Here is a 57671-nt window from a genome sequence, read left to right as displayed (position 1 = left end):
TTAGCTGCTATTTCCAGATACTATTGATGCAATTAATAGAGATCTCATAACTGCCATTGAGCATTTATGGATTGCTCGGACGTCAGGGCTGATGTGTGATCTGGTTTTCCAATACTGATTAACCTACCACAATCTCAACCCATGCCGTCTAAATTCGAGCCAGTTCAGCCTGCACTCTCACACCTGTCACCTGGGGGCTTTTAATCTTAAAAGATGACCCTGTGATGCGATTGGGTTTAATCTAGCAACACCAATTTTTCTAAACCACCACAAAATTAACTAACTTCCCAGGCACTACAATCACCTTTTTAACCTCTTTTCCTTCGATATAGCGCTTAGCCACCTCAGATTCCCTGGCATACTCCTCCAAAGCCTGCTTATCTGCCGAGGCTGGTACTTGAAGCGTGCCACGGGTTTTACCCATGATTTGAATAACTAGGGTAATTTCATCAGCCACCAAAGCCGCAGGATCCAATTTTGGCCAACTTTGCCTGTGTACTGATTGCTGATGACCGATAGCATGCCATAATTCCTCAGCAATATGAGGTGCAAAAGGAGCCAATAACAAAATCAGCATCTTAATTCCCTCTGCATAAACTGGTGATTCCTTGCAACCAGTATCAGCAAGAGCATTGCTAAGTTTCATCAACTCCGAAACTGCTGTATTAAACTGGTAATCCCCTTCTAAATCTTCAGTAACTTCCTTAATTGCCGTATGTATTGCCCGTCGCAAGTCTTTTTCAGCTTTACTTAAGTCAGCAGGTTGATCTTTCCCCCTTTGATTAGGGGAAATCTGTGTACTGAAATCCGTCACTAAACGCCAGACACGATTCAGAAAGCGGAATTGCCCTTCTACATCCGCATCATCCCACTCTAAGTCTTTTTCGGGTGGTGCCTTAAACAGGATAAACATCCGGGCCGTATCTGCCCCGTACTTGTTAATCACTTCCTCGGGAGCGACGCCGTTATACTTAGACTTGGACATCGTTTTATAGGACACTTCCAAAGCTTCGCCCGTTTCTGGATCTTTAGGGTCAGCCGGGTCAACCTGTGCCGAGGGAATCCATTTACCAGTTGTGGTGTTCATGTAGGTTAAACCCTGAACCATGCCCTGAGTTAACAGACGTTGGAAGGGTTCATCAAAGTTCAGTAATCCGCGATCGCGCAACACTTTTGTAAAGAACCGCGAATAGAGTAAGTGCAAAATTGCGTGTTCAATTCCCCCAACATACTGGTCTACAGGCATCCAATCATTGGTTTTGTTCTGCTCAAAAGCCTGTTGATCATTTTGGGCATCTGGGTAACGCAAGTAATACCACGAGGAATCAATAAAAGTATCCATCGTGTCGGTTTCCCGTTTTGCTGGTGTGCCGCACGCTGGACAAGGCAGATTTGACCAATCCTCTAGCTGCGCTAAAGAAGCAATACGACCACCGGTAAACTCCACATTTTCCGGCAATTCTACAGGTAAATCTGCTTCCGGCACCGTTACAGTGCCGCACTTCGGGCAATGAATCACTGGTATCGGTGCACCCCAGTAACGTTGCCGTGAGATTAACCAATCCCGGAGGCGGTACTGTATCCTGGCTTTTCCCCAACCTTGTTTTTCTGCATACTTAACAATCTCTTCCTTGGCTGTAGGAGATTCCATGCCGTTAAACAGGTCAGAATTGACCACTACTCCTGGTTCGGTGTAAGCCTTTTTCGGAGAGGTTTTCGGGTCAGCGGCATCCGCACGCACAATGACCACTTTGATGGGCAAGTTTTTCTCTGTGGCAAATTGGAAATCCCTGGTGTCATGGGCCGGAACACCCATCACTGCACCTGTACCATACTCGTAGAGTACATAGTCAGCGATCCAGATGGGTATCTCTTCACCCGTGAAAGGATTAATTGCCTTACCACCAGTAGGAATGCCCTGCTTAGGCTTATCCTCAGCAGTACGTTCCAGTTCACTCTCTTTAGCCACCTCTTGCCGAAAAGCTTCAATAGTGGCTTTTTGCTCAGCAGTGGTAACTTTCAACGTCAAAGGATGTTCTGGGGCAAGCACTACATAAGTAACACCATAAACGGTATCCGGACGAGTGGTAAACACACCAATTTTGTCTTCCATCCCGACGATGGGAAACTCTAGATAGGCGCCAACAGATTTGCCAATCCAGTTAGCCTGCATTAACTTTACTCGTTCTGGCCAACCCTCTAACTTGTCGAGGTCATTGAGCAATTCCTCTGCGTAGTCAGTAATCTTGAAGAACCACTGGCGCAAAAGTTTGCGTTCTACTTTAGCGCCAGAACGCCAAGAACAACCGTCACTATCAACTTGCTCGTTCGCCAGTACAGTTTGATCAATCGGATCCCAGTTAACGGCAGCCTCTTTTTGATAAGCTAGCCCAGCCTGAAAAAATTGTAAGAAAATCCACTGTGTCCATTTGTAATAGTCCGGTGAACAAGTGGCAAGCTCGCAATCCCAGTCAAGAGAGAACCCCAAAGGCTTTAACTGACCTTTCATGTGGGCAATATTTTGGTAAGTCCACTTTGCTGGATGAACCTGGCGCGCAATCGCGGCATTTTCTGCTGGTAGACCAAAGGCATCCCAACCCATCGGATGTATTACCCGATAGCCTTGCATCCGGCTTTTCCTAGCAATAACATCCGTGATTGTATAGTTACGGACGTGACCCATGTGCAGGTTGCCTGATGGATAGGGAAACATCGACAGGGCGTAGAATTTTGGCTTGTTAGTTTCTAGAGAAGTTTTGTCTAAGCCAAGTTCTGCCCAAGTCTGTTGCCATTTTTCCTCTATCTCAGCCGGGTTGTATTTGGACTCCACAACAGTAACTCCTAATGGACTTGGCGATCGCTTTTGAGGGCGGTACACTGAGCAAGATTGCCTTTATTTTCGTATTTTGACACATCCGCGCTTCACAATTACGTGTGTTTGACTCGTTTTACCTTCTTTGTATTACATTTGTAGTATAGCTAATCCTAGGGAGCCAATCTTGAATCCCCTAAAAGTTTTTGTTTACGGCACACTCAAACCAGAAGAAGTCAATTACCATCTTTACTGTGCTGGCAAGGTAGTAGAAGAGAAAAAAGCGATCGCCTATGGTCAGCTTTTTAATCTGCCCTTAGGTTACCCAGCGATGACTCTGGGAAATAGTCAGATCCATGGCTATTTGCTGACCTTTGCCCATCGTGGTGTGTTACATCTCCTCGATGAGTTAGAGGACTACCAAGAATACCGTTCTCCAGAGGAAAATGAGTATAACCGACAGCAGCTTGCCATCTATACTCTGGTTGGTCAATCACTAGGTTTAGCCTGGGTCTACTTAATGACACCTCAGCAGGTACAGCACCATAGCGGCATTCTACTCCCGTCCGGGTCTTGGAGCGGCAGCATTAACAATTGCGTTCTTTAAGAGTGAATTTTTAGAAAAAAATAATAATTGAGTTTTTGGCTTTCCCAAGCTCAAGATATAAAAAGCCTTGTCTATCTCCCAGGGTTCCTAGAGACTGAGTAGCTAATCAATCGAGATTATTTTTGCTAGAACCCTGGTCAAGTATTGGTTAATCAGCCCATTTTTCGGGAAAAGCCACAGCCGTTTTAGGAATATCAATTACTGGTTTGTTAACAGCAATAATTAACAGTTCTGAATTCTCTTCTTCCTTGGGCAAATTAGCAAATTGTCGCTGTATCGACTGACCAAAGGGTAGATTTACTGCCAAGGCACTGACAAACAAAGCTGCGATCGCAGCACCACCCCAAACAATTGTCCGTCGATTGCGGCGGCGATCAATTTTTGAAAAAACCTGCTGTGCCATCTCCTGAGTTGATGCTTTAGCTGGTGGCACTGGAAGTTTCTGTAATTGTTGGCGTAGCTTCATCAACCGAGCATACAGGCATTGCATATCTGAGTCATTTGCCAATAACTCTTGCACTCTATAGCGCTCTGCTGCTGTCACTTCACCATCTATATAAGCACTAAGCAATTCAAAGCGATCACGCTGTAGGCTATCTATCTCTTTAGTAGTAGCTTCTTGCTCAGAGTTTTGAAGAGCGTCAAAATTTTCGGTCATTTTCAGATCACCACCAAGTCCTACCAAGCGCTCAGGCCCTGCTATTAAGCAAATCCCCTATTCAGATGCTATTCTACACATCCCATTATTAAAGAACAAGCAAAGGGGACAACTGTTCCCGATAATCTGAGTGAAATTTAATCTTCTAAGTAGTTTTTAAGCTGGGATTGCAGTCTGGATCTAGCTCTGGCGATTCTCGACTTGACGGTTCCTAGAGAGACACCAGTGATTTCGGCAATTTCCTCATAAGCCATGCCTTCGATTTCTCTAAGAACAATTGTTGTGCGGAATACCTCTGGCAAGTCGGAAATTGCCTCATGTAGCTGTTCGTAAAATTCTCTAGTCGTCATGTCATCAGTAGGACTAGCTGTGTCTGAAGCCACTTCCCAGTCCATCTCGCCATCATTCAGGTAGCGCGGAGCATCTAGAGATAGGGGGCGATCTACGCGCTTGCGCTTACGTAGCTCATCGTAGAAGAGATTGCTAGCAATGCGACTCAACCAGCCTTTAAACTTTACAGGTTCGTTCAGTCGTTTAATATTGCGGTAGACTCTGATCCAGACTTCTTGGGCTAAGTCAGCTCTATCCTGCCAGTCTGGAGCCAGGTGATATAAAACTTTATCGACGTGGGATTGGTATCGGCGTAAAAGTTCAGCAAAGGCGGTGCGATCAGGGCGAATTCCTTCCTGACAACGCAAGATTAAGTCATAGTTCGAGAGTTTATCAAGTTGCACCGGTGCTTGAGGAGCAGTTGCCTCAACTTTTGACCAGGACACAGAAATAGATTGGCTCATATATATAATTGTTGCTAGAACTTACATCTCCCGAGGGATGCTCGACTTCACTAGAGAGTTTCCCGCAATAGATAGTAAATGTCTATTAGCATTTGGGCAGACTACTGATTAAGCAATAGCTGGCGTAATCTACCAAATTTTGCCTCTACCTTCCCTCTTAGGAGAGTCTTGTTCCAGTCAGCTTTGTTGAAATAGACGCAGCTTCCTAAAAAACTGCTGACTTGGTGTCAGATAGTTTGGTAGCTACCGAAAGCGAATTTGATATCAACTACTATCATTGATCTTAGTACTTCCCAAAAACATCACCCAATTGGGTAGTTTTCCTGGAATTGTAAGAATCTCGTCTAGTTGCTACTGCCACTAAAGACCTTGTTGGCTAAATAACTCTTTGAGAGTAGTATTGAAGCCTGTTTGATGTGGCATAAGCACTGTGGTAAAGCTATTACCGCTGTTGGGGGAAACTAGGGGTCGCACTATTCTATTCTGAAGTCAGAATTCTACACCTTTGGGAGCTATTACTCCAATTTTCACCGGCAGATAACACACCTGAAACAGTTGTCGTGCCAAAATTATTACCGGCACACATGGGTAAAAAGAACTCGCTAAAAAAAAACCTACTCAAGACAACCTTAATGTTTGCTTGCTTTGGAGGAGCCTTTACTCTACTGACAACGGCAGAACCAACAATGCCGGAGCCTCTTCCTTTGAAACCACAGTCTACACTAATCTCCTCAGCCACAGAGCCAATAACTAAATCGGTTGCTGCCATTCGTTATCGGTTAGTTGTTGATTTGAGTGATGCCGTGGTCTACAGTTATTGGGGTAATAAACAACTCTCCCGTTATCAAGTGGCGGTCGGCAAGCCAGGTTGGGAAACTCCTGTAGGCAGCTTCCAGGTTATCCACAAACAACACAATCCTGTCTGGCAACAACCTATTACTGGCGAAGTAATTCCCACTGGGCCGAATAATCCTCTAGGAGACAGATGGATTGGCTTTTGGTCGGACGGACATCACCACATTGGGTTTCATGGTACCAATCAAGAGGGGTTTGTGGGACAGGCAATTTCTCATGGCTGCTTGCGGATGCGCAACCGTGATATCCGTCAACTATATGAGCAAGTAAGCGTCGGGACGCCAGTAATTGTGCGACCTTAAATTGACTGTTTTAGTTTTAACTCTTTAAGTCCTGCTCTGGTAATCTTGCAACAGGCTACTAATCTGCTCAAGAACGTCGTTCTTAGTGCTTTTGTTAAGTGGCGTGTGGTCACAGCCCAAGTCTGGTCGATCTAGATTACGGGCAAGTCCCGCACTAACGTGTTGATTGATCAAGTCTTTGAGTTCGGCTTTAGCCCGCTGACGCTGGTATTTAGCGCCTTCTTCTGTAGTGGCATAAAGAGGAGGAAGTCGATTGAGAGCGTAGGCAGCAATATCTCCCACATCAAGGACGCGGTCCCCTCTAGCTTCTATTTCTGCAACTTGAGTAATCGCTTCGGCGAGTACCAATTCTTCCATCACGTTAATAAATTGCTTGCGAGGCACCGCAACCACTTCGCCATTGAGAAGCGCTCCCATCAGCCGATCCAATGCCATATATTCTTCTATCGAAAGCTCTGAGGTTGTATCACAAATGCGTCCTACCTCAGTTTCCATGGCTGGGGTCAAGTAGCCATCTTGCAAAGCCTGTTCTACGATTTTTTCAATACTCATGCTCTTCGGAGTGGGCTTCCCGATATCAGCAAGTCAGGGATCTCTTGCCAGAATTGTTCTTCACCAGAAAGATATACGCTCAACAAGCGATAAACTCTGGAAACTTTTGCAAAACTTCACTTTAAAAAAAGCTTAGCAAAGAGCTCTAAATCAATGTGGTTATTCAACAACTTTCTAATTTATTCCAACCCTTCAAATCTCCACGGTACGGGGTCAATGGATTGTCCCTGAACGTATAGCCCCCAGTGTAGATGAGGGCCAGTGGCAGCACCGGTAGAACCAACAGTACCAATTCTCTGACCAGCTTGTACAAAATCCCCTTGCTTGACATCAATTTGATTCAAGTGGAGCATAATGCTGAGTACCCCTTGACCATGGTCAATTCCTACTGTATTGCCATGAAGCCGAAACCCTTCAGAGACACGTCCTACCAGTGCGACTTTCCCGGCGGCTGGTGCCACCACCACTGAACCAGTCCCAGCGGCATAGTCAACGCCACGATGGTAATAGTCATCGGCAAAGACACCATTGTAGTAGCGACGGACACCGAAAACTGTTGAAACCCGACCGCTACTTGGTTTCAAGAAAGAGCCACTCCAGAACTTTTGCGGTGTTACTAGCTTTTTAAACTCGGCAACACGATTCAGTTCTACTTCTGTAGCATTAGACCCTCCGCCACGAACTTGAATGCGTTGGGTAGCAAAAGAGCGGTTCCGCAAAGGTATCGCCAAATTCTTGACTTCACCATCACCAGTCACTTTAATTTGCAAAGTGCCTGGTTGATTCAACGGGGTAGTTGGTAACAAGGTTCGATAGCGATTGGCACCCAGAGCAAAAGTAGGGTAAGTCTGCTGCTGCATTGATACCGTTGGTTCTGAACCTTGAGTATTAGTTTGAATAATCACCGAGAGTGTATCTCCTAGCTGAGGGCTCTGTGGCGTCACTCGTACCTGCAAAGCTTGCGCTGAGTGGGAGAGGGTCGTAATACTGGCAAAAAGACCCATTGCCAGTGTCGTACTGAATCGATTGATTGAGGAATTTTTTTCCCAAAAAGGAGTCAAAGAAAACACTGTAGGGTTTTGGGGTGAAGTTTTAAGTTGGGTTAAGGCAGCACCCTGGGTTAGTTAACCAGTTATTGCAATCGAGAATAGTTGAGCTGCCTGGGCAAATTGGTTCCTTTGTTCAACACCAAGCCGTTTTTCATTATAGGCTTAACATTAAATTCAGAATCTGAACTTTTCAGTTTCCCGAAATTAGGGACTAAACACCATCATGAAATGAGCAGACTTTATTTGGCAAAGCGTGCTACCAGAATTACGAAATCTTTCTCTGATAATTTTCCCTAGATAATTAACTCACCTCAACTCTTTGCCCAAATTTACTAGGAATCTTCAATGATCATCCCACCTCTTCAGAAAACTTTTGTATCCTAAAGTTAAAGAAGCTTAATAATTTTTTGATATAAGAAGCTAGTGCAAGAAGACTTTAGACTAATCCTTGACTTAGTATCCGTTCTCGCCATAGCCGCAGCGGGTGGGCTATTAGCAGCACTATGCCGTCAACCACCGCTGTTGGGCTACATCCTAGGAGGAATGGTAGTTGGGCCGGCGGGTTTCGGCCTAATTAAAGAATTAGTTCAGATAGAAACTCTGGCTCAATTTGGGGTGGCATTTCTGTTATTTGCACTGGGGGTGGAATTTTCGCTGACTGAACTCAAAAAAGTCAAGGCGATCGCCCTAGGGGGTGGCGGACTACAGATTGCCATGACTATCCTGGTCACAGCGATCGTCTCGCTGGGGATGGGTTGGGTAACCTCACCAGCACAGGGTGTCTTTCTCGGGGGGATTTTGTCCTTGTCCTCAACCGCTGTAGTTCTCAAGTGTTTGATGGATCGCAACGAAACAGAAACGCCCCAGGGACAGGTAATGCTAGGAATTTTGGTAGTGCAAGACCTGGCCTTGGGTCTGATGTTGGCAGTCTTACCAGCACTAGACCAACCAGCGGAAGCGATTGGTTTAGCTGTGGGATTGGCACTGCTGAAAATTGGGCTATTTGCTGCTGGTGCTGTAGCAGTGGGCATCTGGTTAATTCCCCCCTTGTTGCAACTTTTAGCCCAAACCGAAAGCCGAGAACTATTTTTGCTCGGTGTTGTGGCCTTGTGTTTAGGCATTGCCGTACTGACGGATCGCTTAGGTCTTTCTATTGAAATGGGGGCGTTTGTGGCTGGTCTGATGATTTCGGAAGTAGAGTACGCAGACCAAACCCTGACCTATGTAGAGCCACTACGAGATATTTTTGCAGCTCTCTTTTTTGCTGCCATCGGAATGCTGATTGACCCAGTTTTTTTGTGGAACAACCTGGAATTAATTCTCGGACTGGTTTTGCTGGCATTTGTGGGCAAGTTCCTGATCGTAACGCCTTTGGTGAGAGCCTTCGGTTATCCGTTGAAAACGGCAATTATTGTTGGTCTAGGACTAGCTCAGATTGGGGAATTCTCTTTCGTGCTGGCTAGTGAGGGACAAGCACTAGGATTGGTATCCAGGCGAGTTTATCTCTTAATTTTGGGTACAACGGCAGTAACCTTAGTGGTTACACCTTTTGTGCTACGCTTTGTGCCTGTAGCTTTTAATTGGTTGGAGAAGCTACCATTACTCAAGAAGTATTTTGACCAAATGGATGCTCCTCGGGAAGTTTCCTCAGAGAGCGAACAACTACACAATCATGTCGTGATTTGTGGCTATGGACGTGGGGGGCGTAATTTAGTGCGCTTAATGCAAGAGCGCAGCTATCCCATTTTGGTTATTGATCAATCAGAGGCCGCAATTCAGGAATTGCGAGAGGCAAAAATTCCCTATATTTACGGCAATGCTGCTAGTTTGCATGTGTTGGAAAAAGCTGGAGTTGATCAGGCCCTCTCGATGGTGATTGCTCTGCCGGATGCAATGAGCGCTAGACTATGTCTCAAGCGATCTCTGGAGTTAGAGCCAGAACTTGATATTGTGGTGCGCGCTAACAAAGAGCGGGACATCGAATTACTATATCAACTGGGTGCCAGACAGGTGGTTCAGCCAGAGTTTGAAGCGAGTTTAGAACTGACAACTCATCTACTCTCGGGTATGGGGTTGCCAGTTTCACTAATTCAACAAGAAATGCAACAGATTCGTAGCTCCCACTATCTGGATTTGCGGGGATTACAACCGCAGTCTCAGGTAACGCGGGATTTGCGCAAGGCAACCGAGGTGATGAACAGTAAGTGGTACAGTCTGCCAGACAATTCGCCGCTGACAGGTATGAACTTGGAAGAAACTAATATCCGTCGCTTGACAGGGGTTAGCTTGGTGGCAATTCGCCGTGACTCAGGCGAAGAAATTAACTATCCTGATGCCGACTTTGAACTCCAAACAGGCGATCGCTTATTAGCCGTAGGAGAACCTGAAGAACTAGCCGCCTTCGACAAATTAGCTAAGGGTGAAGTGGCAATTCCCTTGGCTAGTACTCCCTGTCAGTGGTTAGTAGTGCCAGAGGGAAGTCCAGCTGAAGGAAAAACCTTATCTCACCTGCATTTGAGGCGTAATCATGGTGTTCAGGTACAGGCAATTCGCCGCGAGGGTAAGTTTATCAGCTTCCCGGATGGTCGTGCCGAGCTACGTGCCGGCGATCACTTACTCTTGTGTGGTGGCAGTTATCCCCTCAATCAACTACAGAAATGGCTAGCACCGACACCAATTCCATCTTTGGTAGCACTTCCCCTAATCAATACTCCGGTGAGTGAAGACTTGCAATAACCCCTGCCACTCGATAGCCAGCCTCCTGGAGATTATCATTGAATTTTACTGGAAATTTGGAACCGACCTGAAGTATCAGATGTTGTAGCCGAGAGAAGCAACAAACTTCTTGATGTTCAGTGTTTCCCTAAAAGGGGAATTGAAGCTATCGTAGAAGATCCTGGACAATCAGGTTTACCTAAAATTTGCCCGTTTAGTCAGTGAACATATCCTGCTGGGAAATACTTTTTGTATTTAGTCCTACTATTTTTATTCTTTTAATGATAAACAAAAAAATAAAAATATTAGCTAACTCTTTAATAAGATCATTTTAACTACAATTTACCCAGTGAAAGTGAGATAAATTGCCTAAGCAAAAACTTCGAGGATAAATTGATGGACGGTTTGATCATCAAACTGCATGACTATTTAGGCGAGATGCCATTCTTGGTAATTTCAGGAATTACGGCAGTAATCTGTTGCTTCTGGCTAATTCCCCAAGCTACCGACTTAATGACTAATTCTGCCGCTGGTCTGGCAGAGAAAATTTTGGGTCGCGATCAACGAACTCTAGTAATTAATTCAAGTACCAATAATCCTGAATTGTTATTAATGCTTGTCTCACTCAGTATTGGTAGATTAGGAGGTATCGGCACGCCCCTTGGTTCAAACTTTGCTAATCTTTATCTGATGTTTATTGTCGCTCCGTTGATTGTTTTAAGTAAGTGGTTATTGACAGGAAAACTAAATAAAATAACAAGTTTCATTGCTTTATTAATTAAAGAAAAAAAGCTGTTTTTTTGGCATTTATCAATGTCATTATCTATGTTTCTGTTTTCCAGCACTGCCTATTGGTGCATTACCGGTATCTTCGAGTTTGAGGTACTGCCAGAAAATATGCCCGTACGTAATTGGCACTGGTTATTATTCGGAGGTATAACCTGTATATTCGGTGTTTTAATCTTTTTTATCTCTGAAAAAAGATTAAAGAAGAATCGCCCAGAACTGTTTGACGATATTACTGACGACAATTTTGAAGCAAGTTGGCTTCAGCTATTCTGGGGTACAGCCGGTCTGCTAACATTATGCTATGCTCTCAATTCACTATTTCTAGCCTGGACAGAATTATATAGCACCTTGCTGAGTAACATCTTTGGGGGAGCAGTTTTTGTGAGTTTGCACTACTTTGTAGGAAGCTTAATATCATCGCTACCGGAGACCATTGTTGCCGTAGAAAACTACGAACGTCTGACACCACCTGATTTTAATACAGCCCTCGCTTCAGCAAGTCAATCGAATATGACTAATCTTGCTATTGGCTGCTTAGGCAGCATTTTAGCAAGTATCTTTTTGCTAGCGGGGATTAACTATAGGCTGTAGAAGTATAGTTATGAACCAAGAAAAACAGTCAGAGAACATAAGGCTAAAAACAGGGAGAATAACCTGTAGACTGTTAATCTTTCTAGCCCTAAACTATTTAAAGGAGGGGCTTGATGTAGGCAATTGCCTGACGCCAGATAATAATTGCGGGCTGCTCAGCTTCAGTGAGGATACACAGGCATTCTTGGTCTTGCCAACGTAATTTTCCCATGAGCAAATCCCCAGTAAGGAGTTTGATTTCGATCTCTTTTTCATCTTTGATGCAATCTTGGAGTTGACGAGTACTGGGTAGTCCGGTATCAAATTCAGACATAATCAAAATTTTAAATAGGAGATACTGCTCAATGGAACTCGCCTTTACAAAGTACCATGGTCTGGGTAACGACTTTATTTTGATTGATAATCGTGCCCAAACTGAACCGGTAATCACCTCAGAGCAAGCAGTACAGCTATGTGATCGCCACTTTGGTGTTGGTGCTGATGGCGTAATATTCGCTCTGCCTGGAGTTGATGGCACTGACTATACCATGCGGATCTTTAACTCCGATGGTTCAGAGCCAGAAATGTGTGGTAATGGTATTCGCTGTTTAGCTAAGTTCCTCTCGGATCTAGAGACAGCAGAAACACCAACTTTGGCTAAAACTCAATATCGCATTCATACCCTGGCCGGTATCATGACCCTCAAACTCGAAGACGATGGTCAAGTCAAAGTGGATATGGGCATGCCCCAGCTTTTAGCCAGCCAAATCCCTACCACTCTGGCTGGTGCTGACGAAAAAGTGATTAATGCCACTATAGAAGTGGCCGAGCAATCCTGGCATGTTACCTGTGTGAGTATGGGTAATCCTCACTGCATCACTTTTGTCGAAGATGCTGATGCGATCCCGTTGCCAATCATTGGTCCGGAGTTTGAGCATCACTCGGCTTTTCCTCAAAGAACGAACACGGAATTTATTCAAGTGGTGCGCCAGGACTATCTGAAAATGCGGGTATGGGAACGCGGTGCTGGGATCACTCTGGCTTGTGGCACAGGTGCTTGTGCCTCTGTCGTCGCAGGTGTATTAGCATCGAAAAGCGATCGCCTCTGCACGGTTGAACTTCCTGGTGGTTGTCTAGAAATCGAATGGTCAGAGTTAGATCAGCGAGTTTACATGACAGGGCCAGCACAAAAAGTATTTACAGGCATAATTTAGCCGCAAAAAATCTTTTATTAAGGTAACTAATAGGTGGAATGGATAGTCAGCTTTCTTTTCAAAGTTCTCTAGTTATTTGCCCCGGCAGTCATAATCCGCAACTGACGCAGGACTTTTTAGAAGCTTTGCACTGCCAAGAACAGGGCAATCTATCAAATAGCTGGACGCATAACTTGTTGATTTTTCCTACTCAGAACTACCCAGCTTATTCACCCATACATATCTTAGAGTTTTTGCGGCAACGTGTTGATAGTGAAAGGTCACCGATAGTTTTTATTGGTTTCAGTGCTGGCGTTGCTGGCGCTATTGGTGCTGCTTGGGGGTGGCAGTTATCAGGAGGTAAGGTAAAGGCATTGATTGCTGTAGATGGCTGGGGTGTCCCCTTATCTGGTAATTTTCCCATCCACCGGATTAGTCATGATTATTTCACTCACTGGAGTTCAGCATTGCTGGGTAATGGAGAGGATAGTTTCTATGCAGATCCAGCAATTGAACACTTACAATTGTGGCAAAAGCCTGATTTCTGCGAAGGTTGGTGGGTTCGCCCTGCTAGGGGTGGTATTCCAGAACAGCGAACTTTTACCACTGCAGCCAGGTTGATTATGCACTTATTACAGCGTTATTCTTGACTTCTCTCTCTCTTGAAAGGCGGAGGAGAAGTCAAAAATAGAAGACATGGTTAATTAAGTTGTATAAACCACCGTCTGGTCAATTTTCGATTTTTCATTAACCGTTGATTGCACAGCAACTATTTTCACCTGCTTTTACTGTCGTTCCTTCTTCACTAAAAAAAGGAGGTTTTAAGAGTCGCGATGCCGCAGGTTGCAATTACTTGAAATAATGGTATTATGTGTTACGATTTATTATCGCTTTTGGTAGTATTGTTCAGCAGACCACCTATAACCAATTTTCATTTGGATACCAGTAAAAGGGTTTGAAAACTCAAAGGTAGAGGTGATAGTAACGTAACTCAACCAACTATAAAAATAAAATTTTCACTATTCTTCAAAGAAATTGACCCCCAAACTCCGCCTCAGATTAAAAAACTGCAAAGACTGTCTATTTTTAGCTCAGCCTGGGCAGCAACTCAGTAAAAAATCAAACTAAAGCTCTAGTGGAAACTTGAGTTTAGTCTGATATCAGTTTTACACAACCCAAGAATAAAACAAGCAAGTAACAATAGATCAAATTGTTGCTGACTTTCAGAACAAAACTGAAAAGAGAACTTAGCTAAATTTCCTTTGAGCAAATACAAAACTTAAAATGCAACTTTAGCAATTATTTAGAGGTATCTCATGATTTCTCAAAGCATCTCCCAAAAAAGTATCTCCAAACCAGAAACTCCTCCCAAGAATATCAGCCGAAGAACTGGTGCTTATGCCTTAATGGACAGTCTTAAACGTCACGGCGTTGAGCATATTTTTGGCTATCCCGGCGGTGCAATTTTGCCGATTTACGACGAATTGTATAAGTGGGAAGCCTCAGGAAAACTGCAGCATATTCTAGTAAGACATGAGCAGGGCGCAGCCCATGCAGCGGATGGTTATGCTCGTGCTACAGGCAAAGTGGGAGTTTGCTTTGGCACATCTGGTCCCGGAGCTACTAACTTAGTTACAGGTATTGCTACAGCTCACATGGACTCAATTCCCATGGTGGTTGTAACTGGTCAAGTTCATCGGGGATCGATTGGTTCTGATGCCTTTCAGGAAACAGATATTTATGGCATTACACTGCCAATTGTTAAGCACTCTTATGTCGTGCGTCAAGCCAGTGATATGGCGCAGATTGTGGCACAAGCCTTCCACATCGCTAGCACAGGGCGACCAGGACCAGTACTGATTGATATCCCTAAAGATGTCGGCTTAGAGGAATGCGACTACCAACCGGTGCAGCCTAGTACCCTCAGGTTAAGGGGTTATCGTCCGACGGTCAAAGGCAATCCTCGCCAAATTAACCAGGCGCTGAATCTGATGTGTCAGGCGCGACAACCACTTTTGTATGTCGGGGGTGGTGCAATTGCTGCCGATGCTCACAGGGAACTTCAGCAACTGGCCGAAATCTTCCAGATTCCGGTGACAACAACTCTGATGGGTAAAGGTGCCTTTGATGAATCTCATCCCTTGTCTGTCGGGATGTTAGGAATGCATGGCACCGCCTACGCGAACTTTGCCGTTAGCGAGTGTGACTTATTGATTGCCGTAGGTTCACGTTTTGATGACCGGGTTACGGGCAAACTTGACGAATTTGCCTGCCACGCCCAGGTGATTCACATTGACATTGACCCGGCTGAGGTCGGCAAAAATAGAGCACCACAAGTACCAATCGTTGGTGATGTACGTTTAGTACTCAAAGATTTGTTGCGGCGGCACAAAGAAGAAAATATTCCTGCAGCACCTCATCAAACCAAGGCTTGGCTTGACAGAATTAACCGTTGGCGTCGGGAATATCCTTTACAGGTGCCTCAATATCCCGATAGCATCTCACCCCAAGAAGTAATTGTCGAGTTAAGAAATCAGGCCCCAAATGCCTACTACACCACAGATGTCGGTCAACACCAAATGTGGTCAGCTCAATTCCTCAAGAATGGGCCGCGTCGTTGGATTTCTAGTGCTGGATTGGGGACAATGGGCTACGGATTACCAGCAGCAATGGGTGTAAAAGTTGCCCTGCCGCAGGAACAAGTGATCTGCATTGCTGGTGATGCCAGTGTCCAAATGAATATCCAGGAACTGGGAACTTTGGCACACTACGGTATCAAAGTGAAAACGGTGATTATCAATAACGGCTGGCAGGGAATGGTGCGTCAGTGGCAAGAGGCATTCTTTGGAGAGCGCTATTCTTCCTCAAACATGGAGTTGGGCATGCCGGACTTTGTCAAGCTGGCAGAGGCTTACGGCGTTAAAGGCCTGTTGATCAAAAACCGGGAGGAACTCAAGGACGCGATCGCCGAAATCCTCGCCCACGACGGCCCAGTACTAGCCGATGTACGGGTTACCAAAAATGAAAACTGTTACCCGATGGTGGCTCCTGGCAAGAGTAATGCTCAGATGATAGGCTTACCGGAGCGCCCCAAATCAGAACACATTCCGGAAGTTCTCCAGTGTAGTAACTGTGGGGCAAAGAACTCCGAGAGTAACAACTTTTGCCCAGAATGCGGCACTAAACTGTAGGTTGAAAGTTGATTGAAGCAAAAAGTCCCCTGTCCTAAAACAGGGGCTTTTTTGTCCCTAGCAGATAGAGAATTTGCTCGTTGTGCAGATCAATGGCTGTTAAGATACAAATCGCTAGGCCTCATCAGCGAATAATCATGGGCAATATCTTTGGGCATTTGTTTCGCATCACCACATTTGGCGAATCTCACGGCGGTGGCGTTGGCGTCGTTATCGATGGGTGTCCACCGAAATTGGCAATTTCCGCAGCAGAAATCCAGGTAGAATTAGACCGCAGGCGTCCCGGTCAAAGTAAAATCACCACACCCCGCAAGGAAACCGATACTTGCGAAATAATTTCGGGGGTATTTGAGGGCAAAACTCTAGGAACACCAATTACAATTCTGGTGCGCAATCAAGATACTCGCCCCCAAGACTACAGTGAGATGCAACAGAAGTACCGCCCTTCTCATGCTGATGCAACTTATGATGCTAAATACGGAATTCGTAATTGGCAAGGCGGGGGCAGGGCTTCGGCGCGTGAAACAATTGGGCGAGTGGCAGCAGGTGCGATCGCCAAAAAAATTCTCAAGCAAGTTGCTGGAGTGGAAATTGTTGGTTACGTCAAGAGAATTAAAGATTTAGAAGGCGTCATTGAGCTGAATACTGTCACTCTAGAACAGGTAGAAAGCAACATTGTCCGCTGTCCTGACGCCGAGTGTGCTGTTAAAATGATTGAATTAATTGAGCAGACAGGCCGTAGTGGTGATTCGATTGGTGGCGTTGTCGAATGTGTTGCCCGCAATGTTCCTCCAGGATGGGGAGAACCAGTATTTGATAAACTAGAAGCTGATTTAGCCAAAGCAGTGATGTCTTTACCAGCAAGCAAAGGTTTTGAGATTGGCTCTGGTTTTGCAGGAACTCTGCTCACGGGTAGTGAACACAATGACGAGTTTTATCTTGACGAAGCCGGCGCAATGCGTACAGTAACCAACCGTTCTGGTGGTATTCAGGGGGGCATTACTAACGGCGAACACCTGGTTTTGCGGGTAGCATTTAAACCAACTGCTACTATACGAAAAGAACAACGTACCGTCACCAACAACGGTCAAGAGACTATGCTAGCGGCTAAAGGACGCCATGATCCTTGCGTTTTACCCAGAGCTGTGCCTATGGTAGAAGCAATGGTTGCCCTAGTATTGTGTGATCATCTAATGCGTCATCAAGGTCAGTGCCATAGTTTAGCGCCTGCCGAAAGCCAAACTTAATTAAGTAAGTGTTGCTAGGTTTGCCGTTCTGAGGGCAATAGCCACTACCTTATAAATTATCAGGGTGAGTACCTTAGTTCAATTGGTGCTAGGTAAACTGTAGTATCGCTTTTATCTGATCGGCACGCACCCCAACCGATATTTTTTGAGTGAAGCACCAGCAATCTTAACGTCATGATCACCAGAAAACCTCTTGAATATCTCATTCAATAAACATAATCAGACGTGGACAAGCCTAGACAATGAACAGAGGTTTTTGAAGTAAGGAATTTCGGGAAACTGGCAATCTATCAACTAAAATAACTGAATATGCTGAGAATTGATGACCAATCTTTATCAAGACAAAATCTCTAGAAAAAGATAAATACAACATTAGGTGACCCTGATGAGCAACTGTTAAAATTTAGAGCTATCCGTAGCCATTCTCCGATACTCTAACTTCACCATATTTTCAGATAATTCAACCTAACTAAAGATGTCACTCCACGATGATTTAGATATCAAACTATTGGCTGACGGTAGCTACAGCAACCCTAAATGATTCATGAGAAAAATTAACCGCAGATCCACAAGATCTAAAATATACAGTTCTCACAATTAATCTAGGATTGCTATATTGTCCCTATCCTAAAAACAACCGTTAAAATCTCTTTATTAGTAACTTATCAAATCACCAATGGAAACTAGTTCTTCCTCTGAGTTTGTCGTCCAATTCTGGGGGGTTAGAGGTAGTGTTCCCTCCCCCGGCAAGGAGACGGTTCGCTATGGCGGTAATACCTCTTGTGTTGAGATGCAAGTCGCTGGAAAACGTCTAATTTTTGATGGCGGCACTGGTTTGCGGATGTTAGGTAAAAGCTTGCAACCTCAGCTACCGATTGAGGCTTATTGGTTTTTTACCCACTACCACTGGGATCACATTCAAGGAGTGCCTTTTTTCGCTCCTGCCTTTGTCAAGGGCAACACTTTTCATATTTACGGAGCTGCACCGGATGGGCTATCACTAGAGGATCATTTTAGCGAACACGTTTTGCATAAGAATGCTCCTGTACCCATCAAAGAAATCCAGGCAGATTTTAAGTTCTACGACTTAACCTACGGTAATACGGTTAACCTTGGAGAGATCACAATTGAAACCAGTTCTACCTCTCTCAACCATCCCAACGGTGCGATTGGTTATCGAGTAACATGGCAAGGTCATTCTGCTGTCTACTGCACAGATACAGAACACTTCCCCGATAGCATCGATGAAAATGTAGTACATCTAGCTCGTAATGCCGATGTCTTCATTTACGATGCCATGTACACAGACGAGCAATATAACAACCCCAAATCACCAAAGGTAGGATGGGGGCACTCGACTTGGGAAGAGGGAGTCAGGGTAGCTAAGGCGGCTGGTGTCAAGCAGCTAGCAGTCTTTCACCACGAACCAAATCACAACGATGACTTTCTTGATCAAATGGCTGTGGAACTCAAAGAAGCCTTTAAGGGAGGATTTCTGGCACGTGAAGGTATGGTTGTTAGTCTGTTGTAGAGAGAACTCAGCTATCTACCACCCAGCTTTCTAGAAAGCGAATACTCAGGCTCAGCTACCAGCGCTCGCCGTGGGATTTTTCTCATTCATTGCATTGATTGATGGATGATACTGCCTCTGTTGTGGTGATTGTACGGACGCTCTTATTAGCGATCGCGCAACTTTGAGGCACCCAAACACTCTACAATATAAGATTACTCCTGAAAAGCGCCTAGCAGCCCGCTCCTCAAATCCAAGAGTGCTTATTGCCGTGACCTCTAGGCAAAACTTAACTAACTTAGGCGTCTACCTAAATCGATTATGAGTAATTCGATTCGCTTTCTCATGTGTGCTCCCGACCATTACGACGTGGATTATGTGATTAATCCGTGGATGGAGGGGAATATTCACAAGTCCTCGCGTGATCGCGCCGTTGAACAGTGGCAGAAGTTACACCACGTCCTTAAAGACCATACTCTAGTGGATTTGGTTGAACCTCAACCAGGTTGGCCAGATATGGTCTTTACTGCCAATGCCGGTTTAGTATTGGGCAAAACTGTAGTACTCAGTCGCTTTTTCCACAAAGAGCGCCAGGGTGAGGAGCCTCACTTCAAAGATTGGTTTGAAGCACACGGTTATACAGTCCATGAATTGCCCAAAGACTTACCCTTTGAAGGCGCTGGTGACGCCCTACTCGACCGCGAAGGGCGCTGGCTATGGGCAGGATACGGTTTCCGCTCTGAGCTTGATTCCCATCCTTACATTGCCAAATGGCTCGATATTGAAGTAGTATCACTGCGGCTGATGGATGAGCGATTCTATCACCTTGATACCTGCTTTTGTCCCTTGACAGGTGGCTACTTACTCTACTACCCACCAGCATTCGACTCCTACTCTAACCGCTTGATTGAAATGCGGGTGTTACCAGAGAAGCGGATTGCTATTGAAGAAGCCGATGCTGTAAACTTTGCCTGCAACGCGGTCAATATTGACCAACTTGTGGTGATGAACAAAGCCAGCGAGCAACTTAAGCAGCGCTTGGGGGAAGTGGGATTTCAGGTTATTGAGACACCATTAACAGAATTCCTGAAAGCTGGTGGTGCTGCCAAATGTCTGACCCTAAGAGTAACTGAGCCAGTCCGTGCCGAAGTTCATGCTAACGCATCGGTAGAAAGTCGCACAATTCGCATGGAAGGACATCTGCTGGATGCTGGGATCATCAGCAGGGTATTGGACTTGATTGTGGAAGGGGGGGGTAGTTTCCAGATTCTCAACTTCCAGTTGGGAGAACAGCGGCAAAGTACCTCCAATGCCGAGGTAAAGGTATCAGCACCCTCTCACGATGTGATGGAAGAACTGATGACCCAGCTGATTGATCTGGGTGCTGTAGCTCCTCCTCAAGAGGTTTGTGATATTAACTTGGAACCTGTGATCCAAGATGGTGTAGCTCCTGATGACTTTTATGTCACCACCATCTACCCCACAGAAATACGGGTTAATGGCGAGTGGGTGAAGGTACAAAATCAACGCATGGACGGTGCGATCGCGATTACTCATACTGACTCAGGGTCGCTCGCTCGCTGTAAACTGTTGCGAGACCTTGAAGTCGGTGAGCAGGTGGTAGTCGGCGTCGAAGGTATCCGCACCGTGCGTAAAGCCGAATCCCGTGAAAAACGCAATCAGCAGGAATTCAGCTTCATGGGTGCTGGTGTTTCTAGCGAACGCCGAGTGGAATTAGTCGTTGAGCAAATTGCCTGGGAACTGCGCCAAATTCGCGACCAAGGCGGTAAAGTTGTGGTAACAGCAGGGCCGGTGGTAATTCACACTGGCGGCTCTCAGCACTTAGCGCGTCTGATTAGGGACGGCTATGTGCAGGCACTATTAGGGGGCAACGCGATCGCCGTCCACGACATTGAGCAATCCCTGATGGGAACCTCCCTCGGTGTTGACATGAAGCGAGGAGTTCCAGTTCACGGCGGACACCGACACCATCTAAAAGTGATTAACCTAATCCGTCGCTATGGCAGTATTGCCCAAGCAGTTGAGCAGGGAGTATTGACAAAAGGCGTGATGTATGATTGTGTGACAAATAATGTGCCCTTCGCTCTCGCCGGTTCAATCCGCGACGATGGTCCATTACCAGACACGGAGATGGATTTGCTCCAAGCTCAAACTGATTACGCTAAGCTGATCGAGGGGGCAGACATGATTTTGATGCTCTCCACGATGCTGCACTCCATTGGTGTGGGCAATATGACACCAGCTGGTGTGAAGATGGTTTGTGTGGATATCAACCCAGCAGTGGTGACAAAATTAAGCGATCGCGGTTCTGTGGAATCCGTCGGCGTTGTTACCGATGTGGGTTTATTCCTCTCTCTGTTGGTGCAACAGTTACACCAATTGACCAGTCCCTATCAATTGGTGTAACTGAATTAGCTGGCAATATCTTGGTCTTTGGCAACAGCTTCCTTGTGGCTGGGCATTAAAGCCCAGCCTTCTTTTAAGAGTTTTTGATAGGTGGCAAAACCCTTAGAACCTCCGGGAACAAGGTAGTCTGGGATAGCATATTCAGGAAATGTGGTGTAGGGTCGCCACGGTTGATGAGGGGCAGTCCTTAAATGGAGAATTTTATCGCTATTTGCACCCAATCTAGATAACCAGCACATTTGTTTTTGCATGGGAAACTCCTTATTTCAATCCAAGGTTGAGAGTCCTGGTTGGCTAATAAAAGTTTGAACAATGATGCACTGTCTCTCTAGTGGGACTTCTAACCATTGACTCTAACAGCCTTGCTTATTTTGTCTTTCAAGACTAAATTTATTGATTCCGGATAGTTTAGTCAGTCAATTTCAGTAGAGAAGTCTACAACTAAGCTATGTTGGACAAAGTACTTGAAGTAAGCCTCACGTAGTAATAGTTGTCTATGTAACTCCGACAGGAGAACCTTGGCTTGTTCCAAGCTGACATTTTTGATTTGTTCGTCGAATGCTTTGATTCTAAATTGCTGTTCTAAAGAGAGTGCAATTTTTTGCTCATTCTCCATAATTTATCTCCTAAAGATTTTGATAAAGGTGTCATGGTTTTACTTACTTGACCTCTTGTTTAGCAATAATGGCAAATTTCTTAGCTGTTTTACAGTACCCGATAGGGGTACTTTAGCCTTAGTTACATCTCGACTTTGAAACTAACTTGATCGCAGTCAAAAAATTGAGAAATTGCTCTACAACCATGCTTTATTTGACTAGGCTACACAGGCTGGTTTGCTTGCTCTAGAAAAGCCGAAGTTTTGAGTTGCTAAATATTTATCAGGAAGATTCTCTCTTTTTACGCCTGAGGTCAGTGTCTGTAACAATTATTTACTTCTCAGGTGTTTGCTCAGCCAAACCACTTACAGTCACTTAGGGGTTTCTTGCTGAACACTCAATGATTTGAGGTGACTCTTGATCTCAACTAGTTGCTTTTCCAGAACCGGATACTTACTCTGGGGAAGGAATGGATCATTCTTGTTCGTCACAACAGCTTCTATGGGCAGAACACGAAAATTTAATTTATTGTTAAGTCTATAATTATGAGTCCAGGTAGGAATTGCCTCTACCTCGGTAATTTCTACGGTTTCTTCGGGAAACTGTTTGCGAAGTTTAACAGCAAAAATTACGCCAATATCCTTATAATTGCCTAGCTGGTAAGATATAAAGTTTCCTAGAGAATAAATTGCCACTGCAGTTCTGGTTGTTCCCTCTTTTCCTGGCAACTTGAAAATTTGGTAAGGCTGAACGACATGGGGATGATTACCGAGAATAATATCTGCACCGGCTTTAACTAACTTCTCAACTAGTTGTTTTTGTTGGACATTCGGCTGACGCTGATACTCTTGACCGAAATGGAGACAAATAGTAACAACATCCGCTCCCATTTCCCGTGCTTTGGCAATATCTTTGACTATTTTTTGTTGATCAATCAAGGAAATGAGATAATCTTTACCTTGAGGAATAGGAATGCCATTAGTTCCATAGGTGTAAGCCAAAATAGCCATAGAAATATTGTTTTGCTCAACCAGCAAAATCTGCTCTGCTTCTTGAGCTGTAGTAGCAGTACCTACTGAGTAGACTCCACGGGAGCTAACATTTTTAATTGTATTAATTAGTCCTTGTTCGCCTTTGTCTAGAGCGTGATTATTAGCGGTTGTTAAGATATTAAAACCAGTATTTTTGGCAGTATCAACTATTTCGGCGGGTGCATTAAACAGAGGAAAGCCTGAATAGCCCAATTCAGGGCCAGCTAGGGTTGTTTCTAAATTAGCGATCGCCCAATCACCCGTGCCAATAATCTCGTTGACTTCTGTAAAAAAATTGTCAAAATTATAGGTTTTAGTTTTAGGATTGTAACCAGAGCGAGTTAGAGCAGCATGCATCAAAATATCGCCGACAGCAATTAATTTTGCTTCTTCGGTATAAGCTTCTGGTGCTATAGGTAGTACTGACGGAGCAGAGTTTTCTGCGTTTGTGCCGAGAGTGTTGCTATCAGGCTTATTGACAAAATTACAGCCAGAAATCAACAGGACAACAATAACCAGCAGGGGTGAGGTAAACTTCATGAATTTTTTGGCTTTCTAGGAGAGTAGGGATTCCGTTAAAGGTTAGAGTAGTTTTTGCCAAGTTTTTGTAACACAACCTCTCTTTAACTGTAGTTTTCCTCTGGCTCTTAGTAATTGAGACTCTGTAAGTAAATTTCTGTTGAAAAAAGCATAACTGCAAGGAACTAAAGATGACAAATGCATCCTATATTTTTCTAGCCGGGGCAAGTCGGGGAGTTGGTCGAGAAATTGCCAAGTATCTCAGCCAACAAAACCAGCAAGTCAAGGCCTTGCTGCGTTCTGGGGATACTCGCCCAGAGTTAGAGGCAATGGGCATTAAAGTGGTCATAGGAGATGCCTTGGATGCTGCTGTCCTGGAACAGGCAATGCTGGGCAATGAACCAATTCAGGCGGTAATTAGTACTATTGGTGGTCTACCAAAAGATGGCGAAAGGGCAGATTATTTGGGTAATAAAAACCTCATTGACGCTGCTGTCAAGGCAAAAGTACAAAAGTTTATTCTGATTTCTTCGATTGGCAGTGGGGAGAGTGTAGTTGCGATACCACCACAGGCACTGGAAACCTTAAAGCCAGTCTTGGTAGAAAAAGAACAGGCAGAGAAATACCTTATCGAGAGTGGACTAACTTACACCATAATTCGACCGGGTGGTTTGAAGTCGGAACCCGCAACAGGTAATGGCGTTGTCACGGAAAATTACCGAGTTGCTGGGACAATTCATCGTGCTGATGTCGCCCAGTTGGCTTGTCAGTGTCTGTTTTCTGAGGCAGCTAATCATAAAATCCTCTCCGCAGTTGACCGGATGCAGATGTACGGCCAGCCGGAGTTTGAGGCACTTAGTTTGACCTAAAGGTTTTAATCCAGTGGCGGTGGAGAGCCCAGTCAAGAATAATACGGGCGATCGCAAAACAGCAAATACTCTCAACTCCTAAGATGCCCAATAACCAAAAAACTGCCGTCAAATTTTGCTGTCCCTCCACTGGTGCTAAGCCTCGTACTAAACCAAAAGCTAGCACGGCTCCATCCTTAAGATGCGGATTTTGATCTTCTCGAACTATATAACGGTAGGTAACGCCAAAGAGAAAGCCACTCAAAAAAGCAATTCCTACCTTGACGAAAAGCTCCGGAATCGTGCTAATTTGCAAGGTAGTGAGTGCCTCAAACTGTTGTGAGAGTACCAAACTGTTGCCAACAGCAATGCTACCGTAAGCAAGCGTTAGAGCAAAAGCCGACAGTAGGCCTGCTTTTAGGGATTCGATACGCTCAGCAAAGGTTATCTCAGAATATGGTTTCACTACAATTTCACGCAATGTCACGGGCAGAAAATAACTGTTCGAGGGCGTATGAATATCTTTAGTCAACTCAAAACCCACCGTCTGATCATACTAATCTGTATTGTTGTTAACACGGGATTAGGCATTAGTAGTTGCAGTAAGCTTCCTTCGACTTCAGTGACTACCTCTACTGAGCCAACTTCAGCGGCTGAAGCGGCTGACTCAGTGAGTGTATCTTATACTGCTAACGGTCGTCAGCCAACTCTAGTTAGCTATAAATTTCCCTCTCCTAGTGAGTGGCAGAAGGCGAGGATTGTGCAGACATTAGAAGGACATTCTAGTCGAGTGCAAGCAATCTCTTTTAGTCCAGACGGACGCTTACTGGCTGCTGCTGATGAGCAAGGAATCATTATTTGGCAGGTCAACACTGGAGAAAAGCTACGTACTCTTGCGGGACATAAAAGTGTTGAAGTTGCTGAACAAGCAGCGCCGATAACTTCCCTAGTCTTCAGTCCGAATGGAAGTCTCCTAGCTAGTAGCAGCAGAAGTCAAGGTCTTTCTCCAGAAAAATCAATTATCCTCTGGAACCCTAATACTGGTGAAAAAGTTCGCTCTTTTGCTAGTTCTGAGGGTTGTTCTCAAGTGGTATTTAGCCCCGATGGACAGAGGCTAATTGGTGCTTGTGGTAGAGGAATTGAGGTCTGGAATCCCAATACGGGAGAACAGCAGCTAATTTTCTACGATAATCTTCCTGTAGAAGCGATCGCTCTGAATCCTCAAGGGAATACTCTTGCCACTGTGGATATGAATACTAATGGGCAAGAGTATGGCGCACAGAGTAATGCCATTAAACTCTGGAATCTAACAACTAAGCAGGCTACACCTGTGGGCATTCTCATTGGTCATAGCCGTGATATTAATCAGATTTCTTTTACTCCTGACGGCAAATTTATACTTAGTGCTGACTGGGTTAGTCTCGACTCAGCTGGGGTAATTAGGCTCTGGGATTGGCAAGCCGGTCATTTAGTATGGAGGCAAGAGTATGATGGCGAATCATTAAGCCTCAGTCCCGATAATCAGCTAATTGCGGGAGATTTCCGGGATGGTATGCTGCTAGATTTGCAAAAGGGAGAAGAAGTAGCCAACTCCCTATCCATTCCTATGCAGGGTGAGGCAACAGCCTTAGCTTTCAGTCCCGATGGTAAAACCTTAGCCTGGGCAGGCAAACCGCCAACTTTCCCTAATCCAGTAATTCGTCTGTGGCAAGTCCCCTAGGACAGCGGTTCAGACAAAATAAGGACAAAGAAAGCTCAAATTGAATTATCATAAGCCTTGGAGTCATTTGATATTGTTAGAGATTGCAATGGATATTCTCTCATTAGGTTGGGTTTCGGTACTAGTTTTGTTCACCTGGTCAATTTCCATGGTGATCTGGGGTCGCAACGGTTTCTAGAAGGTTGTGGAAAGTTCTTTTGTCAGTTTTCTGTTTGTAGCTGCCGCAGGATTACTCGCTGTGGTCAGTTTTGGTGTGATTTACTTGACTGCAGTGGAATGGCGCGATCGTCGTCGTCAAGAGCGGGATAAAAAAAGGTAAAGGGAAGGATATCAGTTAGCGATTACTTGGCGGCTGATGCCCTGATTTTTGATAAAAATTACCCTCCTTCTCAACAGAAGGGGGGTAAATATTTGGCATTGCACAGTTTATCTAAAAAATCCATCTTTATTGCTCTTTTGTGACTAGCTGAAAACTTTCACCATTTCTGAATTCTAGAGCTTTTGTCTACGCAGCAATTGCCCATAGCACCAGCAAAGCTGATCAGAAATTTTTTTCCATATACGAATACCATAGACATCTCCAATAATTACTAAAAATAAAGCTGGAACCATAATGGCATCATTCAAAAATAAGGTTTTCTGGAGATGTCTAATAGCGAAGTTTTTGTCATAAATTTGTCATAAAATAGCTTGTATTGACGGACTGACTGATAAAGTTTCTATAAACTGCTCTCCTTGTAAGTCTGAAAAGAGGGTTGTTGCACCATTGATAGCAATCCAAAAACTTGCCAGGTTTAACCGAAAATGACGATTTTTTATGACCTTAACTTTGGCAGTGTTCATCAACTTTTTGATGAGTCGGGCAAGATTATTGATGAAGCAACTTATGTTCGCCGCTTTGATCGCTTTATGCAAGAAATGGTTTGGATGTCTACGGTACTTCAGTACGGACGCCAAAATGTCAGCATTGACAAGCAAAAGGACGAAGGAACAAAGACGTTTCATGCCAATAAACCTTGCCCAGAAATGGCAGCAAAAATGGGTAGTAATTCAGCCGGAACAGTTTTAGAAGTTAAGACTTGCTCAGAAACTGGCAAGATAGAGGCAACTCCAGTAACAACCTAATTTTAAATTTTGGATGCATGGAGATCTAATACTATGACACTCGAACACCAAAGACTTGAAGAATCTCGTACTGGACAAGTTTCTTGGAAACGATGGGGGCCCTATTTAAGCGAACGCCAGTGGGGAACCGTGCGCGAGGACTATAGTGCTTATGGTCAAGCCTGGGACGATTTCCCACACGATCAGGCGCGCTCCCGTGCCTACCGTTGGGGGGAAGATGGGATTGCCGGAATTTCTGATGATCGGCAATTAATCTGTTTTGCGATCGCTCTTTGGAATGGTCATGATTCTATTTTAAAAGAGCGAATGTTTGGCTTAACTGGAAATCAGGGCAATCATGGGGAAGATGTTAAAGAATACTATTTTTATCTCGATAGTACCCCGACTCATTCCTATATGAAGTATCTCTACAAATATCCCCAGGCGGAGTATCCCTACACCTGGTTAGTCGAAGAAAATCAACGGCGGGGACGGGGGGCATTTGAGTTTGAATTGTTGGATACCAATATCTTTGCTGAAAATCGGTACTTTGATGTTTTTGTTGAATACGCTAAAGCCTCAGCAGACGATATTTTAATTGAGATTCATACAGTTAATCGAGGCTCTGAAACTGCAACTTTACACCTCCTACCAACTCTTTGGTTTCGTAATACTTGGTCATGGGGAGATAGCAAGAAAAAACCTATTTTAAAAGCCTTAAACTCCCACAATTCTTACCAAAGAATAGAGGCAAATCACCCAGAGCTGGGGCAACGCTGGTTGTATTGCCAAAGCGATGCTTCGACAAAGCTCAGCAACCGAGTGCCGCTACTGTTTACCGAGAATGAAACCAATTACAAACGGTTGTATAACGTTGAAAATTCTTCGCCCTATCTCAAAGATGGTATTAATAATTATGTTGTTCATGGACAGAAGGAGGCAGTAAACTTTAATGGAAGCGGGACAAAAGTTTCGCCTTATTATCTCTTGAATTTGCGAGCTGGTGAAACGCAAACCATTAAGCTACGCTTATGCGATCGCCCCAATTTAGCTCAACCCCTAGATTCTGAATTCGACCAAATTTTTCAAGGACGAAAAACCGAAGCCGACGAATTTTACCACAAAATCACTCCTTTCCAGATGAGTGATGACCTGCGAAATATTCAGCGACAAGCGTTTGCAGGGATGCTTTGGACGAAACAATATTACTACTATGATGTCACCCGTTGGCTCAATGGTGATGCCACAATGCCTGCTCCTCCACCGCAGCGCCAACAAGGGCGAAACCACCAATGGAAACATTTTGAAAGTATTGATGTGCTATCGATGCCGGATAAGTGGGAGTATCCCTGGTTTGCAGCGTGGGATTTGGCATTTCACTGCATTCCCTTGGCAATGATTGATCCAGAGTTTGCCAAGAATCAACTTGACTTAATGACACGAGAATGGTACATGCATCCCAATGGACAAATTCCCGCTTACGAGTGGGCTTTTGGAGATGTGAACCCGCCTGTTCATGCTTGGGCAACTTGGCGAGTATACCAGATTGAACAAAAAATGTGGGGGAGGCGCGATCGCACATTCTTAGAACGCATTTTTCAAAAGCTCTTACTTAACTTTACCTGGTGGGTGAATCGTAAGGATACTGAAGGCAATAATGTCTTTGAAGGGGGCTTTCTGGGGTTAGATAATATTGGTGTGTTCGATCGCAGCGCTCCTCTCCCGACAGGCGGTTACATCGAGCAAGCAGATGGTACAAGTTGGATGGGGATGTATTGCCTTAATATGCTCACCATCGCCCTGGAGTTGGCACTGGAAAACCCAGTGTATGAAGACATGGCGACCAAATTCTTCGAGCATTTTATTTATATTGCTGATGCCATAAACAATATTGGGGGTGAGGGAACTCGACTTTGGGATGAAGAAGATGGCTTTTTCTATGATGTCTTGCGGTTGCCAAATAACGAACGATTGCCACTGAAAGTGCGTTCAATGGTGGGGTTAATTCCTTTATTTGCCGTCACAACGTTGGAACCCGACTTGCTGGAAAAACTGCCGAACTTCAAGAAGCGCGTCGATTGGTTCATTGAGAACCGTCCCGACTTAAGGGTTAACGTTGCTTGTATGGAGACGAAAGGCATGGGAGAACGGCGGCTGTTAGCTATTGTCAATCCCGATAAGTTACCGCGTATCCTAGCAAAAATGTTAGACGAACAGGAATTTTTGAGCGACCATGGCATTCGAGCGTTATCCCGCTACCATCTGGAACATCCCTACATCTTTACAGCGACAGGCAATAGTTACCGAGTCGATTATGAGCCGGCTGAGTCGAGTACGGGGCTATTTGGCGGTAACTCCAACTGGCGCGGCCCGATTTGGTTTCCTGTAAACTACTTGCTAGTTGAATCGCTGCAAAAGTTCCATCACTATCTGGGCAATGATTTTAAGGTAGAATGTCCCACTAACTCCGGTCAAATGATGACTATCTGGGAGGTTGCTGCTGAACTGGAAGCTCGGATGATTCACACCTTCCAGAAAGATGAATCAAGTTATCGTCCAGTTTACGGCAGCTTGGAACTGTTTCAAAAAGACCCTCACTGGCAAAACTATATCCTTTTCCACGAATACTTTCACGGTGATAATGGGGCGGGTATAGGAGCCAGCCATCAAACCGGTTGGACGGGACTTGTTGCCAAATTAATTCAGCAATGCAGCGAGTACGGTAAGGTTCTCTCACCATCATGATGCAGGCACTAAGAAACCATTGGCTAGACTACTTGATTGAAGCTGCAGGATTAGGAGCCTTTATGATATGTGCGGGATTGTTCGCCACGCTGATCTTTTCTCCCGTCTCCCCTGTTCCCAGTCTCTTGCCGAATAGATTTTGGCGAGGAACGCTCATGGGAGTGGCGATGGGATTAACGGCGATTGTAATTATATATTCTCCTTGGGGGAAGCGATCAGGCGCACACATCAATCCAGCAGTTACGCTCACCTTCTTTCGGCTCAAAAAGATGGCGGTTTGGGATGCCTTTTTCTATGTCTTGGCTCAATTTCTAGGGGGACTGGCGGGTATCTCACTGGTATCTACCTTAGTGGGCAATTCCTTCACCCATCCACCAGTGAACTATATCGTAACGGTGCCGGGGCAATGGGGAGTTCTCTTGGCATTTGTAGCAGAGTTTGCACTGGCGTTTGCATTGATGACAATGGTACTCGTCACCAGCAACACCAAACATTTGGCAAACTTGACGGGTGTATTTGCTGGTATAATGGTCGCCTTTTATATCACCTTTGAGGCTCCTATAGAACCCATTTGGTATCTTTACATTCTCCGGTATAATAATCCAAGATACTGGTTATCGAATACAAACTTACTCGAACTGTGTGATTGCCCTGCACCGTTCTTTGTCGAAGGTGCTTGGCACCTTCCATAACTTGAGTTGATCTAAGAGACAATGAGCTATTCAAGCAGTTTGACAGATAAAGAGTGGGAAATTATTGAACCCCTCCTACCTAAGAAAAAAAGAACCAAACCCCCAACATGGAGCAAGAGGGAAATTTTAGATGGGGTTCTCTATCAACTCAAAAATGGTTGTAATTGGTGTGATTTGCCAAAAGATCTACCTCCCTATTCGACTGTATTTTGGCATTACAAACAGTGGCGAGAACAAGGAATAATTGAGAAAATACGAGATATTCTGCATGGACAACTGCGGCAGAAGGTTAAAAAAAACCATTATGGACAACCTTAATAATTATTGACTCACAGGCGGTAAAGAACACTTGTAATGCTAGTAAAGAATCGTCTGGTTTTTGTTTTTACAAATCAACAAACGGCATCAAAAGGCACTTAGCCGTAGATACTTTGGGATTTCCTTTTTTTACTCACTGCACCAAAGCATCGATTTCCGATGACCGGGGCTTAATTGAAATGCTCTCAGATAATATTGATTATTTCCAATCTAAACCTGTCAATATTCCCAAAATTACTATCCTTCTTGACAACGGATATCATCCTGAAAAATTGGCAGAAGAGTTGAAAAAAGTTTATCCCCAGATAATGACCAAGATTAGATTTAATCTATCAGCCAAACCAGACAAAACCCAAAAAGAAAAAGAAGGAAAAACAGGTTTTGTTCCAGTCAAAGCAAGGTGGGTTATTGAAAGAAGCAATTCTTGGATGGAGAGATGTAAAAGTTTGGTCAAGAACTTTGAAAAAACTCTTGAGAATTCTACCACCAAAATTAATCTTTGTTTTGTCCGACTGATGCTCAAAAGACTGGCAAATGGCTAGATAGATCCCAAATGGGTTCTATATCGGGGATGAGTCTCAATCCGGCTCGGACGTTTGCTTCTGCTTTACCGTCACATATCTGGACGGGGTTTTGGGTATATTATCTGGCTCCCCCTCTAGCAATGTTGACGGCAGCAGAACTTTATTTGCAAGCCTCTAAGCGGAGTATGCGATCGATTTGCTGCAAACTCTGCCCTAACGGAGACACCCCTTGCATTAGTAACAACTGCTGTACTTATTGTGACGACTTGATTAGACCCTGGCGACAGGAGGAATCGGCGGGAGTTGCGATCGCACAGAAGCAGGAAAATCGCTAGATTTCTTCATTCAAACTTTGTAATCCATCCCACCTCGGAGAAGATATGCCAGAGCACTACGACGTGATTGTGATTGGTACAGGGGCTGGCGGCGGTACGTTAGCTTATTGCTTGGCACCAAGCGGTAAACGCATTCTCATCCTAGAGCGAGGCTCATTCTTGCCTAGAGAAAAGGAAAATTGGAGCGCCCGCGAGGTTTATCAAAACGAACGCTATCATACTCAGGAGCAGTGGTATGACCAGAATAATCGCCCGTTTCGGCCTCAGATGAGTTATTGGGTGGGTGGTAATACCAAAGTATATGGAGCGGCGTTGATTCGATTTCGGGAACGCGATTTTGAAGCTGTTCCTCACAAGGATGGAATATCACCAGAGTGGCCCCTCAAATATGCTGACTTTGAGCCTTACTATACCCAGGCAGAAGCACTTTATGACGTTCATGGTCAACAAGGAACTGACCCCACAGAACCCCCCCGCATTAGCGATTATCCCTATCCCCCTGTTAGTCATGAGCCTCGAATGCAACAGATTGCAGAGGACTTACAGAAGCAGGGATTGACTCCGTTTAATTTACCTTTAGGGCTCAAGTTGAATGAAGTTGATCGCACATTGGGAGCTTGCATCCGTTGCGATACCTGTGATGGATTTCCCTGTTTAGTGCAAGGCAAGGCGGATGCTGAGGTTAATGCCATTGGGGCGATTCGCGCTCAAACCAATATTACCTTGTTAACCAACGCCAAAGTTCTCAGGCTCCATACCAACGAGTCAGGGCGTGAAGTCACTTCGGTAGAAGCAGAAGTCGAAGGAGAAATTCAACACTTTAAGGGTGATCTCGTTGTTGTGGCTTGTGGTGCAATTAACTCGGCGGCGCTGCTGCTGCGCTCTGCTAATGATCAGCATCCGAAAGGATTGGCAAATCGTTCTGATCAGGTGGGGCGCAATTTTATGAAGCATCTAACCACAGCAATGGTATCTCTTAACACTACTCCCAATGCTTCGGTGTATCAAAAAACTATCGCCATTAGCGATTTCTACTGGGGTGAGGAGGGATTTCCCTATCCGATGGGATTTATTCAAAATACAGGTAATGTCCTCAGAGATATGATTCCAGCAGAAGCGCCAAAACTGCTGGCTCCCTTCGTTAAATTAGTTCCCGGATCGGAATTAGAGCGAGTCTCCCACTACTCTACGGGTTGGTGGTTGCAAACGGAAGACTTACCTGAACCCAAGAATCGGGTGCGAGTGGAGGGTGACAAGCTGTATTTGGAGTATACGCCCAATAATGTGGCAGCGAGCGATCGCCTGATTAACCGTTGGAGTGCGATTCTGAAAGCGGCTGCACGGGCAGAACACGTTATTCCTTTTGGGGTCTATCCCCGGAATAAAACACCGATTCAGGTAGTAGGACATCAGTGTGGCACCTGTCGATTTGGAGAAGATCCAATCATGTCTGTACTCGATCTCAACTGTCGGACTCACGATGTTGACAATCTCTACGTTGTAGATGGTAGTTTTTTTTGCTCTAGCAGTAGCGTCAATCCCACACTAACGATTATCGCCAATGCTCTGCGAGTTGGCGATCATTTATTGGAGCGAATGAAATGAGTTTGGCGATGCCAATAACCTCAAAAAGACTAAACCTCTTGCAAAAGTTTTGATAACTCTCAAAGTCATGCTGAGGGGAATGCGGGAGCATCTCACCTTTGCAAATATAGCTTGAGATTCTTCGCTTCACTACGTTGCGCTCAGAACGACAGGAGTATTTTTACATCAAGTGGGATGCTCCCTGGAATGCAGTGGAGTGAAGCATCTGGCGAGATGTTTATGACAATTAAGCATTTATGCCGGAGATCTACTCTGCTTCTTGAGTTTCCTCATAGATGGGCGTAAATCTCTGAGTGTCTGGATCATACTGCCAAGCAAGTCCATGGGGGTCTCTTTCTTGACTCCATTTAGAGAAAGTAGTTCTTTTTCGATGTTTCGCTATAGTTGTTGAACTCACAGACAATCGACGTGCTAACGCCACTTGACTCAAATCTTGCGGTACCTGATTTTTTGACTCTTGTGCCATTTCTAGGAGTTTCGCGCTAACTGAGGAGGGAACTGCTGCTACTGGTTGCTCAATATTAGGAACAGGTTGTCCTGTAATGATATTCCACTGCAAACCTTCACGCTTCACTATAAACTTCCAAAACTGACCGATGGCTTTAGTTGGCACCTGTCCCCTGAGGGTTAGGGTAAATAGTTGCTCCTCACCTTTCCTGGGTAATTCGTTTCTTTTAATCAGTACTGTTACTACTTGATTTTTAGTATTCACCACCTGCCCTACTATACGAAACTTATTGATTCCCTTATGCCTCAAGTCAGGTACATCATCTTTGGTTTTCAATTTAGCCAGCACCAACAAGGGAGGATTAAGGCGGGGGTAGCACTTCCAAACTAGAGGAAGCTGGAGAAACTCTGGATGAGCTGTGAGTATTTGTGCCGAGGCATCAGTTAGTCTGGCTGGTATCTCTAACTGATCTTCTGTGAGTAAGGTGCCTTGGAGAAAATTTTTTGAGCTGGGTTGATAAATACCGCAAACTTTCCCTCTGGCACTATAAATTACAGGGTCATCGTGTGGTTTTGATTCTTCCATTTCGGGTCAGGATTTGGCCTCATCTCTCCTTATGGCGTTTTAAGAGCTTGTCTGGCAGATATTCAAAGCTTAACTTCTCAAACAATTATCACACCGACCACATTTAAATCCCACTGCTTCTTGGGTAAAGCCAAAAGCTTGCAACAAAAACTGCCAGCGGCAGTTGCGGGTATGGAGATATTGGCTCATTTGTTTGTGTACCAGCTTTTGGGTAGTACTCAACTTAGCCAAAGATCCAGACTTTGCTAAACTTTGTTGCCGATAATGAAACGGATCAAGCCATTCTAGTTGTCCGGCGCTGTGCAAAAGTGCCAAAGCAATTGCACCGTCGGGAAATTGTCTAGCCACAGTTGCCAGATTACCTTGAGTTGGTAGTTGCTTGACTAAACGCTGGGCATCTTGTGATTGCGATCGCAACTTAGCAGCAAAAAACTCTTGTCTTTGCTTATCTTCTGGATTTAACCAGCCTGTTGGCTCACTAATCAAGGTTAGGGCATGAGTTGGCTTGCCATCCCGCCCTCCTCGCCCCACTTCTTGGATATACTCTGATAGCAGCTGAGGCGACTGAAAATGCACTACCCAGCGCACATCTGGCTTATTAATCCCCATGCCAAAGGCAGAGGTACAGACCACAAATTGAGTCTTCCCACTCAGCCAGCTAGCTTCCCTTTGGCGGCGTTCCTCAGGATTCAAGCCAGCGTGGTAAGCTGCGGCAGCGTAACCTTTTGCGGTAAACCACCCCGCTAACTCTTCACTGTCTCGCCGGGAACGAACATAAACTAAGCCAGTTTGTGGAGTTCTGGCTTGGATAAACTGCAACATCTGCTGGCGGCGTCCCCTGGAAGTCCAGACGGTTTGCACTTTAAGATGAAGATTTTGCCGATAGGGGCTGATTAAAAAAACCTTGGGTTGCTTTAGTTGCAAGACGTTGCGGATAGTTTGCTGCGTGCTGGGGTCAGCCGTTGCAGTGAAGGCAGCAATGCTAATTTTCGTTCCTTGAGGCTTATACTTGAGTAAAGTTGGTCTTACCGCACCCAGACGCCGATAAGCTGGTCGAAAAGTATCACCCCACTGCACTAGGCAATGAGCCTCATCCAGAATTAAGCCGTTAATTTCCAGTTGCGGTTGGCACAATTTTTCCCATACTGGCGCACTCAGAAGGGTTTCTGGCGAAAGGTAGAGTAATCTTAACTGTTGTCTTGCTAAAGTTTGCAGAGTTTGCCGTCTTTGGTGCGTTGGCAATTCACTATGTAAGAGGGCAGCAGGTAGGTTGCGATCGCATAATTCTTGCACTTGATTTTCCATCAGTGCTACTAGAGGTGAAACCACTAAGGTTAATCCAGTGCTGAGTAGTGCTGGTAGTTGGAAGCAAATTGATTTACCCCCACCCGTCGGTAAGACAATCAACGCATCTTGTTTTGATAATAGAGCCTGAACAATCTCACCTTGGGGAGGTCGAAAATCATCGTATCCCCAAATTTTTTGGAAAGTTGCACGAACTTTGTCCCAGGATGTGATTTCGTTTTTGTTCATGGGTAGTAAATACCGCTGGTTGTAGATTCACGACTTTGACTGTGAAAATCAGCATAAAGAAATGCCACAGTTCGAGAAACCAGAAAATACACTGATTTTTCTGGCTGTTAGGGCAGTTTTGTTAAGAAAAATTACAAGAGGCGAAGCCCTGCATAAAAGTTTGGACTAATCTCGAAAACTCTTTAGCAACTCACATAACTCTCAATAAACGAGATTAGCAAACAGGAACTACAAACTATGAAACTCTGCTATCGGGGCGTTTCCTACCAATCCACTCCTAACCTGATCAAAACTGTTGAGACAGAAACCGTTGTTAAGTTTCGCGGTTTAGCCTACAGAGTGCGGCGACTAGTCAATCCTTCGATTCAGCCTCAACTTGATTTAGTCTATCGCGGCGTTTCTTATCTCTCAGACAAGACAAACCTATCCCCCTCCCAACCTCAACAGCAGCCGATTAGTGGCGATACCACTCCTGCATGTAATTATTAGCTTGCATCTAATGAGTTTTGAGTGAGGGGTAACTCAATAACAAACTCTGTTCCTTGTCCCTCTACTGAATGACACTCCAACTTACCCCCATGTTGGTTGACGATAATTCGGTAACTGATGGATAACCCTAAACCCGTGCCTTTTCCTGGGGGTTTGGTGGTGAAGAAGGGGTCAAAGATGCGAGGCTGTATTGCTACTGCGATACCAGGGCCATTATCAGCAATGCGAATCGCTAGGCGAGACTTTTCGAGAACTTCTGTACGAATGCAAATGCAAGGGTTTTTAGAATAATCTTGAATAGTTTGCAGCTTATCTGCTGAACCTGTAACCTTGACTCTTTCTAACCTCAATTCTTCTAGGGAGTCGATCGCGTTACCGAGAAGATTCATAAACACCTGATTAAGTTGACCAAGGTAACACTCGACTAAAGGCAGTTGTCCATAGTCTTTAATTACTTGAATCTCACAAAATCTTGACTGTGGTTTCAGTCGGTGTTCTAGAATTAGTAGAGTATTATCGATACCTTCGTGAAGATCTGCCCGTTTAACTGTTTTTTCGTCAAAGCGGGAGAAGTTACGCAGTGACTGTACAATTTGGTGAATCCGATCAGCACCTTCTTGCATCGACTCTAGCAGCTTCGGGAAATCTTCAGCGATGAAGTCAATGTCGAGGATTTCCTGTTGTTCGATAATCTCTGACTCTGGTTGTGAGTATTGCTGCTGGTAAAGTTGGAGCAGTTGCAGCAGATTTTGGGCGTACTCTCTAGCTGGGTAGATGTTGCCGTAGATGAAACTGACAGGGTTGTTGATTTCGTGGGCAATTCCTGCAACTAGCTGGCCGAGGCTAACCATTTTTTCGTTTTGCACCAGCATGACTTGGGTGCTTTGAAGTTCTTTGAGGGCGATTTCTAGTTGTTGAGCTTTTTCTCGTTCTCGCTTAGTCAAGGTAAGCAAAGCTTCCTCGGTGTGCTTGCGTTGAGTAATCTCTTCAACTATGTAAGAAAAACGTGATCGCCCATTCGCCGCTTTGCCAATAAAACAGACGGTAGCTGATAACCATTTATAATCTATGCCACTCTGGTGTTGGTACTCAAAGCACACAGGAGTTCTTGTGAGTTCACTTTGACGATAATTGCTGATCCACTGACGCAGATTAGTTGGAAGAGAACCCATCTGACTAGCCAGTTTATTCTGCATCGCGGCAGTACTAGTCCCGAAAAATTGCGCCGTAGTCTGGTTATCAGACAGATGCAAGATATCATCTTCAAGCAATTCCACCACACCCATCATCATCGGGGAACTATTATAGAAGCTTTGCAGAATTGCTTCTTGTTCCTGTCTAGTTGCTTCTGCCTGCTTACGTTCACGAATTTCCTGTTCCAGAACATGATTAGCACGGCTCAACTCGGCTGTCCGTTCCTTGACTCGTTGCTCTAGCTGATTATTCAGGGTGACGAGTTCGGCTTCCATCTGCTTGCGTTGCGTAATATCTCGCAAAACTGACAGATGAAGGTGGGGCAGAAAGTTCGCAGTTGCTGCATAGTCAACTACTCGCACTTCCCCATCGGCACGCATGAGGCTAAACTCACCTTTAACCTCTCTTTGTTCCAAGAAACTGCGCCACACCTGATTAAAGTCAAAACCTAGTTCAGCAAAGTCGGAAATCCTGCAACCCAATAATTCTGCCTGCGATAGACCAAAAAGTTTGCAAGCTGCCGGGTTAGCCTCTACATACCTCCCCTCGTCGTCTGCAACCAAAATGGCATCAAGTGCACCCTCGAAGAAGGCTCGCAGTTGGCAATCGCTGTCTCGGCGTGCTTCTTCTAACCGCTTGCGTTTAGTGATATCACGGCAGCAATAAAGAACGCTACCTCCATTGAGGGAAACCTGCTTGACGTTGATCAATAAAACACGGGGATTACCAGTCTTATCTATAATCTTTCTTTCAATATTGAGGATTTCTCCCCTAGTTTGCAAGTCTTGCCACTCGAAGAGGTTGTCTCCTAGTAAATGGGCAATGTTATAAAATTCCTGTATTTCCGAAGTGCAATAGCCAAAAAAACTTTCTACATTAGGGGAAATAAAGGTAAAAACTCCGGCAATATCTGTAATAAAAAAGCTTTCAGAACTACTACCGAGAATTAACCTGTACATTTCCTCTGATTCAGGCAATAATTTTTCTTGTAGATTCTGCTTTTCTGGATAATTAGCTGGTAGCGACTGAGTTTTTCTTGCTACCTTGGAAGTCTTACCAGGGTGGAACTTGGGGTAATCTCTTGTCATTTCCAGTATTCATATTTATGGCAGAAAAATTCAAAGCCCAAAAATTTGCATGCAAAACCAACCGCTTCATCGTAAAAACATGGGTTCTCCCACGAAAATACCATCAAGCTGATCCTGAAGCTGATGATTTACAACTATTTCTTCAGAAGTTATGAGATTGTATTCAGCAACATTCTAGCCAAAACTATTAAGGATGGGTTAATAACTTATAAATTATTTATTAATTTAATTACTATTAATAGTGAAGCTTTGATGAAACATCAGTAGTGATATTTTAGACTGTCGAATCAGGTCAAGCCTTGCTTAGTGCTGCTTTCTGGTTCTTCTCTTCAACGGCTGGTTTAACTAAAATATTCTCATTTTGTTGCTACTACTGCCAGATTCCAAGCGAATCGCTTGATTCCAGGAACTTTTTTCAACAATCCATCTAATTTTTCTAACCGCTGATAAGTTGATGCTAATCTTTCTTGTTCAAGAATAATTTTCTTCCAATAGCGCTCTTGATTGGGGTCAACTTTCTCAATTAAATAGAAGTGTAAAAAAATCCACAAAGTTGCTAGCCAAAATGTATCGTATGCCGTTTCTGAAAAAAGAGATTTAATGTAATTAATCAGATTAATATCCAGTGGCATTTCATCTTCTGTACGCACTTCAGTTGCCATACGTCGATAAACATTAATTACTGGATTGTGCTTTAAAGGATCCCAAAAACAGGCTTTGCCACCAGGTTTGAGAACTCGATGCATTTCCTGTAAAGCGATTTTGGGGTCTGGAATATGGTGTAATAAATTGGAAGCATAAACAATATCAAAACTATTTTCTGGGAAATCCAGTGCCATGGCATTTGCAGTACGCCCTTCAATCTCAATTCCCTGACTTGCTGCTAGCTGAAGCGCCACTGCTACCATTCCGGGTGAATAGTCGGTTGCTACAGTTTGCGCTCCTTGTTTAGCAAAATAAACGCTATTTTCACCAGCACCACAGCCCAAATCCAAAAGCCGTTTACCTCTAATATCTCTGAGTTCTTGGAGAATAAATCGGTTTTCTGGAGCAGTACAGGCCTCAAAATAGTCTGCTACCCTAATGCCGTCTACATCAATTGCGGCAGCCCAGGCGTCATGGAAGCGTCGTTCTTTTTCTAAGGTTTCTTCTGACATGAAACTTGTCAAGCTTAGGGGGATAATTCCGAATTTTGTCAGGCGTCTATCTATTTTTAGATATATTTTTACCTAAAACCAAGACACCAAAAAAGCTAAAGTTTCTACGATTTTGATGTCTTGGTTACTAAAAGAGACCCTTAGTTGGTGACTTTCTCTTGTCTGCGCTGACTCTCGCTATTGGAGGATGACTCCGCATTCTGCAATGCTCTATAAAGACGGTTTAGAGCATTAACATAAGCTTGAGCAGAAGCAACGATAATATCGGTGTTGGCAGCGTGACCGGAAAATACCCTGTCATCATAGCGCAGACGAATTGTTACTTCCCCGATCGCGTCAATTCCCGCTGTCACTGACTGTACGGAAAACTCAATTAGCTCATTAGGAACGTTGACTACGCGGTTAATTGCTTTATAAACAGCGTCTACTGGTCCAGTGCCAATGGCAGCATCGATTAGTTCTTCACCAGTGGGGGTTCTTAGGGTTACAGTTGCTGTGGGGCGAGACTTGTCGCCGCAGGAGACTTGCACTAAATCGAGATGAAATAACTCTGGTGTCTGCTGAATTTCATCGTTAACGATCGCTTCTAAATCCCAATCGGTGACGTCTTTCTTCTTATCCGCCAATTCTTTAAAGCGGAGAAATGCTTTATTTAGTTCTGTTTCCGACAATTCAAACCCCAACTCTGTTAGGCGAGTGCGAAAGGCATTGCGACCTGAATGTTTACCCAGTACAATTTGATTGTCTGTGAGACCAATCGACTGGGCATCCATGATTTCGTAGGTAAGCTTATTCTTGAGGATGCCATCTTGGTGAATGCCTGACTCATGGGCAAAGGCATTGGCTCCGACTATTGCTTTATTTGGCTGTACTAACATCCCCGTGAGGTTAGAAACTAGGCGGGATGTTTTATAAATCTGATGCGTGTCAATATTGGTTAGTGGTTCTTCTGATTCAGCAGGACGCCCCAAGAAGGAGTTAAAGTACTGCCGTCTGACATGAAGCGCCATAACTACCTCTTCTAGGGCAGTATTCCCTGCTCGCTCACCAATACCGTTGATGGCACATTCTAGCTGCCTTGCTCCATTTTTCACTGCTTCCAGGAAGTTGGCAACTGCCAAGCCAATATCATTATGACCGTGGACAGAGATAATCGCTTGGTCAATGTTGGGAACGTTTTCTTTAATGCCTCGAATCAGTGCGCCAAATTCGCTGGGAGTCGTGTAACCCACAGTGTCGGGGATATTAATGGTTGTGGCCCCAGCGGCAATTGCTAGTTCTAAAATTTGGTAGAGGTACTCTGGATCGGTGCGAGTGGCATCCATGGTGGAGAATTCGACATCCTCAACAAAGGATTTAGCATAAGCAACCATTTCTTGGGCAATGGCTAATACTTCAGCCCTTGATTTTTTGAGCTGGTATTCTAGGTGAATATCTGAGGTAGAAATAAACGTGTGGATTCGCGCTTTAGCTGCTGGTTTGATCGCTTCTGCGGCAGCTTTAATGTCTGCTTTAATGGCTCTTGCCAAACTACAAATGACTGGGCCATCTTCTGTACCTACTGCCTGAGCAACTTTCTGAACTGCTTCAAAATCTCCGGGACTGGCAATAGCGAAACCGGCTTCGATTACGTCTACCCCTAGACGTGCTAACTGTCTAGCAATGAGTAGCTTCTCATCTACGTTAAGAGTTGCTCCGGGACACTGCTCTCCATCTCGAAGTGTAGTGTCAAAAATGACAATGCGGTCTGATTCAACTTGCTTGTTCATCGTTTAATTTCCTCAAGTTAGGTCTGTTGCGAATTATCTCCAAAATTACAATGATCTGGTCTACTTAAGGTGGCTGACTCATTGTTTTATTTAGGTCAATAAAATAATTGAGCTTTTTCAAGCTATAAAATCTCCTGAAGCCTTCCACTTCAAAAATAATAATTAAAAATCAACTTTTTCAATCTGGTCACGAATCTCATTTAAATCTATATACAAATCAGTTGCATTCCGTAATTCTCTGGCAATCATTCCTTCAGTTGATACTACTGTGATATGGGTATTCTTGGAACGTAATAACTCAATTGCCCTTTCAAAATCGCCGTCACCACTAAAAAGAATTACCCGGTCATACTGGTCTACTGTATTAAACATATCGACAACAATTTCTATATCTAAATTGGCTTTTTGAGAATAGCGACCAGAATTATCATCGTAATATTCTTTGAGAATTTTCGTGCGGACAGTGTAACCTAAACTAATTAGTGCATCCCTAAAACCACGCTGATCTTGGGGGTCTTTCAATCCGGTGTACCAAAAGGCATTAATTAGACGGACATTTGGTTCACTTTTGAAGTAATCTAAGACCCTTCTCGGGTCAAAAAACCAGCCGTTTTTTTGTTGAGCATAGAACATATTGTTACCGTCTACAAAAATAGAAAGACGGTTCATCAAGCAAGGCATATCAAATAAAACCTAATAGTTAGTGACAATTTAAGATAATTTCTTATTTTAGCAATTTTTATCTAATAATTTTCTAATAGTTAGTTTGCTACGGTAAGTTTTGATGCTTTTCCCTATTAATCGTTTGAGCAACACCCTCACTTAAATTACTCGAAAGACAAGGGAGCTAGTAACTCCCTTTGCTTTATCGCTATCTAAGTCTTGGGTATAGGTAAATTCGAGACAGTTATAAAAATCTACTGTTGGTGTACTTTATCATCTCTACATTAGAATTTGTAGATCAGCGTTTCCTTGAAGAGCAGCTCAAATTGTAAGGAAGTTCATTGTAAATAAGAACACCAGTCACTCCAACTACCAGCGTAGAGCTTACCTGTGTCAATACCTGCCAGTTTTAGAGAAAAGAGATTAACGCAGGCGGTGACGCCAGAACCACAATAAACTAACACTTCTTGCTTATCCTTAACATCCACCCATCGCTGTTGTTGCTTGGCTAATGGTTGCAGATGTCCCTGGTTATCAGTGACTTCTTGCCAAGGGTGATTTAGGGCACCGGGAATATGACCCGCTACGGGGTCAATTGGTTCTTGTTTTCCCCAATAGCGATCGCTATCCCGTGAATCTACCAGCGCCACGTCTGGCAAATCTTTGCGAGTTTTTACTGCTTCAATATCTACCACCCAATCTTGTCGAAGCTGAGGCGTAAAGGTTCCTGGCTGCGCTGCTGGCAAAGCGTCAGTGACTGGATACTCTGCTGATTGCCATGTTTTCCAACCACCATCGAGCAATGCAACCTTATCATGTCCCAAATAGCGTAGCAACCACCACAGACGTGCTGCAAAAGCTAATCGAGAATCATCATAAGCAATAACCAAGGTTTCCTGAAAGTTAACTCCTATCGCTGCTAAGCGATGCGCCAACTTATGAAGATCCGGTAAAGGATGACGCCCTCCATGTTGTTCAGGAGAGCTAGAAAGATCCTTATTTAAGTCAAGATAGTGAGCACCCGGAATGTGACTAGTTTGATACTGTCGATATCCTAGTTCTGGATCTGCTAGAGCAAAGCGACAATCGACAATTACAACTTGTGGGTGATTGAGGTTTTCTCTTAAGTACTCAGGAGAAACGACAAAAGGGCTTTCTATCATATGAAGTTAGGGATTTTCGACGACGACCGTTTCCGTTACCCCACTAGCGTTATTTTTTCTGAGACAGTAAAAATAGCAGCTGGGAATATTTGATAATATAGACATAGTTATATATTGATAATATCCTGGTCACTGGCAACTCCAGGAAAAGAAATATCTAAAGAAGTAGAACCTAGGCAAAATCTATCGTGTTTTGCCAGGATGGCTAACCCTGTAGGGAAACTCAGAGCAAGGTTTGCCCGATTTGGCAACTTAAGTTGTCAGGGTAAGCAACCCCCTACTTTGTACAGTGGCGACAGAGCATCAGTAAAGCGATCTAATCTTTACTAACAAAACTATGAGAACTTGGCAAAAATAACTAGACTAATCAGCTCTACTCCTAACGGGTAATAGAGCGGGACACTATTAGAGAATTTGTAAAATCATCCCCTCTCTGGCTAAAAGATGGTTAGGTAATACCGATTGGATTTGCTCTGCTACTGTGTCAAGAAAGTCATCGTCATAGTCAGGATCATAGCGAGAGAGAACTACCCGCTTGACATCGGCTTGTTTAACTGTTGCCATGCCAGTTTGCCAAAGTTTGTCTTGCCACTTCAGGGGGCTACAGTTGCGAGTGTCATCAAGAGAAATAGCGCCGGGAGCATTTAAAATCAACAAATCCGCTTGATTTCCTAAGTGCAGCAGATTTTTATCGAGATTATTCGGGTAGAATAAGCGACTAGTAGCGTAGACCAGCGAACGTCCTTGCCAGGTTACTCGATATCCCAGAGACCGATTTGAGTAATTGAGATATGCTGCCTCAACTACCACATCATCAATGAATATTTGATTATTGGGGGCAGCAGTAAGGTTGTAGAACTGAAGTTCTGACTGCATAACCTTCATTGGCACGGGAAAATTGGGAGCGAGCATCTGGCAACCCATTCGCCTTTCTATTGACTGACCATCAGCCGCAGTTGCTCCATAAATATGAAAACAATTGCCGGCAATATAGGCAGGTTTAAAAAAAGGAAAGCCTTGTATACTATCCCAATGGCAATAAGTCAAGAACATATAAGCTTCCAGTGGCATCTGCTTGAGCAAATGATTCCCTAACAATCGCAAGCCACTACCACCATCAAAAATTAGAATTTTTTCGCCGACACGTACTTCTACGCAGGAAGTATTGCCGCCATAGCGAACTGTCTTGTTTCCCGGAGCTGAGATTTGATCTCTAACACCCCAAAATTGGACAATAAAATCGCCTTTAGTGTTGGCAGTTGGTAGATTTGGTGCCGCTGGAGCAAGATCTGGCATCTTTAACAATATAAGTTAGCCTTAACTAGCAACTCTCTATGCCGATTTCCACTAAATGATACTCAGAGCAGATGGGTAATCGTTGAGTCGGTAACTAGGGCTATCTGTAATAAGGGACGGACGTTGCATATTTAGAGGAAACTTCTTAGGACTAGCAAGTACAAACGTAAACTGTGATTGTCTACTTTTGTCTAAGCTTCATATTTCAGATATTTGATGCACCCTTTCCTGAGTAGGAAGCTTTTGTCCAGCAAGTCAATTCTAGCGTTCTTGACACAAGTGGGTAAGTTTGACTTCAGGAAACAGAGCAGAGTACTAAAAAACTTGAGGTAAGGGTTTTTGTGTTGATTTATACAGATTTTCTTTGAAATATATCGCGATGAGTAGATAAATAAGAGAGAGATGCAGGGGAGTTAGTGCCATGAAGTATATCTTTTGGAAGGAACATAAACCACGCCCCTAAATCTCCCTGCTTTTCAGAGTAAAGGTATCTGCTTTCCTTTTGTGTGCCTCTTGGGGCTGCTTAGTGTCTCAAAGCGAAGATATAGTTCCTCTTACTTGATGGAAGCTTAACCAGTTATTCACTGTAGACAATCTACTTTTGACCAGCTTTGATACACTCTTCGATCAGCGGTGCTACTTGGTCTAGGTTTTTCCAGCCAAGAATTTCCGTGACTTTCTTCTCTAAGTTTTTATAAGTACTGAAAAACTCAGCAATTTCGTCCAATCGATGCTGTGCTATATCATCGAGGGACATTACTTTGGTATATCGTGGGTCTTTGGCGGGAACGCAAAGAATTTTCTCATCGCGATCGCCACCGTCAATCATTTCCAGCATACCAATAGGGCGTGCGGCAATCACGCAGCCGGGAAAAGTCGGCTGATCCATTAACACCATACCGTCTAGGGGATCACCATCATCGGCCAGGGTATTAGGAACAAAACCGTAGTCGTAAGGGTATTGCACAGAAGAATAAAGCACCCGGTCAAGAGCAAAGGCTTGCAAATCCTTGTCAAACTCGTATTTGTTTTTGCTACCTGCCGGAATTTCAATTAATACATTGATGAGACCCGGTTTTGGTTGAGCAGGAATGAGTGATAAATCCATGACCGAATTGTTCAAAAGAAACAGCAAAATGGTGAACATCTCAACTTTCGTAGAGAGTCAATAAAATTTACCGCCACAAATGAGTTCTATCCGGTTAGTTCGGTAGATACATTTGCACGGATCCATCAAGACTCTCTAATGTTGAGATGTCTTTTAATAAAGCTCAAGCACGCAGAGGATAGACAATCCTAGTCAGCCTTGACCTACCCCCGTGAGCATTTTAAGGCAAGACGTACATCAGCATCTAAGGACTCTTAAGATTGAGACCTTGATTGCCGCCGTGATTTCCTTGAGCTAACTTATCTCAATCAATCATGACATGCTTGTTCAGTTATCTAAAAATTTCTCACAGGTAATGCTGCTCAATCCTCTGGTCTTGGCAGAGGGTAATTTGTTTGTTCCCACACGTCAAGGCTGCTGCTTGAGGAGTAGTAAGCGATGACGCACAAAGGCAATGTCAGGGTCAACAAAGCAATTACCGTGCCTATGACTTCCGCCCACCTATGAGGATGAGGTTCAGAAGAGTTGGCAGAAGAGCCAGTTGATTCCATAAAATAGTTGCAATTGGAACTAGGTAAATTAAGAAGAGCTAAGATTTGATAATCTCCTAAGCTCATACTTTTCATTGTAACGAGCTATACTCCAGCAAATTCTCTTAGATCTCAAAACCTTAAGAAAATGCCCTGAGGAAAGAAATAGGCAGCCAGAAAACTTCTACTTAAGGAAGATTTTTTGTTTGCCGAGAGTAACTATGATTCTCTCTGACCAGAGTTTGTTACTCTACCTCTTTTATCCCCTGAACCATGCTGTGCAAGAGTTAACCACTTTGCTATCAGTTCAATTATACTCGGCTCTTAGTAAATTATCTCCATAATCGTTCTTCCTCCTAAATAGGTGTGGGAGTGATACTATTTCACATTGAGAAGAAAAACTGCTGAAGTTAATTAGAGATCAGCTATCTAGCGGCATAATCCTTTATCGGTTCTTTAATTAAGCGAATGTAGAAATGCTTAAAGGTAGACTTGATCACGCGGGGCATACCAAAATCAATAGGAACTAAAGCATCTGGTAGCCGCCAATCCGTCACTTGCAGTTGCCTTGGCTGTTCAAGGAGAAATTGAATATCATTGATGCTTGCAGAAAGCCCTAGGCGCTGAGCCACTGCTACTGTGGGGATTAGCGCGGGGTCAACGCTAAGAATTTCCACTACAGAGCGATCCAAGGCAAAGACATCCTCGGATGCCCCCAAGATGTTTAGGCGTCTTGGTTCGCCACCACTGGGACCATTACCCTCGTGAGCCATGATCCCATCAATAATTGTCAAGTCTGGATTAATCGTCTGTGCGGTTTCTACCAACATTTCCCCAAAGCGTTGCTCATCTTTACCTGCCTCCATGTGCCACCAGGCTTTCATTTTGCCAGGAACGCAGCCGAACAAGTTCTTAACGCCCATGGTTAGCGTTAACTGCACATGAGATTTTATTTTGGGTAAGTTAATTACAACATCTGCCTCCATAGCTTCTTTGGATAGACGCAGATGGTTAAAGGCGGGATTTTGAGTTTCGTAGCGCTGAGCGTGAAATTCGATAATCGGTAAGTCGAGTTCTTCAAGCACTGGCAGATAACCGTTAGCTTTAGCAACACCTTTAGCACTACCAAAAGCGGGGCTATCCCCTAAGAATGGCTGACCACCGGCTTCTTTAACTAACTCAGCAACACTATAAACTAACTCAGGTCTAGTAATGCATTCCCTGCCAGGATGACCTGCGGTAAGTAGATTAGGCTTGAGTAAAACGCGATCGCCTTGGTTGACAAAAGCACTTATACCTCCTAGTGGTTGCAGCAAGGTTTCCAAAGATGCTCGCAGTGGTTGTCTTTCGTAGGAATCGGCACGAATCAAACTAACAGTAGGCATAAGACTTCCTTGAGGATTACCAATGCTAAAGACCCGTATTGCTCCTAGTTAGAGGCGTCAAACGCTCAGCTTGAGAAAATACCTCTTCTCCTTGAAGCTGGGGAACAGAAGGCTTAAGTTCTATTTTGTAGATATTTGCCATGTTGATAAAAACCGTCTCTTCTGGTAGGTGGAGAATACACCAAGGTTGCTTTAAGCGGTGTCGCAGATCTTGTCTAATCGACCAATTGGGTTCAGTAGAATCTAAGTTCTCAGCAATGCTAAAAGATTCTGTGCGACCGTCGAGGTAGTAAAAGGTAAGCTGCACAAAGCTATCCTCAATTGCCATCGGACGAAGCTCCTTGTGTTGCAGTGTTGGTTTTTCAGTACGTGCGAGAGCTGACAATCTTCCGAAACTTTACCACCACTTATAGAGATCACTCAAACTCTAACTTGTCTCCCTTAATAAGTAATAAGCATGCCCTTGTTCACGGTTGAATGTAATACATATCTTAAGAGTCCCCCTTGTCCTCCCTGTCCTCCCTGTCCCCCTTGACTCCCCGATCTACTATTTTTAAGTAACGACTTGATATTAGGCTTCGCTTTTGGGCAGGGTACTCATTTGCTCAAGATCTAGTACTTTTGCCAGAACCTCAGGGCTGAGTAATTCTCGCTCTAGAACAATCTGCCGTAGGGATTTGCCGGTTTCTAAAGATTCTTTGGCAACAGAGGCAGCATTGAGATAGCCAATATGGGGATTAAGGGCGGTAACTAGAGCGAGGCTACCTTCTGCATAACTTAAGCAGCGATCGCGATTAGCGGTGATCTCTTCAAGACAACGTTTCGTCAAGACTGAGATTGTGTTACCTAAAATTTCGATGCTATGGATGAGGTTGTAGGCAATCAGTGGCATCATCACGTTGAGTTCTAGTTGTCCTGCTTGGGCAGCCAGAGCGATCGCACTATCGTAACCCATCACCTGGAAGCAGACCATAGAGGTCATTTCAGCCATTACTGGATTGTATTTACCGGGCATAATCGATGATCCCGGTTGTACTGGTGGCAGTTGAATTTCCTTAAGACCCGTTTTGGGGCCTGAGTCCATCAGCCGCAAATCATGGGAAATTTTGACACAATCTTGTGCTAGGTTCCTTAAACTCCCAGAAATATGGACAAAAGGAGCCATACTTTGCATCGCTGCCATTAAGTGTGGAGCAGGTTTCAAGGGTTGCCCTGTCAATTGGGAGAGAATTTGAGCAACCTGCTGCCGATATTGGGGATGGGTGTTTAGCCCAGTGCCTGCCGCAGAACCTCCTAAGCCCAGCGTCATCAAATCTTCAGAGGCTCTTTCAATACGACTCATCTGGTCTGCAAGGATTTGCGCCCAAGCCCGAAAACCTTCCCCAAGCCTCACTGGCACAGCGTCCTGTAGATGAGTTCTACCAGACTTGACTATTTCCTGAAATTCATCTGCCTTGTTATCGAGAGCGGCAATGGCATCTGATAAAGCTGGGTAAAGAGTATGCTCTAGTGCTAACAGAGCACCGATGCGAATGGCAGTGGGGATCACGTCATTGGTAGACTGACCATAGTTTACGTGGTCATTAGGGCTAACGCGCTGGTAGTTCCCTTTTTTGTCCCCTAAAATTTCCAGGGCCCGATTTGCCAGTACTTCGTTGACGTTCATGTGGTGAGAAGTACCAGCTCCAGCTTGGTACACATCTACTACAAACTGGTCGCGAAACTGACCTTGAAGAATTTCATCAGCAGCCTGAACAATGGCACGGGTAATTTCTTGGGGAATGCAGTCTAGCGCACCATTAGCGATCGCAGTGGCTTTTTTAATCAGAACACAGGCATCGACATAGGTTGGTAAGGGCTTGATTCCGCTAATAGGGAAGTTTTCTATTGCCCGCAGCGTCTGAATTCCGTAATAGGCATCGCTGGGGATTTGTCGCTCTCCCATCGAATCGCTTTCCGTGCGGTAGGTCAAGCCTGTTGCTTCGGTCATGTTTATTGTTCTGTATATCTTAACCAAAATGACATCATCCCACGGATGGCGGTCTTACTAGGTGACGCATTGAGGCTTTATCTTAAAGTCTCCCTTCGGCTTGAGCGCGTTCTAACCCTTCCCTAATTAGTCTCTGGGCTGTCCTTCCCTCAGAACGATCTTCCGCTAAAGCCAACTTTTTTAACTTTTCGCTCTCATCTTCTGCCAAAGGTACATTCAGCCGCCGAACAACTTCCTTTCTTTTTTCTTGGCTCATTGTAGTTTTTTTTGATTTAAAAAGAGCTATTATGGCTATATTTTAAGCTCTATGTCTGCTAAAGAAAATGTCTTGTTTTCGAGCCATAAGAATTAAATAAAATTAAACAAAAAAAGCATTAAATAAAATTAAACAAAAAAAGCGCCCTCCCAGTGGAAGGCGCTTTCTTGTTAGCTAGAGATTGGAAATCTCTGTCTCTATTTAATTAGCCGTTGATAGCTGGAGCAGTGAGTGCTACTGGTGTAGCTTCGCCTGCTGCCAAGTCTAAGGGGAAGTTGTGAGCGTTGCGCTCGTGCATTACTTCCATACCCAGGTTGGCGCGGTTCAGTACGTCTGCCCAGGTGCCAATTACGCGACCTTGTGAGTCAATTACTGACTGGTTGAAGTTGAACCCGTTCAGGTTGAATGCCATGGTGCTGATGCCCAAAGCTGTGAACCAGATGCCGATTACTGGCCATGCACCCAAGAAGAAGTGCAGAGCGCGGCTGTTGTTGAAGGATGCGTATTGGAAGATCAAGCGACCAAAGTAGCCGTGGGCTGCCACAATGTTGTAGGTCTCTTCTTCTTGACCGAACTTGTATCCGTAGTTTTGCGATTCGGTTTCTGTGGTTTCACGCACCAAGGAGGAGGTTACCAAGGAACCGTGCATTGCGCTGAACAGTGCTCCGCCGAAGACGCCTGCTACACCTAGTTGGTGGAAGGGGTGCATCAGGATGTTGTGTTCTGCTTGGAACACGAACATGAAGTTGAAGGTTCCTGAGATTCCTAGAGGCATGCCATCTGAGAAGCTACCTTGACCTAGGGGGTAAATCAGGAATACTGCACTCGCTGCTGCTACTGGTGCGCTGTAGGCTACGCATATCCAAGGACGCATTCCTAAACGGTAGGATAGTTCCCACTCACGACCCATGTATGCAAATACACCAATCAGGAAGTGGAAGATTACCAATTGGTATGGTCCACCGTTGTAGAGCCATTCGTCTAAGGATGCTGCTTCCCATATTGGGTAGAAGTGCAAGCCAATGGCGTTGGAAGAAGGTACTACTGCTCCAGAGATGATGTTGTTGCCGTACATCAAGGAACCAGCTACTGGTTCGCGGATGCCATCGATGTCCACTGGGGGAGCTGCGATGAAGGCAATGATGAAGCAGGTGGTTGCAGTTAGCAGGGTGGGGATCATCAACACGCCGAACCAGCCTACATAGAGGCGGTTGTTGGTTGAGGTTACCCAGTTGCAGAACTGCTGCCACAGAGAGGCGCTTTCGCGCTGCTGTAGTGTGGTAGTCATGTGCTTATGATTGCTTGATGAATTTTCTAGGTTCTGCAGACGTTTTTTCGTCTGTATGTATTTACACTAAATCATTAATTGATTTTTGTAAAGCAGATTAGAGCAATTGCTTTGAGTTTTGTTAACTTTGTTGTCATTTTTCCTGGAAAATACCTTAAACGCAGGGTTTCTGGCTCTCAGATTGCATTATGAGAGATTTACCGAATTACACATTTACTCAATGAGAACTGGAAGTGAACTCAAGCTTTGAGAGGGTTTCTTTGATATCTAAAGACACAAATTGATCTATTGCTTTGTAAACCCAATGAATCTGCAACTTGGGATCAGCTACGGTCATTTGCCCTCCTAGAGAGATTCGTAGGGCTTCTTCACGAGGATTTAGGGCAATGCAATACATATCGCACAGATCAGGAAATTCCCTCTGCATTTGTACTAATGTCTGTTGCATGTCTTCTAAGAATAGAGAAACATTTTGCTTATTTTGGTAATGAGCATCTATTTCCCAAGCCCTGATGAAAACAGAAGAACAATCAGACTCGCCGGGAATAGCCATGGTGAAAGGATCCATTTCCTCGGCAGTACCAAAATAGAGGCTTTTGTTAGGGGGGATAAAAAAGTTAGCTTCAGACTCTGTTGAGGCAGGATAGAGAATGTAAAAACCGACAGGGTTGAGGTTGTCAGAACGACGTAGCACTCGCATTCCCTGTGGATATTGTTTTGCCCAAGTGCGCAGTGCTTTATTAATTTTGTAAGGCACAACCGGGGCGTTGCTGCTGACACCGTTTAAGTTGTTAGCAATTAGATTAGCCGCAGGAACTGCATCGGTTCTGGGATTAAATGCGTCTACTACTAGCTCTACCAACTTTACTTCTTTGGGAGATAGTTCAGTTTTTGGCTGATAGCGGATCTGAATGCAAACACTATTGCCATCAAAATTTTTCTCAATTAAGCCGAGTTCACTAAGCCGGTCAATCATCATACCAGCTGATCGCTCACTACCCCGTTCTTTTTCAGCATAGAACAATTCCGCTGCCTCTCGATGGGTACAAGGGATAAATCCTTTGGGTATATCTAATTCCATTAATGGCTGTTTTAATAGGGCACCTAACTCTTCCTGTTGCTTGAGTAGCAAATAAGTCCACAATCGCACGAAACATTCAGCGCGATGGCGAGTTAAACCAGGCCATCGTCGCGTGGTTAGCTTTGAGATATAGTTGCGTTGCTGTTCAGTAGGGAACCACTGCTCAATCAATTCGGGATTCATAACCCACAGGTCATTGGAAGACTGTACAAAAGTTTTTAGCTCTAGGGAACTGGTTAGTTAGGCGCGACTAAATTCATCATCTAGCGATTCCCCACCATAGACGATCTAGTGTCATACCTCGGTGCGTAGCCAACAGGTTAGCGATAGCGCTAAGCAACAAGGCAACACAATACAGAATTACCTGAGCAACATGGTTAACTTGTTCCTCAGCAAGGACTACAGACACTAATTATCGGCTAACGCCTAAGCTACTGAAGACAACACCCTTAGATAAGATTATTTCGCAATTTATTAGCAAAACTTAAAAACTGTAGAAAAACTTCACCCTGCTTCAGGTCACTTCGCGCTACTTCAGCCTACTTCACAGAGTATCAGATAGTTGAGGGGGTCTGCAGTAGGCTCATTGTGGTTACATGATGTTGACCTTCAGAATGACTGTATCACTTAACTGATAAGACCTGTTACTACTTGACTTTTCAGTTAGCAGACTTGAAGGAGGTCGACTATGTCATCCCTAACAACCAATCTGAACAGTCCAATCGAAACTGTCGAAAAAATCAATTATTTAGAAAGATCACACGAAGAATTTAGCTCTCAACAGGTAAAGTCATCTTCTTTGCTACAGGCAATTATCGAAGGCTTCATTGACGGTGTCTTGATTTTAACTAGTCGAGGAGAGTGGGTGCACGCTAACTATAGCGGGCGTCAAATTTGCCAGCAAATTTCTCAGGACACGTGCCAATTCAATTCTGTACCTCAGCCAATTTGGCGGGTTTGCCAATCTTTGATCGATAGTCGCAATTGGTTTCCTGAGCAAAAAATGATTATCGAAGATGAAATTAACACAGATAATTTAAATTCTTATCGCCTTCGAGTGCGGTGGCTGGTCTTAGAAGAAAGCGCTCAACCTTACTTGTTAGTGACGATGGAAGACAAAAGTCAGTCTAGTTTAAATACAGCCCTTGCTGAAGTTGATAAATACGGCTTAACGGAACGTGAGGCAGATGTTTGGTTGCTCAAGCGGAAAAATTACTCCTACAAAGAGATTGCCCATCAGCTTTACATCACAGCCAACACGGTTAAGAAGCATCTGAAAAATATTTACGCCAAGCAAAAGGAGTTCCAGTGGAGCCAAGAAAAGTAGTTGGTTGCTCCTGCTATGACAATCCGACTTGATTTGTTAATTTTGAGGATAAATAATAGGAACAAAGGTAATAGGGAGAAATGGTTTCGTCATGCCTTTGTTAACAAATTATTTCGGGTTAATTGAGAATCCAATAAATAAGAGAATTATCACCAGCTTCTTTGTTGGTGATAATTCTCTTATCTATCGACTAATCAAGTATTGTAATACCCAGTTTTTCTCTAACCTCAGCTAAAGGAGTTTCCCAATCAGATTCAATATTCCAGTTAATTAATTTTCTGGCAAATCTGCCTTTTTTGAAAGCCTGTTTAATCTCGTTGAAATGGCACTTTTTAGTTAGTAAACCGGCTAAGATTAGTATCGTACTCGTAGGACGAAACACTTGAGCTCTTGCAAAAGCTTGGATTTTCAACTCATCTGCTTCTGAGTTAGAAAGTCCTGTGAGTACATGCCAAACATCATGAGAACGCTGAACAAAATCTCCTGAATTGATTGGATCAAAACCGTTTTCATCTAAGAAACGAGCAACTTCTCGACCTAGCGTACCATCTGGCAAATGACGCAACTGTTCTGTGTCAATTCTGAACTGGTCGTGATGATTAATCTGAGGATTAATTGTCCGAGCCAGCATTAAGAAGAATTTTAGACGTTTATCTTCCATAATTTAGATCTATTGGTAAATACTTTCAGGTACTTTGAGAGGTAGATCTCATGCCTCTAAAGTTGATCAGGACAAATTATAAATTCTCACAGAAACCATGATTTTCCGGATTAATTGTCTAGCTTTTGGTAAAAATCAGATATCTTCATCAGATTCTGTTCCTAGATTTGTGCAAGAACAACATTGAAATTGCGCCAAGGTTTTTACGTAGGCATCTTTATTACCTATCATCCTGTTTCTAGCAATTTATGCAAGAAGTCTCGTCTTGAAGTAGAAACCTAGGAACCACTCCATAATTTTGAAAGAATGGGTTAAGGTTTTAAAGTACCCGTACGGGTACTTTGGGCTGTACAGTATTGTCGAGAAAGCAAGATTTTGTCGGATGCGTCACACTGCTAGTATGAGTCCGTGATGCTTTGACTTTCGATGACAGCTCCTGATTCCCGCACAGTTACCTATAGTCCTGCTTACACCCTCGTACCTACCTACGAGTGCTTTAATCGCTGTACCTACTGCAATTTTCGTGCTGAACCTGGTAAAAGCCCCTGGTTGACCTTGACAAAGGCAGAAATTAAACTCAGACAGCTTCAATGTCAAGGTATCTGTGAAATTCTGATCCTCAGTGGCGAAGTACACCCCAACTCGTCCCGCCGTCAGTCTTGGTTCCAGCGGATTTATGAGCTTTGTGAACTAGCACTGTCTTTGGGTTTCCTACCCCATACAAATGTTGGTCCCCTGAGTTTTCTTGAGATGCAGACTCTTAAGCAGGTAAATGTTTCAATGGGGTTAATGCTAGAACAACTGACGCCGGAGCTGCTTAAGACAGTTCATCAGTATGCTCCCAGTAAAATACCACAATTGCGCTGGCAACAGTTAGCATGGGCAGGTCAATTGCAGATTCCCTTCACAACTGGGTTACTTTTGGGCATTGGCGAGACCCAGCAAGACTGGTGGGAGACATTAGCAGCGATCGCACAGTTGCACTCTGATTATGGTCATATCCAGGAAGTTATTCTACAACCCCACAGTCCCGGTACTCAGCAAACTTGGGATGCTCCCGCTTTTGACCCCCATCAGTTACCCCAAGTAATTAGTCAAGCACGTCAGATACTGCCTATGGCGATTAATATACAAATTCCGCCTAATTTAGTTACAGACTCTGAGTGGTTACTTGCTTGTTTAGACGCGGGTGCTAGGGATTTAGGGGGAATTGGACCCAAAGATGAGGTGAATCCTGATTATCCCCATTCTCATGTTGAGCAGTTAAGGGAGATTTTGGAACCTGCGGGGTGGCAGTTGGTAGCGCGTTTGCCAGTTTATCCTCAATATGAAAGTTGGTTAGCGCCAAGATTGCAGATGGCGGTTCAGTCGCTAGGTACCTTAATGGTTAATTGAAAATCGAAAATTGAGCCTCTACACTAGCATTTGGCTAATAGCAATAGTGTTTATTTTACCTTTGAAAAGAATAGAGGCTTATCTTGAGAGTAAAGGCGGTGAGGTTGCTACCAAAATGCGGCCCTATATCTGAAACAATTTTTGAAGATGCTCACCTCCCGGCACCGCTTCAGGAAACGAATAAGTACAATATACAGATGTAGAGTTACAAACCAGTTCACTGGTCATATACGCCTATCGAAACCATCTACGGAAATCTCAAAGGATTGAAACCGAGCCAACTGAAGCAGCTCAAACGACTGTATCACCAGCGCTTACCAGGCGATCACATCACAACGCCAGAATTTGCTCAACGACTGGCAGCAATTAGTACAGATGTTAAGCAGCCGCTGTGCGCTTACATTAACCGTCGGGGACAAGTGATTCGCGTCGGTGTTGGCTCCCCTTCTCAGACGAAAATTCCGCCCATGGAATTGCCCCGCTACGGCGCAGAACGATTGTGTGGAATACGCTGCATTGCTACGCAGCTTAAATCAGAAACACCAAAAGAATCTTGTCTTACTGCGATGGCGATTCAAAGACTTGACGCCTTAGTAATTCTCAATACTACAGGTTCAGGATTTGAACGCAGGGGTGGTGGCGCTACAGGTTACATCAAAGAAACCTACTTAGCGCACTTGCTTCCTCCTACAGAAGAGGAGACACCAGTTACCGAAGAAACCAATACCGCCAAATTCGGACTTAGCTGGACAATGTCGCCACCTTTGAGCCTCGACATCCTCTCCAAACAAGATTTTCTTGATCTAGTAGAAGGATTAGAAGCCGAGTTCCGCCGACAATTTATTGTCCAACATCTAGACGCCCGAGACATTGAGCAAGACAGGGTGCTGATTGTGGGCTTAATGACCGATGGCACGACATCAGCGCGCTTTGAAGACGGCTTGGCAGAAATCGGGCGGTTGGTGGACACCGCTGGGGGAGAGGTATTACAGACAGTAAGGCAAAAGCGATCGCGTCCTCATCCTCAGACAGTTGTGGGTGCTGGTAAAGTCGATGAAATTGCCCTGACGGTACAAACCATAGGGGCCAACCTGGTAGTGTTTGACCGGGATCTCTCACCAGCCCAAGCCCGTAACCTGGAATCTCGACTGGGTGTCAGCGTTGTAGACCGCACTCAAGTGATTCTTGATATTTTCGCTCAACGAGCTCAATCCAGTGCTGGTAAATTGCAGGTAGAACTCGCCCAGTTAGAATACATGCTACCCCGACTTAAAGGTCGCGGTCAGGCAATGTCGCGCTTGGGCGGTGGTATTGGCACTCGTGGACCTGGTGAAACTAAACTAGAAACCGAACGCCGTGCTATCCAGCGCCGCCTTGCTAGACTTCAACAAGAAGTTAACCAGTTACAAGCCCATCGGTCACGGATGCGGCAGCAGCGTCAAAAGCAGGAAATTCCGACAGTGGGAGTAGTTGGCTATACCAATGCGGGCAAATCTACCCTACTGAATACGCTGACTAATGCTGAGGTTTATACCGCTGACCAGCTATTTGCTACTCTCGACCCTACCACCCGCCGCCTGTTAATTACTGACGCGGTAACAGGAGAAACCTGCCCCATTCTGCTGACTGATACTGTTGGCTTTATCCATGAACTGCCACCACCCCTAGTAGACTCGTTCCGTGCCACCCTAGAAGAAGTTACAGAAGCCGATGCGCTGCTGCATGTGGTGGACTTATCTCATCCGGCATGGCAAAGTCATATTCGCTCTGTAATGGCTATTTTGGGAGAAATGCCCGTTACACCAGGACCCATACTTGTGGCATTTAACAAAATTGACCAAGTAGACAGTGATACCCTGGCACTAGCTCAAGAAGAATTTCCTCAAGGAGTATTCATTTCAGCCAGTGAGCGCTTGGGTCTGGAAACTATGCGTCAAAAACTAGCTCAGTTAGTACA

The 57671-nt window shown here is 44.4% G+C and carries 53 protein-coding genes (1 of these 53 running past the window's edge); 25 read left to right on the top strand and 28 right to left on the bottom strand.

Going from position 1 to position 57671, the window contains the following annotated elements:
- Positions 1–259: 259 nt before the first annotated feature.
- Positions 260–2830 (bottom strand): leucine--tRNA ligase, encoded by a 2571-nt coding sequence (gene leuS / locus ACT7WV_RS05155; protein ID WP_445101869.1) that lies wholly within the window; start codon positions 2828–2830, stop codon positions 260–262.
- A gap of 169 nt (positions 2831–2999) precedes the next feature.
- Here leuS and ACT7WV_RS05150 point away from each other — a divergent pair, with 169 nt between their 5' ends.
- Complete coding sequence (locus ACT7WV_RS05150) at positions 3000–3419, top strand: gamma-glutamylcyclotransferase family protein (RefSeq protein WP_445101868.1); 420 nt, start codon at positions 3000–3002, stop codon at positions 3417–3419.
- Between the two features lie 148 nt (positions 3420–3567).
- On the opposite strand, the gene ACT7WV_RS05145 is transcribed toward ACT7WV_RS05150, so the two are convergent.
- Together ACT7WV_RS05145 and ACT7WV_RS05140 are read right to left on the bottom strand one after the other, a co-directional pair.
- Positions 3568–4077: an anti-sigma factor family protein gene (locus tag ACT7WV_RS05145; RefSeq protein WP_445101867.1), complete on the bottom strand. Its 510-nt coding sequence runs from the start codon at positions 4075–4077 to the stop codon at positions 3568–3570.
- 137 nt (positions 4078–4214) lie between these two features.
- A complete protein-coding gene (locus ACT7WV_RS05140) occupies positions 4215–4871 on the bottom strand; it encodes a sigma-70 family RNA polymerase sigma factor (RefSeq protein WP_445101866.1) in 657 nt (218 codons plus the stop codon).
- 632 nt (positions 4872–5503) lie between these two features.
- On the opposite strand from ACT7WV_RS05140, the gene ACT7WV_RS05135 reads away from it, so the two are divergent.
- Entirely contained in the window at positions 5504–6028 is a 525-nt protein-coding gene (locus tag ACT7WV_RS05135) for a L,D-transpeptidase (protein ID WP_445101865.1), read from the top strand.
- A 24-nt stretch (positions 6029–6052) separates the two neighbouring features.
- On the opposite strand, the gene ACT7WV_RS05130 is transcribed toward ACT7WV_RS05135, so the two are convergent.
- Together ACT7WV_RS05130 and ACT7WV_RS05125 are read right to left on the bottom strand one after the other, a co-directional pair.
- Complete coding sequence (locus ACT7WV_RS05130) at positions 6053–6580, bottom strand: late competence development ComFB family protein (RefSeq protein WP_445101864.1); 528 nt, start codon at positions 6578–6580, stop codon at positions 6053–6055.
- A gap of 179 nt (positions 6581–6759) precedes the next feature.
- Positions 6760–7584 (bottom strand): M23 family metallopeptidase, encoded by an 825-nt coding sequence (locus tag ACT7WV_RS05125; RefSeq protein WP_463424220.1) that lies wholly within the window; start codon positions 7582–7584, stop codon positions 6760–6762.
- A gap of 468 nt (positions 7585–8052) precedes the next feature.
- On the opposite strand from ACT7WV_RS05125, the gene ACT7WV_RS05120 reads away from it, so the two are divergent.
- Both ACT7WV_RS05120 and ACT7WV_RS05115 read left to right on the top strand, forming a co-directional pair.
- Entirely contained in the window at positions 8053–10365 is a 2313-nt protein-coding gene (locus tag ACT7WV_RS05120; protein WP_445101862.1) for a monovalent cation:proton antiporter family protein, read from the top strand.
- A gap of 375 nt (positions 10366–10740) precedes the next feature.
- Entirely contained in the window at positions 10741–11724 is a 984-nt protein-coding gene (locus ACT7WV_RS05115; RefSeq protein WP_445101861.1) for a hypothetical protein, read from the top strand.
- 97 nt (positions 11725–11821) lie between these two features.
- Here the strand turns inward: ACT7WV_RS05115 and ACT7WV_RS05110 are convergent, their stop codons facing one another.
- On the bottom strand, positions 11822–12037 hold the full coding sequence (locus tag ACT7WV_RS05110; protein ID WP_445101860.1) for an Hfq-related RNA-binding protein: 216 nt from the start codon (positions 12035–12037) through the stop codon (positions 11822–11824).
- 31 nt (positions 12038–12068) lie between these two features.
- Between ACT7WV_RS05110 and dapF the strand changes: the two genes are divergently transcribed.
- The 6 genes from dapF to argZ all read left to right on the top strand — a co-directional run bounded on the left by dapF (position 12069) and on the right by argZ (position 21271).
- The gene (gene dapF / locus ACT7WV_RS05105; RefSeq protein WP_445101859.1) at positions 12069–12917 is read left to right on the top strand and encodes a diaminopimelate epimerase; all 849 of its coding nucleotides are present in this window, start codon (positions 12069–12071) and stop codon (positions 12915–12917) included.
- A 38-nt stretch (positions 12918–12955) separates the two neighbouring features.
- Positions 12956–13546, top strand: coding sequence for a hypothetical protein (locus ACT7WV_RS05100; RefSeq protein ID WP_445101858.1), 591 nt, complete (start codon positions 12956–12958; stop codon positions 13544–13546).
- Between the two features lie 666 nt (positions 13547–14212).
- Positions 14213–16087: a biosynthetic-type acetolactate synthase large subunit gene (ilvB, locus tag ACT7WV_RS05095; RefSeq protein ID WP_445101857.1), complete on the top strand. Its 1875-nt coding sequence runs from the start codon at positions 14213–14215 to the stop codon at positions 16085–16087.
- Between the two features lie 137 nt (positions 16088–16224).
- Positions 16225–17334 (top strand): chorismate synthase, encoded by a 1110-nt coding sequence (gene aroC, locus ACT7WV_RS05090; RefSeq protein WP_445101856.1) that lies wholly within the window; start codon positions 16225–16227, stop codon positions 17332–17334.
- 676 nt (positions 17335–18010) lie between these two features.
- Complete coding sequence (locus ACT7WV_RS05085) at positions 18011–18865, top strand: MBL fold metallo-hydrolase (protein ID WP_445101855.1); 855 nt, start codon at positions 18011–18013, stop codon at positions 18863–18865.
- Between the two features lie 300 nt (positions 18866–19165).
- Positions 19166–21271, top strand: coding sequence for a bifunctional arginine dihydrolase/ornithine cyclodeaminase (gene argZ / locus ACT7WV_RS05080; protein ID WP_445101854.1), 2106 nt, complete (start codon positions 19166–19168; stop codon positions 21269–21271).
- 5 nt (positions 21272–21276) lie between these two features.
- Here argZ and ACT7WV_RS05075 read toward each other — a convergent pair whose 3' ends face one another.
- The 3 genes from ACT7WV_RS05075 to ACT7WV_RS05065 form a co-directional block, all read right to left on the bottom strand.
- On the bottom strand, positions 21277–21522 hold the full coding sequence (locus ACT7WV_RS05075; RefSeq protein WP_445101853.1) for a hypothetical protein: 246 nt from the start codon (positions 21520–21522) through the stop codon (positions 21277–21279).
- Positions 21523–21683: 161 nt separating this feature from the next.
- Positions 21684–21887 carry an NblA/ycf18 family protein gene (locus tag ACT7WV_RS05070; RefSeq protein ID WP_445101852.1) on the bottom strand — a complete coding sequence of 68 codons (204 nt, stop codon included), beginning with the start codon at positions 21885–21887 and terminating at the stop codon, positions 21684–21686.
- Positions 21888–22238: 351 nt separating this feature from the next.
- Positions 22239–23438: a CapA family protein gene (locus tag ACT7WV_RS05065; RefSeq protein WP_445101851.1), complete on the bottom strand. Its 1200-nt coding sequence runs from the start codon at positions 23436–23438 to the stop codon at positions 22239–22241.
- 170 nt (positions 23439–23608) lie between these two features.
- Between ACT7WV_RS05065 and ACT7WV_RS05060 the strand changes: the two genes are divergently transcribed.
- Entirely contained in the window at positions 23609–24286 is a 678-nt protein-coding gene (locus tag ACT7WV_RS05060; RefSeq protein WP_445101850.1) for an SDR family oxidoreductase, read from the top strand.
- Here ACT7WV_RS05060 and ACT7WV_RS05055 read toward each other — a convergent pair.
- Positions 24273–24731, bottom strand: coding sequence for a hypothetical protein (locus ACT7WV_RS05055; RefSeq protein ID WP_445101849.1), 459 nt, complete (start codon positions 24729–24731; stop codon positions 24273–24275). The two genes, ACT7WV_RS05060 and ACT7WV_RS05055, sit on opposite strands and share 14 nt — an antisense overlap.
- Positions 24732–24779: 48 nt before the next feature.
- Here ACT7WV_RS05055 and ACT7WV_RS05050 point away from each other — a divergent pair, with 48 nt between their 5' ends.
- From ACT7WV_RS05050 to ACT7WV_RS05005, 10 genes are all read left to right on the top strand, one after another.
- Entirely contained in the window at positions 24780–25985 is a 1206-nt protein-coding gene (locus ACT7WV_RS05050) for a WD40 repeat domain-containing protein (RefSeq protein WP_445101848.1), read from the top strand.
- Positions 25986–26073: 88 nt separating this feature from the next.
- Positions 26074–26163 (top strand): cytochrome b6-f complex subunit PetN, encoded by a 90-nt coding sequence (petN, locus tag ACT7WV_RS05045; protein WP_190430645.1) that lies wholly within the window; start codon positions 26074–26076, stop codon positions 26161–26163.
- Between the two features lie 6 nt (positions 26164–26169).
- Complete coding sequence (locus ACT7WV_RS05040) at positions 26170–26304, top strand: hypothetical protein (RefSeq protein WP_445101847.1); 135 nt, start codon at positions 26170–26172, stop codon at positions 26302–26304.
- Between the two features lie 485 nt (positions 26305–26789).
- A complete protein-coding gene (locus ACT7WV_RS05035; RefSeq protein ID WP_445101846.1) occupies positions 26790–27110 on the top strand; it encodes a hypothetical protein in 321 nt (106 codons plus the stop codon).
- 33 nt (positions 27111–27143) lie between these two features.
- Positions 27144–29834: an MGH1-like glycoside hydrolase domain-containing protein gene (locus ACT7WV_RS05030; RefSeq protein ID WP_445101845.1), complete on the top strand. Its 2691-nt coding sequence runs from the start codon at positions 27144–27146 to the stop codon at positions 29832–29834.
- Complete coding sequence (locus ACT7WV_RS05025) at positions 29831–30526, top strand: aquaporin (protein ID WP_445101844.1); 696 nt, start codon at positions 29831–29833, stop codon at positions 30524–30526. Before ACT7WV_RS05030 ends, ACT7WV_RS05025 begins: the two co-directional genes overlap by 4 nt.
- A 21-nt stretch (positions 30527–30547) precedes the next feature.
- Positions 30548–30844: a transposase gene (locus tag ACT7WV_RS05020; RefSeq protein WP_445101253.1), complete on the top strand. Its 297-nt coding sequence runs from the start codon at positions 30548–30550 to the stop codon at positions 30842–30844.
- Between the two features lie 2 nt (positions 30845–30846).
- Positions 30847–31386, top strand: a complete 540-nt coding sequence (locus ACT7WV_RS05015; protein ID WP_463424206.1) for a transposase — start codon at positions 30847–30849, stop codon at positions 31384–31386.
- An 11-nt stretch (positions 31387–31397) separates the two neighbouring features.
- Positions 31398–31703 carry an aquaporin gene (locus tag ACT7WV_RS05010; RefSeq protein WP_445101843.1) on the top strand — a complete coding sequence of 102 codons (306 nt, stop codon included), beginning with the start codon at positions 31398–31400 and terminating at the stop codon, positions 31701–31703.
- A 45-nt stretch (positions 31704–31748) separates the two neighbouring features.
- Entirely contained in the window at positions 31749–33308 is a 1560-nt protein-coding gene (locus tag ACT7WV_RS05005; protein ID WP_445101842.1) for a GMC oxidoreductase, read from the top strand.
- A gap of 247 nt (positions 33309–33555) precedes the next feature.
- Here ACT7WV_RS05005 and ACT7WV_RS05000 read toward each other — a convergent pair whose 3' ends face one another.
- The gene (locus ACT7WV_RS05000; RefSeq protein WP_445101841.1) at positions 33556–34341 is read right to left on the bottom strand and encodes a hypothetical protein; all 786 of its coding nucleotides are present in this window, start codon (positions 34339–34341) and stop codon (positions 33556–33558) included.
- A 69-nt stretch (positions 34342–34410) separates the two neighbouring features.
- The gene (locus tag ACT7WV_RS04995) at positions 34411–35874 is read right to left on the bottom strand and encodes a RecQ family ATP-dependent DNA helicase (RefSeq protein WP_445101840.1); all 1464 of its coding nucleotides are present in this window, start codon (positions 35872–35874) and stop codon (positions 34411–34413) included.
- A 237-nt stretch (positions 35875–36111) separates the two neighbouring features.
- On the opposite strand from ACT7WV_RS04995, the gene ACT7WV_RS04990 reads away from it, so the two are divergent.
- On the top strand, positions 36112–36363 hold the full coding sequence (locus ACT7WV_RS04990) for a DUF4278 domain-containing protein (RefSeq protein WP_445101839.1): 252 nt from the start codon (positions 36112–36114) through the stop codon (positions 36361–36363).
- Here ACT7WV_RS04990 and ACT7WV_RS04985 read toward each other — a convergent pair.
- The 15 genes from ACT7WV_RS04985 to ACT7WV_RS04915 form a co-directional block, all read right to left on the bottom strand.
- The gene (locus tag ACT7WV_RS04985; protein WP_445101838.1) at positions 36360–38645 is read right to left on the bottom strand and encodes a PAS domain S-box protein; all 2286 of its coding nucleotides are present in this window, start codon (positions 38643–38645) and stop codon (positions 36360–36362) included. The genes ACT7WV_RS04990 and ACT7WV_RS04985 overlap by 4 nt on opposite strands.
- Before the next feature lie 356 nt (positions 38646–39001).
- Positions 39002–39802 carry a class I SAM-dependent methyltransferase gene (locus tag ACT7WV_RS04980; RefSeq protein ID WP_445101837.1) on the bottom strand — a complete coding sequence of 267 codons (801 nt, stop codon included), beginning with the start codon at positions 39800–39802 and terminating at the stop codon, positions 39002–39004.
- A 140-nt stretch (positions 39803–39942) separates the two neighbouring features.
- The gene (locus ACT7WV_RS04975) at positions 39943–41571 is read right to left on the bottom strand and encodes a 2-isopropylmalate synthase (RefSeq protein WP_445101836.1); all 1629 of its coding nucleotides are present in this window, start codon (positions 41569–41571) and stop codon (positions 39943–39945) included.
- A gap of 162 nt (positions 41572–41733) precedes the next feature.
- A complete protein-coding gene (locus ACT7WV_RS04970) occupies positions 41734–42252 on the bottom strand; it encodes a LabA-like NYN domain-containing protein (protein ID WP_445101835.1) in 519 nt (172 codons plus the stop codon).
- A gap of 320 nt (positions 42253–42572) precedes the next feature.
- Positions 42573–43397 (bottom strand): sulfurtransferase, encoded by an 825-nt coding sequence (locus ACT7WV_RS04965; RefSeq protein WP_445101834.1) that lies wholly within the window; start codon positions 43395–43397, stop codon positions 42573–42575.
- 405 nt (positions 43398–43802) lie between these two features.
- A complete protein-coding gene (locus ACT7WV_RS04960; protein WP_445101833.1) occupies positions 43803–44693 on the bottom strand; it encodes an MBL fold metallo-hydrolase in 891 nt (296 codons plus the stop codon).
- A 595-nt stretch (positions 44694–45288) separates the two neighbouring features.
- On the bottom strand, positions 45289–45801 hold the full coding sequence (locus ACT7WV_RS04955; protein WP_445101832.1) for an inorganic diphosphatase: 513 nt from the start codon (positions 45799–45801) through the stop codon (positions 45289–45291).
- A gap of 362 nt (positions 45802–46163) precedes the next feature.
- On the bottom strand, positions 46164–46427 hold the full coding sequence (locus ACT7WV_RS04950; RefSeq protein ID WP_445101831.1) for a TLTLP motif-containing protein: 264 nt from the start codon (positions 46425–46427) through the stop codon (positions 46164–46166).
- A gap of 329 nt (positions 46428–46756) precedes the next feature.
- The gene (locus tag ACT7WV_RS04945; RefSeq protein ID WP_445101830.1) at positions 46757–47716 is read right to left on the bottom strand and encodes an Npun_F2552 family protein; all 960 of its coding nucleotides are present in this window, start codon (positions 47714–47716) and stop codon (positions 46757–46759) included.
- 25 nt (positions 47717–47741) lie between these two features.
- On the bottom strand, positions 47742–48044 hold the full coding sequence (locus ACT7WV_RS04940; protein ID WP_445101829.1) for a hypothetical protein: 303 nt from the start codon (positions 48042–48044) through the stop codon (positions 47742–47744).
- Positions 48045–48287: 243 nt separating this feature from the next.
- Positions 48288–49706, bottom strand: a complete 1419-nt coding sequence (locus tag ACT7WV_RS04935; protein WP_445101828.1) for an aspartate ammonia-lyase — start codon at positions 49704–49706, stop codon at positions 48288–48290.
- Positions 49707–49788: 82 nt separating this feature from the next.
- On the bottom strand, positions 49789–49962 hold the full coding sequence (locus ACT7WV_RS04930; protein WP_445101827.1) for a hypothetical protein: 174 nt from the start codon (positions 49960–49962) through the stop codon (positions 49789–49791).
- A 205-nt stretch (positions 49963–50167) separates the two neighbouring features.
- Entirely contained in the window at positions 50168–51250 is a 1083-nt protein-coding gene (psbA, locus tag ACT7WV_RS04925; protein WP_445101826.1) for a photosystem II q(b) protein, read from the bottom strand.
- 217 nt (positions 51251–51467) lie between these two features.
- Positions 51468–52514 (bottom strand): hypothetical protein, encoded by a 1047-nt coding sequence (locus ACT7WV_RS04920; protein ID WP_445101825.1) that lies wholly within the window; start codon positions 52512–52514, stop codon positions 51468–51470.
- A 76-nt stretch (positions 52515–52590) separates the two neighbouring features.
- The gene (locus ACT7WV_RS04915) at positions 52591–52740 is read right to left on the bottom strand and encodes a hypothetical protein (protein ID WP_445101824.1); all 150 of its coding nucleotides are present in this window, start codon (positions 52738–52740) and stop codon (positions 52591–52593) included.
- 279 nt (positions 52741–53019) lie between these two features.
- Here ACT7WV_RS04915 and ACT7WV_RS04910 point away from each other — a divergent pair, with 279 nt between their 5' ends.
- Positions 53020–53658: a helix-turn-helix transcriptional regulator gene (locus ACT7WV_RS04910; RefSeq protein ID WP_445101823.1), complete on the top strand. Its 639-nt coding sequence runs from the start codon at positions 53020–53022 to the stop codon at positions 53656–53658.
- A gap of 190 nt (positions 53659–53848) precedes the next feature.
- Here ACT7WV_RS04910 and ACT7WV_RS04905 read toward each other — a convergent pair whose 3' ends face one another.
- Positions 53849–54319, bottom strand: a complete 471-nt coding sequence (locus tag ACT7WV_RS04905; RefSeq protein WP_445101822.1) for a Coq4 family protein — start codon at positions 54317–54319, stop codon at positions 53849–53851.
- 426 nt (positions 54320–54745) lie between these two features.
- On the opposite strand from ACT7WV_RS04905, the gene cofG reads away from it, so the two are divergent.
- A complete protein-coding gene (gene cofG, locus ACT7WV_RS04900; protein WP_445101821.1) occupies positions 54746–55714 on the top strand; it encodes a 7,8-didemethyl-8-hydroxy-5-deazariboflavin synthase subunit CofG in 969 nt (322 codons plus the stop codon).
- Positions 55715–55950: 236 nt separating this feature from the next.
- Positions 55951–57671 carry the 5' portion of a GTPase HflX gene (gene hflX / locus ACT7WV_RS04895; RefSeq protein ID WP_445105578.1) on the top strand. The gene runs 19 nt beyond the window's last position, so 1721 of the gene's 1740 nt are visible here — the first part of the coding sequence; its start codon is at positions 55951–55953; its stop codon lies beyond the right edge, outside the window.

Source organism: Symploca atlantica LB2515 (assembly GCF_052546295.1).
Note: the sequence above shows the minus strand (reverse complement) of the source record. Positions and strands in the feature narration are given on the sequence as shown.

Coding starts and splice junctions, on each gene's coding strand:
- ACT7WV_RS05145 (WP_445101867.1), bottom strand. CDS start 4,077: ATGACCGAAAATTTTGACGCTCTTCAAAACTCTGAGCAAGAAGCTACT.
- ACT7WV_RS05140 (WP_445101866.1), bottom strand. CDS start 4,871: ATGAGCCAATCTATTTCTGTGTCCTGGTCAAAAGTTGAGGCAACTGCT.
- ACT7WV_RS05135 (WP_445101865.1), top strand. CDS start 5,504: ATGTTTGCTTGCTTTGGAGGAGCCTTTACTCTACTGACAACGGCAGAA.
- ACT7WV_RS05130 (WP_445101864.1), bottom strand. CDS start 6,580: ATGAGTATTGAAAAAATCGTAGAACAGGCTTTGCAAGATGGCTACTTG.
- ACT7WV_RS05125 (WP_463424220.1), bottom strand. CDS start 7,584: ATGGGTCTTTTTGCCAGTATTACGACCCTCTCCCACTCAGCGCAAGCT.
- ACT7WV_RS05115 (WP_445101861.1), top strand. CDS start 10,741: ATGGACGGTTTGATCATCAAACTGCATGACTATTTAGGCGAGATGCCA.
- ACT7WV_RS05110 (WP_445101860.1), bottom strand. CDS start 12,037: ATGTCTGAATTTGATACCGGACTACCCAGTACTCGTCAACTCCAAGAT.
- dapF (WP_445101859.1), top strand. CDS start 12,069: ATGGAACTCGCCTTTACAAAGTACCATGGTCTGGGTAACGACTTTATT.
- ACT7WV_RS05100 (WP_445101858.1), top strand. CDS start 12,956: ATGGATAGTCAGCTTTCTTTTCAAAGTTCTCTAGTTATTTGCCCCGGC.
- ilvB (WP_445101857.1), top strand. CDS start 14,213: ATGATTTCTCAAAGCATCTCCCAAAAAAGTATCTCCAAACCAGAAACT.
- aroC (WP_445101856.1), top strand. CDS start 16,225: ATGGGCAATATCTTTGGGCATTTGTTTCGCATCACCACATTTGGCGAA.
- ACT7WV_RS05085 (WP_445101855.1), top strand. CDS start 18,011: ATGGAAACTAGTTCTTCCTCTGAGTTTGTCGTCCAATTCTGGGGGGTT.
- argZ (WP_445101854.1), top strand. CDS start 19,166: ATGAGTAATTCGATTCGCTTTCTCATGTGTGCTCCCGACCATTACGAC.
- ACT7WV_RS05075 (WP_445101853.1), bottom strand. CDS start 21,522: ATGCAAAAACAAATGTGCTGGTTATCTAGATTGGGTGCAAATAGCGAT.
- ACT7WV_RS05070 (WP_445101852.1), bottom strand. CDS start 21,887: ATGGAGAATGAGCAAAAAATTGCACTCTCTTTAGAACAGCAATTTAGA.
- ACT7WV_RS05065 (WP_445101851.1), bottom strand. CDS start 23,438: ATGAAGTTTACCTCACCCCTGCTGGTTATTGTTGTCCTGTTGATTTCT.
- ACT7WV_RS05060 (WP_445101850.1), top strand. CDS start 23,609: ATGACAAATGCATCCTATATTTTTCTAGCCGGGGCAAGTCGGGGAGTT.
- ACT7WV_RS05050 (WP_445101848.1), top strand. CDS start 24,780: ATGAATATCTTTAGTCAACTCAAAACCCACCGTCTGATCATACTAATC.
- petN (WP_190430645.1), top strand. CDS start 26,074: ATGGATATTCTCTCATTAGGTTGGGTTTCGGTACTAGTTTTGTTCACC.
- ACT7WV_RS05035 (WP_445101846.1), top strand. CDS start 26,790: ATGACGATTTTTTATGACCTTAACTTTGGCAGTGTTCATCAACTTTTT.
- ACT7WV_RS05030 (WP_445101845.1), top strand. CDS start 27,144: ATGACACTCGAACACCAAAGACTTGAAGAATCTCGTACTGGACAAGTT.
- ACT7WV_RS05025 (WP_445101844.1), top strand. CDS start 29,831: ATGATGCAGGCACTAAGAAACCATTGGCTAGACTACTTGATTGAAGCT.
- ACT7WV_RS05020 (WP_445101253.1), top strand. CDS start 30,548: ATGAGCTATTCAAGCAGTTTGACAGATAAAGAGTGGGAAATTATTGAA.
- ACT7WV_RS05010 (WP_445101843.1), top strand. CDS start 31,398: ATGGGTTCTATATCGGGGATGAGTCTCAATCCGGCTCGGACGTTTGCT.
- ACT7WV_RS05005 (WP_445101842.1), top strand. CDS start 31,749: ATGCCAGAGCACTACGACGTGATTGTGATTGGTACAGGGGCTGGCGGC.
- ACT7WV_RS05000 (WP_445101841.1), bottom strand. CDS start 34,341: ATGGAAGAATCAAAACCACACGATGACCCTGTAATTTATAGTGCCAGA.
- ACT7WV_RS04995 (WP_445101840.1), bottom strand. CDS start 35,874: ATGAACAAAAACGAAATCACATCCTGGGACAAAGTTCGTGCAACTTTC.
- ACT7WV_RS04990 (WP_445101839.1), top strand. CDS start 36,112: ATGAAACTCTGCTATCGGGGCGTTTCCTACCAATCCACTCCTAACCTG.
- ACT7WV_RS04985 (WP_445101838.1), bottom strand. CDS start 38,645: ATGACAAGAGATTACCCCAAGTTCCACCCTGGTAAGACTTCCAAGGTA.
- ACT7WV_RS04980 (WP_445101837.1), bottom strand. CDS start 39,802: ATGTCAGAAGAAACCTTAGAAAAAGAACGACGCTTCCATGACGCCTGG.
- ACT7WV_RS04975 (WP_445101836.1), bottom strand. CDS start 41,571: ATGAACAAGCAAGTTGAATCAGACCGCATTGTCATTTTTGACACTACA.
- ACT7WV_RS04970 (WP_445101835.1), bottom strand. CDS start 42,252: ATGCCTTGCTTGATGAACCGTCTTTCTATTTTTGTAGACGGTAACAAT.
- ACT7WV_RS04965 (WP_445101834.1), bottom strand. CDS start 43,397: ATGATAGAAAGCCCTTTTGTCGTTTCTCCTGAGTACTTAAGAGAAAAC.
- ACT7WV_RS04960 (WP_445101833.1), bottom strand. CDS start 44,693: ATGCCAGATCTTGCTCCAGCGGCACCAAATCTACCAACTGCCAACACT.
- ACT7WV_RS04955 (WP_445101832.1), bottom strand. CDS start 45,801: ATGGATTTATCACTCATTCCTGCTCAACCAAAACCGGGTCTCATCAAT.
- ACT7WV_RS04950 (WP_445101831.1), bottom strand. CDS start 46,427: ATGAAAAGTATGAGCTTAGGAGATTATCAAATCTTAGCTCTTCTTAAT.
- ACT7WV_RS04945 (WP_445101830.1), bottom strand. CDS start 47,716: ATGCCTACTGTTAGTTTGATTCGTGCCGATTCCTACGAAAGACAACCA.
- ACT7WV_RS04940 (WP_445101829.1), bottom strand. CDS start 48,044: ATGGCAATTGAGGATAGCTTTGTGCAGCTTACCTTTTACTACCTCGAC.
- ACT7WV_RS04935 (WP_445101828.1), bottom strand. CDS start 49,706: ATGACCGAAGCAACAGGCTTGACCTACCGCACGGAAAGCGATTCGATG.
- ACT7WV_RS04930 (WP_445101827.1), bottom strand. CDS start 49,962: ATGAGCCAAGAAAAAAGAAAGGAAGTTGTTCGGCGGCTGAATGTACCT.
- psbA (WP_445101826.1), bottom strand. CDS start 51,250: ATGACTACCACACTACAGCAGCGCGAAAGCGCCTCTCTGTGGCAGCAG.
- ACT7WV_RS04920 (WP_445101825.1), bottom strand. CDS start 52,514: ATGAATCCCGAATTGATTGAGCAGTGGTTCCCTACTGAACAGCAACGC.
- ACT7WV_RS04910 (WP_445101823.1), top strand. CDS start 53,020: ATGTCATCCCTAACAACCAATCTGAACAGTCCAATCGAAACTGTCGAA.
- ACT7WV_RS04905 (WP_445101822.1), bottom strand. CDS start 54,319: ATGGAAGATAAACGTCTAAAATTCTTCTTAATGCTGGCTCGGACAATT.
- cofG (WP_445101821.1), top strand. CDS start 54,746: ATGACAGCTCCTGATTCCCGCACAGTTACCTATAGTCCTGCTTACACC.